At 46.0% G+C, this 57,671-nt stretch carries 47 protein-coding genes and 1 tRNA gene; 26 read left to right on the top strand and 22 right to left on the bottom strand.

The features are described 5' to 3' along the window. Positions 1 to 539: 539 nt before the first annotated feature. Positions 540 to 1,409 (bottom strand): lipid kinase, encoded by an 870-nt coding sequence (locus tag QUB10_RS05915; protein ID WP_333200397.1) that lies wholly within the window; start codon positions 1,407 to 1,409, stop codon positions 540 to 542. A gap of 228 nt (positions 1,410 to 1,637) precedes the next feature. Here QUB10_RS05915 and QUB10_RS05920 point away from each other — a divergent pair, with 228 nt between their 5' ends. After that, the gene (locus QUB10_RS05920; protein WP_333200399.1) at positions 1,638 to 2,954 is read left to right on the top strand and encodes a HEAT repeat domain-containing protein; all 1,317 of its coding nucleotides are present in this window, start codon (positions 1,638 to 1,640) and stop codon (positions 2,952 to 2,954) included. Positions 2,955 to 3,066: 112 nt separating this feature from the next. Here QUB10_RS05920 and QUB10_RS05925 read toward each other — a convergent pair whose 3' ends face one another. Continuing rightward, a complete protein-coding gene (locus QUB10_RS05925) occupies positions 3,067 to 6,489 on the bottom strand; it encodes a PAS domain S-box protein (RefSeq protein ID WP_333200401.1) in 3,423 nt (1,140 codons plus the stop codon). A gap of 591 nt (positions 6,490 to 7,080) precedes the next feature. On the opposite strand from QUB10_RS05925, the gene QUB10_RS05930 reads away from it, so the two are divergent. Beyond that, on the top strand, positions 7,081 to 8,055 hold the full coding sequence (locus tag QUB10_RS05930; protein ID WP_333156120.1) for a LysR family transcriptional regulator: 975 nt from the start codon (positions 7,081 to 7,083) through the stop codon (positions 8,053 to 8,055). A 128-nt stretch (positions 8,056 to 8,183) separates the two neighbouring features. Then, positions 8,184 to 9,248 carry an anthranilate phosphoribosyltransferase family protein gene (locus QUB10_RS05935; protein ID WP_333200403.1) on the top strand — a complete coding sequence of 355 codons (1,065 nt, stop codon included), beginning with the start codon at positions 8,184 to 8,186 and terminating at the stop codon, positions 9,246 to 9,248. A gap of 66 nt (positions 9,249 to 9,314) precedes the next feature. Here the strand turns inward: QUB10_RS05935 and QUB10_RS05940 are convergent. Then, positions 9,315 to 10,390 (bottom strand): ISKra4 family transposase gene (locus QUB10_RS05940; protein ID WP_445300791.1). Its coding sequence is split into 2 segments (ribosomal slippage): positions 9,315 to 10,237 and positions 10,237 to 10,390, totalling 1,077 coding nucleotides; the frame shifts between segments, so codons are not numbered across the junction. Between the two features lie 360 nt (positions 10,391 to 10,750). Here QUB10_RS05940 and QUB10_RS05945 point away from each other — a divergent pair. The 5 genes from QUB10_RS05945 to QUB10_RS05965 all read left to right on the top strand — a co-directional run bounded on the left by QUB10_RS05945 (position 10,751) and on the right by QUB10_RS05965 (position 15,463). Then, positions 10,751 to 11,356: a molybdenum cofactor guanylyltransferase gene (locus QUB10_RS05945; protein ID WP_333157071.1), complete on the top strand. Its 606-nt coding sequence runs from the start codon at positions 10,751 to 10,753 to the stop codon at positions 11,354 to 11,356. Positions 11,357 to 11,468: 112 nt separating this feature from the next. Continuing rightward, positions 11,469 to 12,644, top strand: coding sequence for an aminotransferase class V-fold PLP-dependent enzyme (locus tag QUB10_RS05950; RefSeq protein ID WP_333200407.1), 1,176 nt, complete (start codon positions 11,469 to 11,471; stop codon positions 12,642 to 12,644). A 421-nt stretch (positions 12,645 to 13,065) separates the two neighbouring features. Next, entirely contained in the window at positions 13,066 to 13,413 is a 348-nt protein-coding gene (locus tag QUB10_RS05955; RefSeq protein WP_015175132.1) for a DUF6717 family protein, read from the top strand. A gap of 14 nt (positions 13,414 to 13,427) precedes the next feature. Continuing rightward, complete coding sequence (locus QUB10_RS05960; protein ID WP_333200409.1) at positions 13,428 to 14,777, top strand: LCP family protein; 1,350 nt, start codon at positions 13,428 to 13,430, stop codon at positions 14,775 to 14,777. A gap of 176 nt (positions 14,778 to 14,953) precedes the next feature. Next, on the top strand, positions 14,954 to 15,463 hold the full coding sequence (locus QUB10_RS05965; RefSeq protein ID WP_333200475.1) for a pentapeptide repeat-containing protein: 510 nt from the start codon (positions 14,954 to 14,956) through the stop codon (positions 15,461 to 15,463). Positions 15,464 to 15,589: 126 nt separating this feature from the next. Here the strand turns inward: QUB10_RS05965 and QUB10_RS05970 are convergent, their stop codons facing one another. Then, on the bottom strand, positions 15,590 to 16,843 hold the full coding sequence (locus QUB10_RS05970; RefSeq protein WP_333200411.1) for an S-layer homology domain-containing protein: 1,254 nt from the start codon (positions 16,841 to 16,843) through the stop codon (positions 15,590 to 15,592). Positions 16,844 to 17,227: 384 nt separating this feature from the next. Next, complete coding sequence (locus QUB10_RS05975; RefSeq protein ID WP_333200413.1) at positions 17,228 to 17,920, bottom strand: GDSL-type esterase/lipase family protein; 693 nt, start codon at positions 17,918 to 17,920, stop codon at positions 17,228 to 17,230. An 80-nt stretch (positions 17,921 to 18,000) separates the two neighbouring features. Here QUB10_RS05975 and QUB10_RS05980 point away from each other — a divergent pair, with 80 nt between their 5' ends. The 4 genes from QUB10_RS05980 to QUB10_RS05995 all read left to right on the top strand — a co-directional run bounded on the left by QUB10_RS05980 (position 18,001) and on the right by QUB10_RS05995 (position 19,755). Then, positions 18,001 to 18,234, top strand: a complete 234-nt coding sequence (locus tag QUB10_RS05980) for a DNA-directed RNA polymerase subunit omega (RefSeq protein WP_333164099.1) — start codon at positions 18,001 to 18,003, stop codon at positions 18,232 to 18,234. Between the two features lie 252 nt (positions 18,235 to 18,486). Further along, positions 18,487 to 19,134 carry a hypothetical protein gene (locus QUB10_RS05985; RefSeq protein WP_333200415.1) on the top strand — a complete coding sequence of 216 codons (648 nt, stop codon included), beginning with the start codon at positions 18,487 to 18,489 and terminating at the stop codon, positions 19,132 to 19,134. Positions 19,135 to 19,275: 141 nt separating this feature from the next. Beyond that, positions 19,276 to 19,644 carry a DUF1818 family protein gene (locus QUB10_RS05990; RefSeq protein ID WP_333200416.1) on the top strand — a complete coding sequence of 123 codons (369 nt, stop codon included), beginning with the start codon at positions 19,276 to 19,278 and terminating at the stop codon, positions 19,642 to 19,644. Between the two features lie 37 nt (positions 19,645 to 19,681). Further along, positions 19,682 to 19,755, top strand: a tRNA-Pro gene (locus QUB10_RS05995). Between the two features lie 231 nt (positions 19,756 to 19,986). Here the strand turns inward: QUB10_RS05995 and QUB10_RS06000 are convergent. Together QUB10_RS06000 and QUB10_RS06005 are read right to left on the bottom strand one after the other, a co-directional pair. Then, positions 19,987 to 21,663, bottom strand: coding sequence for a mechanosensitive ion channel (locus QUB10_RS06000; protein WP_333157082.1), 1,677 nt, complete (start codon positions 21,661 to 21,663; stop codon positions 19,987 to 19,989). Positions 21,664 to 21,747: 84 nt separating this feature from the next. Then, positions 21,748 to 22,965 carry a transposase gene (locus QUB10_RS06005; RefSeq protein ID WP_333200418.1) on the bottom strand — a complete coding sequence of 406 codons (1,218 nt, stop codon included), beginning with the start codon at positions 22,963 to 22,965 and terminating at the stop codon, positions 21,748 to 21,750. A 147-nt stretch (positions 22,966 to 23,112) separates the two neighbouring features. Here QUB10_RS06005 and QUB10_RS06010 point away from each other — a divergent pair, with 147 nt between their 5' ends. Then, the gene (locus QUB10_RS06010; RefSeq protein WP_333157084.1) at positions 23,113 to 23,577 is read left to right on the top strand and encodes an SRPBCC family protein; all 465 of its coding nucleotides are present in this window, start codon (positions 23,113 to 23,115) and stop codon (positions 23,575 to 23,577) included. Between the two features lie 137 nt (positions 23,578 to 23,714). Here QUB10_RS06010 and QUB10_RS06015 read toward each other — a convergent pair whose 3' ends face one another. Together QUB10_RS06015 and QUB10_RS06020 are read right to left on the bottom strand one after the other, a co-directional pair. Next, positions 23,715 to 24,401 (bottom strand): alpha/beta hydrolase, encoded by a 687-nt coding sequence (locus tag QUB10_RS06015; protein ID WP_333157085.1) that lies wholly within the window; start codon positions 24,399 to 24,401, stop codon positions 23,715 to 23,717. A gap of 455 nt (positions 24,402 to 24,856) precedes the next feature. Next, positions 24,857 to 25,681 (bottom strand): transglutaminase family protein, encoded by an 825-nt coding sequence (locus tag QUB10_RS06020; RefSeq protein ID WP_333200420.1) that lies wholly within the window; start codon positions 25,679 to 25,681, stop codon positions 24,857 to 24,859. Positions 25,682 to 25,738: 57 nt separating this feature from the next. On the opposite strand from QUB10_RS06020, the gene QUB10_RS06025 reads away from it, so the two are divergent. Next, entirely contained in the window at positions 25,739 to 25,972 is a 234-nt protein-coding gene (locus tag QUB10_RS06025; RefSeq protein ID WP_333200422.1) for a hypothetical protein, read from the top strand. 136 nt (positions 25,973 to 26,108) lie between these two features. Here QUB10_RS06025 and mutL read toward each other — a convergent pair whose 3' ends face one another. The 7 genes from mutL to QUB10_RS06060 all read right to left on the bottom strand — a co-directional run bounded on the left by mutL (position 26,109) and on the right by QUB10_RS06060 (position 33,535). Next, positions 26,109 to 28,007, bottom strand: a complete 1,899-nt coding sequence (mutL, locus tag QUB10_RS06030; RefSeq protein WP_333200424.1) for a DNA mismatch repair endonuclease MutL — start codon at positions 28,005 to 28,007, stop codon at positions 26,109 to 26,111. 66 nt (positions 28,008 to 28,073) lie between these two features. Further along, a complete protein-coding gene (locus tag QUB10_RS06035) occupies positions 28,074 to 28,247 on the bottom strand; it encodes a hypothetical protein (RefSeq protein ID WP_333200426.1) in 174 nt (57 codons plus the stop codon). Positions 28,248 to 28,469: 222 nt separating this feature from the next. Then, the gene (locus QUB10_RS06040) at positions 28,470 to 29,579 is read right to left on the bottom strand and encodes an ATP-binding protein (protein WP_333200427.1); all 1,110 of its coding nucleotides are present in this window, start codon (positions 29,577 to 29,579) and stop codon (positions 28,470 to 28,472) included. Between the two features lie 333 nt (positions 29,580 to 29,912). Next, positions 29,913 to 31,205 carry a beta-ketoacyl synthase N-terminal-like domain-containing protein gene (locus tag QUB10_RS06045; protein ID WP_333200429.1) on the bottom strand — a complete coding sequence of 431 codons (1,293 nt, stop codon included), beginning with the start codon at positions 31,203 to 31,205 and terminating at the stop codon, positions 29,913 to 29,915. A gap of 105 nt (positions 31,206 to 31,310) precedes the next feature. Continuing rightward, positions 31,311 to 32,102, bottom strand: a complete 792-nt coding sequence (locus tag QUB10_RS06050; protein WP_333200431.1) for a peptidylprolyl isomerase — start codon at positions 32,100 to 32,102, stop codon at positions 31,311 to 31,313. 316 nt (positions 32,103 to 32,418) lie between these two features. Further along, positions 32,419 to 32,985 carry a photosystem I assembly protein Ycf4 gene (locus QUB10_RS06055; RefSeq protein ID WP_333057558.1) on the bottom strand — a complete coding sequence of 189 codons (567 nt, stop codon included), beginning with the start codon at positions 32,983 to 32,985 and terminating at the stop codon, positions 32,419 to 32,421. Between the two features lie 118 nt (positions 32,986 to 33,103). Then, a complete protein-coding gene (locus QUB10_RS06060) occupies positions 33,104 to 33,535 on the bottom strand; it encodes a zinc ribbon domain-containing protein (protein WP_333200433.1) in 432 nt (143 codons plus the stop codon). Positions 33,536 to 33,658: 123 nt separating this feature from the next. Here QUB10_RS06060 and psbD point away from each other — a divergent pair, with 123 nt between their 5' ends. The 3 genes from psbD (at position 33,659) to QUB10_RS06075 (ending at position 40,680) form a co-directional block, all read left to right on the top strand. Further along, the gene (gene psbD / locus QUB10_RS06065) at positions 33,659 to 34,717 is read left to right on the top strand and encodes a photosystem II D2 protein (photosystem q(a) protein) (RefSeq protein WP_333055206.1); all 1,059 of its coding nucleotides are present in this window, start codon (positions 33,659 to 33,661) and stop codon (positions 34,715 to 34,717) included. A 156-nt stretch (positions 34,718 to 34,873) separates the two neighbouring features. Beyond that, the gene (gene psbC / locus QUB10_RS06070; protein ID WP_333102538.1) at positions 34,874 to 36,253 is read left to right on the top strand and encodes a photosystem II reaction center protein CP43; all 1,380 of its coding nucleotides are present in this window, start codon (positions 34,874 to 34,876) and stop codon (positions 36,251 to 36,253) included. A 569-nt stretch (positions 36,254 to 36,822) separates the two neighbouring features. Further along, positions 36,823 to 40,680, top strand: coding sequence for a GAF domain-containing protein (locus QUB10_RS06075; RefSeq protein ID WP_333200435.1), 3,858 nt, complete (start codon positions 36,823 to 36,825; stop codon positions 40,678 to 40,680). Positions 40,681 to 41,050: 370 nt separating this feature from the next. Here the strand turns inward: QUB10_RS06075 and QUB10_RS06080 are convergent, their stop codons facing one another. After that, entirely contained in the window at positions 41,051 to 47,068 is a 6,018-nt protein-coding gene (locus QUB10_RS06080; RefSeq protein ID WP_445300798.1) for a response regulator, read from the bottom strand. A 225-nt stretch (positions 47,069 to 47,293) separates the two neighbouring features. After that, positions 47,294 to 48,307, bottom strand: a complete 1,014-nt coding sequence (locus QUB10_RS06085) for a PleD family two-component system response regulator (RefSeq protein WP_333200439.1) — start codon at positions 48,305 to 48,307, stop codon at positions 47,294 to 47,296. Positions 48,308 to 49,144: 837 nt separating this feature from the next. On the opposite strand from QUB10_RS06085, the gene QUB10_RS06095 reads away from it, so the two are divergent. The 5 genes from QUB10_RS06095 to folP all read left to right on the top strand — a co-directional run bounded on the left by QUB10_RS06095 (position 49,145) and on the right by folP (position 52,874). Then, on the top strand, positions 49,145 to 50,098 hold the full coding sequence (locus QUB10_RS06095; protein WP_333157288.1) for a hypothetical protein: 954 nt from the start codon (positions 49,145 to 49,147) through the stop codon (positions 50,096 to 50,098). Between the two features lie 100 nt (positions 50,099 to 50,198). Next, positions 50,199 to 50,384, top strand: coding sequence for a PCP reductase family protein (locus tag QUB10_RS06100; RefSeq protein ID WP_006633749.1), 186 nt, complete (start codon positions 50,199 to 50,201; stop codon positions 50,382 to 50,384). A gap of 75 nt (positions 50,385 to 50,459) precedes the next feature. After that, positions 50,460 to 51,185: a triose-phosphate isomerase gene (gene tpiA, locus QUB10_RS06105; RefSeq protein WP_333200477.1), complete on the top strand. Its 726-nt coding sequence runs from the start codon at positions 50,460 to 50,462 to the stop codon at positions 51,183 to 51,185. 122 nt (positions 51,186 to 51,307) lie between these two features. Beyond that, positions 51,308 to 51,868 carry a Uma2 family endonuclease gene (locus tag QUB10_RS06110; protein ID WP_333200441.1) on the top strand — a complete coding sequence of 187 codons (561 nt, stop codon included), beginning with the start codon at positions 51,308 to 51,310 and terminating at the stop codon, positions 51,866 to 51,868. Between the two features lie 136 nt (positions 51,869 to 52,004). Continuing rightward, complete coding sequence (gene folP, locus QUB10_RS06115; protein ID WP_333200442.1) at positions 52,005 to 52,874, top strand: dihydropteroate synthase; 870 nt, start codon at positions 52,005 to 52,007, stop codon at positions 52,872 to 52,874. On the opposite strand, the gene QUB10_RS06120 is transcribed toward folP, so the two are convergent. Beyond that, a complete protein-coding gene (locus QUB10_RS06120; RefSeq protein ID WP_333139986.1) occupies positions 52,865 to 53,704 on the bottom strand; it encodes a stomatin-like protein in 840 nt (279 codons plus the stop codon). The two genes, folP and QUB10_RS06120, sit on opposite strands and share 10 nt — an antisense overlap. 191 nt (positions 53,705 to 53,895) lie before the next feature. Between QUB10_RS06120 and QUB10_RS06125 the strand changes: the two genes are divergently transcribed. Continuing rightward, complete coding sequence (locus QUB10_RS06125) at positions 53,896 to 54,666, top strand: tetratricopeptide repeat protein (protein ID WP_333200444.1); 771 nt, start codon at positions 53,896 to 53,898, stop codon at positions 54,664 to 54,666. 104 nt (positions 54,667 to 54,770) lie between these two features. Here the strand turns inward: QUB10_RS06125 and aroB are convergent, their stop codons facing one another. Next, complete coding sequence (gene aroB / locus QUB10_RS06130) at positions 54,771 to 55,865, bottom strand: 3-dehydroquinate synthase (RefSeq protein ID WP_333200446.1); 1,095 nt, start codon at positions 55,863 to 55,865, stop codon at positions 54,771 to 54,773. Between the two features lie 77 nt (positions 55,866 to 55,942). Here aroB and petL point away from each other — a divergent pair, with 77 nt between their 5' ends. The 3 genes from petL to QUB10_RS06145 all read left to right on the top strand — a co-directional run bounded on the left by petL (position 55,943) and on the right by QUB10_RS06145 (position 56,868). Beyond that, a complete protein-coding gene (gene petL, locus QUB10_RS06135; protein WP_006633742.1) occupies positions 55,943 to 56,044 on the top strand; it encodes a cytochrome b6-f complex subunit PetL in 102 nt (33 codons plus the stop codon). Positions 56,045 to 56,224: 180 nt separating this feature from the next. Beyond that, positions 56,225 to 56,428 carry a hypothetical protein gene (locus tag QUB10_RS06140; RefSeq protein ID WP_190741596.1) on the top strand — a complete coding sequence of 68 codons (204 nt, stop codon included), beginning with the start codon at positions 56,225 to 56,227 and terminating at the stop codon, positions 56,426 to 56,428. Positions 56,429 to 56,463: 35 nt separating this feature from the next. Next, complete coding sequence (locus QUB10_RS06145; protein WP_333200448.1) at positions 56,464 to 56,868, top strand: hypothetical protein; 405 nt, start codon at positions 56,464 to 56,466, stop codon at positions 56,866 to 56,868. Positions 56,869 to 56,883: 15 nt separating this feature from the next. On the opposite strand, the gene QUB10_RS06150 is transcribed toward QUB10_RS06145, so the two are convergent. Together QUB10_RS06150 and QUB10_RS06155 are read right to left on the bottom strand one after the other, a co-directional pair. Further along, the gene (locus tag QUB10_RS06150) at positions 56,884 to 57,225 is read right to left on the bottom strand and encodes an HNH endonuclease signature motif containing protein (RefSeq protein ID WP_333200450.1); all 342 of its coding nucleotides are present in this window, start codon (positions 57,223 to 57,225) and stop codon (positions 56,884 to 56,886) included. 29 nt (positions 57,226 to 57,254) lie between these two features. Beyond that, positions 57,255 to 57,575: a hypothetical protein gene (locus QUB10_RS06155; protein WP_333200452.1), complete on the bottom strand. Its 321-nt coding sequence runs from the start codon at positions 57,573 to 57,575 to the stop codon at positions 57,255 to 57,257. Positions 57,576 to 57,671 lie beyond the last annotated feature (96 nt).

Below are 57,671 nucleotides of genomic sequence, written 5' to 3' on the forward strand. Positions count from 1 at the left end.
CGGGCATCTTGCCCGTGGCAAATATATGAACAGGCTTTCCGGCCTGTTCCACAACACAATATAATTTATTGATTCATTAATTAATTAATTAATTAATTAATTAATTAATTAATTAATTGTGGCACGGGCATCTTGCCCGTGGCAAATATATGAACAGGCTTTCCGGCCTGTTCCACAACACAATATAATTTATTGATTCATGAATTAATTAATTAATTAATTGTGGCACGGGCATCTTGCCCGTGGCTAATATATGAACAGGCTTTCCGGCCTGTTCCACAACACAATATAATTTATTGATTCATGAATTAATTAATTAATTAATTGTGGCACGGGCATCTTGCCCGTGGCTAATATATGAACAGGCTTTCCGGCCTGTTCCACAACACAATATAATTTATTGATTCATGAATTAATTGTGGCACGGGCATCTTGCCCGTGGCTAATATATGAACAGGCTTTCCGGCCTGTTCCACAACATAATTATATATGAACAGGCTTTCCGGCCTGTTCCACAACATAATTATATTAGTTGTGAGTTATGAAGGAGCTATAACTGCTAAAGCTTGGGGAATCACTCGAAATTTTGCAGGCGTGTAAGTTGTGATTTCACCGTCAGTATTAATGGGACGGCGTTTGCTAGTATTAACCTCAAATTCTTGAGCGTGCAAGGCGCGAACGTTAGGCGAACTGGTATAATTTCCTTGCCTCATAGCCGGCAGCAAACCCAGGATTTCCCACCAGTTTTTTGTTTCCAAACTGTACAAATCCAGTCGCTTGTCGTCGATGGTGGCATCCTCGGCAACTGTCATCCCACCTCCGTAATAGCGGCCGTTGCCAATGGCAATTTGAATAGTTTTAACCTTAAAAGATTGGTTTTTTACCTTAATTTCTGCTCGAAACGGTCGCGCTGACAAAATTGTCTGCAAAGCAGTAAAAGCATAAGCTAAAACTCCCCAGCGCTGCTTGACGTTTTTAGTCAGCCGCTGGGTAATTTGCACGCTTAGTCCCAAACTCGCCACATTAAAAAAATGTTGGCCGTTAACCCAACCCAAGTCTATTAGCCGAACTTTATCGCTGGCAATTACTTGACAAGCTGCTGATAAATCTGTAGGAATTCTCAGAGTACGGGCTAGGTCGTTAGCCGTTCCCATGGGCAAAATACCCAAGGGTAACTTGGTGTCTATCAAACCTTCTATGGCGGCGTTGAGAGTGCCGTCGCCACCGCCAATTATTACTAATTCGACTCGATTTTGGTAGCGGCGAATAGTGTCGGAAAGTTCGTGGGCGTGGTCGGTAGATTCTACCATTAACTCAAAACCCAGTGCTTCTAATTTTACAGTGGCTTGAGATAATAGCTTTTGCCCTTTTCGGGAGTGCTGGTTTACTAAAAGTAGAGCTTTCTTCATTTGTTAATTTTTAATTAGGAATATTGCGTATTTTAAATTACAAAAAGTATAGCTTGATGCCTTAACTGCATGAAATTAATGCTTTACTTCCATTTTACCAGTTATGATGGATTGACAAAAATGTTAAAAAATGGATAAATGTAGCAAAAGATTCCTAAAAAGTAGCTCCCTCCCGCTCTGACCTAGCAGCAAAAAACCTCGCTTCTCGATCGCCACTAAATTAAAATCATGTCTAACTTTTTAGAACAAGCGCAAGTCGCTGCCGATCGCCAAAACTGGCCTGGGTTAGTCGAATGCTTGCAGCAAGTGACAGCCGACGGTAGCAAGCCGCAGGAACAACACATTTTAGAGCAAGCTGTCAGTTTAGCAATAGAAGCCTTAAAATGGGGCGATTTTCAAGACCGCTGGGAAATTGCTAAAGTATTGCCAAATCTGGGAAATGGCGCGATCGCACCTTTAATTGCCGTGCTCGAAGACGAAGACGCAGACACCGAGCCCCGGTGGTTCGCCGCCCGCATCCTCGGAAAGTTCGTGAAGCGAAGCTATCCGGTAGGGAATCGCCCGGAAGTGATTCAAGCTTTAGTAGAATTAGTCAAAAATTCCGACGAAGAATTGAGCCAAATCGCCGCCGAAACCCTAGGGAATTTCGGCCCAACAGCTATAGAATCCCTCGCAACTCTCCTACTCCAAGAAGACTCGCGACAGTTTGCCACAGCAGCACTCGCCCAAATTCGGCGCACCGAAACCATCCCACCGCTGTTGAGCGTAGTCGGAGACTCTCAAGTTGGGGTGCGAGCAGCCGCAATCGAGGCCCTGAGTAGCTTTCACGATTCCCGCATCCCGCCGGTACTGGTAGCAGCACTCAAAGATCCGGCGACAGCAGTCAGAAAAGAAGCCGTGCGAGCTCTCGGCGCGCGCGCCTATTTAGATGCAGAATTAGATTTAGTTAACTTGCTCAAACCTTTGCTTTCCGACATTCGATTAGAAGTTTGTCAGCAAGCGGCGATCGCGATCGGGCGAGTGAAAACCGATGCTGCAGCGGCTGCTTTATTTGAATTGCTGCGATCGCCAATAACTCCGGTTGAATTGCAAATCGAAACTGTGCGCGCCCTAAGCTGGATGGAAACTGCAACGGCTTTAGCATATTTACATCACACATTAATGGCGCAAGTTAATAACATAAATTATACCGTTTGTCAAGAGATAGTCACTGTTTTAGGGCGAGTAGAAAAGCCGGAATTAAAAACTGCTGCTGCTGAAATTCTGATTGATTTGCTGAAAACAAATCATCCGGCCCTGCAGGAGGCCGTCAGCAAAAAATTGTTAGCTTTAGGTTTAGGAAAATTAGGAGATATGAGAGGGCTAGATGCTCTAATTTCAATGTTGGGCGACGAAGACAGCAGCGTCAGGCTGCACTGCATGGCAGCGCTCAAACAGCTAGGTGCTGCCGAGGCTAGGCAGAAATTAGAAAGCTTAGTTAAGCAAGACAATCTCGAACCAAGATTGAAACAAGGAATTGCGAGCGCCCTGCAAGAATGGCAATAAAATCAAGAGCGAGCTGATTTGCGGAGAACATTTAAATATAGGGTGCGCCATCAACACCTTACCTAGAACTTAAATATTGAATTTTGAACTCGATAACTGAAAAATCAAAACTTTAGCTGTGCTCAATTGGCAGCCGCACTCCGAAAGTCGAGCCTAGTCCTTCCCCAGGACTTTCGGCCCAGACACTGCCGCCGTGGAGTTCCACGAGATGGCGGACGATCGCCAATCCCAGTCCCAGCCCGCCGTAATTGCGCGTAGAAGTGCTGTCAGCTTGGCGGAAGCGATCGAACACAAAGGGCAAAAACTCCTTGCTGATGCCAATTCCCGTATCGCTGACAACGATCGAAACAGAGTGAACCGGAGACGGCCCAGACAAGATAGCGCCACCCGCTGCTCCCGGTTCCCCATCCTCCGAAAGCCTTATTTCCACGCGACCCGACGGCGGCGTAAACTTAATAGCATTCGAGAGCAAATTAGACACCACCTGCTGCAAACGAGTAGCATCGCCCCTCACCAAGCTCACCCCTTCGCCACAAAAACTCACCAATTCAATGCCCCTAGCTTCAGCATCAGGGCTCAGCGCCTTCACCGCCGTTTCTACAATCCGCGCCAAATCCACCGGGAACAGCTTCAAACACACTTTGCCACTCACAATCCGGGAAACGTCCAGCAAATCCTCTATCATCTGAGTCTGCAATCGCGCGTTTCGCTCAATAGTCTCCAAACCCACAGCCGTTTTTTCGGCACTCATCTGGCGCTGCCGCAGCATCTGCGCCCAGCCCAAAATGGCGTTCAGAGGCGTCCGCAACTCATGAGAAAGCGTTCCCAAAAACTCGTCTTTAATCCGGTTGGCCTCGGCTGCTTCCCGGTAAAGCCGCGCATTGTCGATCGCCACCGCCGCATCCCGCGCCAAATCCTCCAGCAAAACCAAATCCTCCTGCCCGCAGCGGCGGCCCGACTCTCCGCACAGCAACGAAATCGCTCCCAGCGTCCGCCCGCGAGCGATCAGCGGCACGCAGATTGCCGACAGCACCTGGGATTGGGATCGCAGCACCAACTGCAGTTCCCTGTCCGGCACAACCGCCTCGATCACCCATTCCGGTATTTCTGGGTAGAGCTTCGACTCACCAGTCCGTAGCACCTTTGCTACTCCGTGCCGTCCCTGGGGGTCTAGCGGCATACGCCGATCGATTTGCCACAGCAGAGCGACTTTGCTCGGATCTGAGTGAGCAACTGCTTGCAAGCGGATCGAGCCGTCGGCATCGAGCAAATGCACACAGCACCAATCCCCCAACCCCGGTACTGTTAAATCTGCCAAACCTTGCAGCGCCTTCTCGTAATCCAGGGAAGCCGACGACAGCAAAGCCAAAGCTTGAGCGTTAAAATAGGCTGTTTGGGCCGATCGCTGGCGATCGTCAATATCAGTACAAGTCCCGAACCATTTGAGAATTTTCCCCTCAGCGTCCCGCACGGGCAATGCCCTGCCCAGATGCCAGCGGTAAGCTCCGTCAGATGCCCGTTTAAAGCGGTATTCCACCTCGTAAGTCTTCCCTGTCTCGACCGAGATCTTCCAGCTTTCTACAGCATCTTCCACGTCATCTGGATGCAAAACTGGCTGCCACCCCCAGCCTTGAGTTTCCTCCAGCGTCAAGCCAGTATATTCAAACCAGCGCTGGTTGTAGTAGTCGAGCCAGCCGTCGGGTCTGGCAGTCCAAACTATTTGCGGGATGGCTTCAGCGAGGACGCGGTACAACTGTTCGCTGGCTTCGGCTTGGCGACGAGCGGCCTGTTCCCGCGCCAATGCCCAATTCCGCTGTTCTTCGGCTTCTTTGCGAGCGGTGATGTCGCTAATTACGCCGATCCATTTGCAGGGATTGCCTTGTTTGTCAAGCACTGCTTTGCCCCGATCGATCCAATGGAGCAAGCCACCCCGTTGGCACTGAACGCGGTATTCCTGAAAAAATGGGGCAGCAGAACTGTCTGGCGCACTCAAATACCGATCGACTGCGGCCAAAACTCGATCGCGGTCGATCGGGTGCAAGATACTGTTCCAAGCTGCTCTTGTCCTCGGAAATCCGCCTTTTGCGTACTCCAAATGTTCGTCTACGTGACCGAACCACAGCACGATCCCGGTCTCGATATCCCATTCGTAAATCAAATCACTGGCACTTTCTGCTGCAATCCTAAACCGCTCTTCAGACTGTCGCAGCACTTCCAGAAACTTAAAGCGTTCAGTCACGTCCAAAACCAGAGACAGCACCGATACCAACTGTCCCGAATCGCTGTAAAAAGCCGAATTGTACCACTCGCAGTTTACCAACGAACCCCTCTTATTATAATTGCGGTTGCGAACTACATTGCAGCAATTTTCGGGTTTTTTTAAACTATAAATTGCAGATTCTACCTCTGACAAATCGCCCTTAGAAATAAAGTTCCATTCGCTAAAATGCTTGCCTAAAACTTCTATTTTTTCCCACCCAAAAATCTTCTCGGCCGCCGGCGACCACCCGCTGAGACGAAAATTTTCATCCCACTCAATCACCGCTAGGGGCGTATTTTCAAAATGAGAAGTGAGTTTTTGCAGCGCCTCGCGCAGGGAGGCTTCTACTTGCTTGCGATTAGTAATATCGCCAAAAGAAATAGCAATGCCGTCGCCCAATTTAACAGTCATAATCCGAAACCACCCGACAATGCCTTCGTTGTTGTAATAAATCTCGGTATCAAGGGGAATTCCTGTTTCTACAACTTGGACGTAACGGTCGAACAAACCGCTATCTTTATGGCCTGGCAGCACTTGCAGCAATCGCTTGCCGGTTAATTCTTCAGGAGTACGGTGTTGCATTTTGGCCGCTGCGGGATTGACGTATTCCCATTCAAAATCCACAATTGTGGATTCGTCGCGGATGCTGCGGAATACGTTAAATCCGTCTAGAGATAATTCCTGAAAAACGCGGAAGCGTTCTTCGCTTTCTTGCAGCTTGCCTACAGTGTCAAGCAGGAGATCCTCGACTCGCTCGCGCTGCGTTATTTCTGCAAGCAATTGCTGGTTAATTTGCTGGAGTTCGGTTGTGAGGGAGGGGACGGAATTTTTAATAGCAGAGTCGGCTTGCAGTCGATCGACCTTTTCAGTTTCCAGCGCCGTATTTCCTGGTAAAAAGGCCGCCCCAGCCAAAGCCAACACTTGAGGAACCCAGGGTATCAGGGACGCTACAGCCCACAAAGAGATGATAGCGGTAACGACGGCGATCGAACTTGACAGCCAGTAGCTGGGATGCACCAGCATCCAAACTTGCATCAAGTGAGTTGTCCCGCCGCAGAAAAACCAGGCTCCCAATAGGAGAAACCCCTTGCTCAACGGCACGTCTCGCTGCTTCCGGGCATAGTATGTCAGAAGTGCTGGAATTGAATAATAAGCCAAGGCAATTAACACATCGCTGACCGCGTGCAGTCCCATCAACTGGGGTTGCCACTGGCAACAGCCATCTTGGGGAATAAAATTGTGGTTAAATGACATAATCTTAATAAATGGCAGCATTTCGGCTTTCCTGTGCGATCGATCCTAGTTGCACTTGTGTTGCTGACCCGCTAATTTCTAGTTTATACACAAAAAAACAGAAAACAAGAGTGACTTTAGTTCGGGGATGAAAGTTCACAGCAGGTTTTAACCTGCCTGCAATATTCGTACATTTATTGAGAGGTTTAGGGATACTCAGGTACTATAATCCCCAAGGAGGTAAGAAATTTAAGGCGAGTTTTAAAGTCTAAAGCAGAGGAATAAACCCAGCAATTTAGCACAATAGATGAAGCGATTATGATTGTGCACTTCATTCAAACAGTTTAGCTACAAGCTGGGAAAATTAGATGGATTTATCTTTATTAAATCCATCTTTTGATAATTTGGCAGATTCAGAAATCCCTTCAATATGGGAGAATCGACCTCTATTTGGGCGCTCAGAAATCCTACCCGAGCAAATTGATTCGTAGAGCCAAGCATCCCCGCGTATGGCCCCGGAATCAAAACTAATCTGTACCTGTATCAAAGTCTACTAAATTCTGCTACTAAATCGGTTAATGTCACAGATAATCTTCCAGTAAAATTTCTGAAACCATCTCGAATTAAACATCCATGCGCTTAGAGCAGCTTCAAGCATTTCTTTCAGTTGCTGAAACTGGTAGCTTTCAGCAAGCGGCCCGGAAGTGTGGCGTTACCCAATCGACTATTAGCCGCCAAGTGCAGGGATTAGAAGCGGAAGTGGGTTTGTCGCTGTTTCACCGCACGGCCCACGCGAAACTGACTGTGGGAGGGGAATGCCTGCTACCTCACGCTCGCAAAATCTGTCAGACTTGGCAAAATGCTGCTGAAGAATTGGGAGACTTACGGGCGGGAAAGCAGCCGGAACTCTGCGTGGCTGCGATTCACTCGGTTTGCGCTGCTTATTTGCCACCTGTGCTGCAAAAGTTTTGCCGCGACTATCCAGACGTGCAATTGCGGGTGACTGCCCTCGGTAGCGATCGAGCCCTGAAAGTCCTCAAAGATGGTTTGGTGGACATAGCGGTGGTGATGAACAACCGCTATTTTACTCAAGCCCCGGAAATGTTGGTTGAGGTGCTCTACAATGAGCCGATCGAGGTGTTGATGGCGGCGGGTCATCCCCTGGCCCAGTACGAACGAGTACCTTGGCCGGAATTGATTTGTTACCCGCAAGTGGTGTTTAAGGACGGGTACGGAATGCAGCGGATGGTGCAAGAACAATTTGGACGCATGGGTGCTAAACTTCATGCTGTTTTGGAACTCAACACTCTGGATGCTTTTCGGGGTGTGGTGCGACAGGGAGAGTTGATTGCTTTACTGCCGCATTCAGCTTTGGTGGACGCCAAGGGCGATCGCACTTTAGCAATTCGGTCGATCGCCCAAGAGCGGTCAAATTCCAAGGTTTCGACGATCGGTCAATTGGCCGCAGATCCGACTTGGACTCGCGAAGTGGTGTTGGTGACAACTCACGATCGAATGCAAATTCCGCCGATCGCCCATTTCTGGAATCTGGTACGCGAATTTGTGCCGCCTTTTGATGTAATCAAGCTAGAAAAATCAGGCAGTTAATTCGATAATTTTGAAGTGAATTTTGGGAATCTTAAATTGAAACTGATTCAAATATTACCAATTACTAACTACCAATTACCAATTACTAACTACTAACTACAAACTACCAATTACCAACTTCAAAAGTTATGAGTGACGCATTTAGAGAATTGCTGCGAAAAATTGGCAGCGGAGTACACACAGGAGAAAACTTAACTCGCTCCGAAGCAGCAGCAGCCACGCGGATGATGCTGCTGGGGGAAGCAACACCGGCTCAAATCGGAGCTTTTATGATTTCCCACCGCATTAAACGGCCCACTGGGGAAGAATTAGCCGGCATGCTCGATGCTTATGAAGAATTGGGGCCCCTTCTTGCCCCCCCAAACCGAGAAAAAGGGTTTTCCGTCTCTACCGTCGCCGTGTTTGGCGTTGCTTACGACGGGCGATCGCGCACGGCTCCAATTAGCCCTTTAACCGCCCTAATTTTAGCCGCGTCGGGCGTCCCAACCCTCATGCACGGGGGAGATACCATGCCAACGAAGGAAGGTATTCCCCTGATTGAAATTTGGCGCGGTTTGGGAGTTGACTGGAGAAAACTGAGTTTAGAAAAAGTCCAGCAAGTTTTTGACAATACGGGTTTGGGTTTTGTTTACCTTCCCAAGCATTTTCCTCAAGCCGCCGCTTTAGTTCCCTACCGCCGCGAAATTGGTAAACGGCCACCTTTTTCGACAATGGAGTTGATGTGGTGTCCCTGTGCCGGCGACGTTAACGTCATCTCCGGTTACGTCCACCCCCCGACAGAAGGTATGTTTCAAAAAGCCTTTGAGCTGCGGGGAATCAAAAATTATACCACAGTCAAAGGATTGGAGGGAAGCTGCGATTTGCCGCGCGATCGTACTGCGATTATCGGCATTGCTAAGCCGGAAGCTGAGTTTGAACGAGTGCTTTTAGCTCACGGAGATTACGGTTTTAGCAACACAAATCCTGCCTTTGAATCAGCCCCAGAGTTATTCAAACAAATGCAGGAAGTATTGCTGGGAAAACCATCGGAATTGATGCAGTCCGCTATCTGGAACGGGGGATTTTATCTGTGGCGCTGCGGAGTTTGTTTGGATATAAACTCTGGTTTGATTGAGGCAGAAACTTTATTAAGTCGCGGTCAAGTCGTGCAAAAACTTGAGGAAGTTAGCCAAGCCGTTAGTGTTTTTAGTTGACAGTTGACAGTTGACAGTTGACCGTTAACTACGGGAGTATGTCACTTTTGTAGTGAGTAATTATACTTATGCAGCTTTTCCCTGATTTCCAATTAACCCGTTCAAGTAAGCACAACTCGGAGCTAATACTTGTCCCACATGTTCTGATTTCCAACTAGCTCCTGATATTTTAATTCGTCTGGCTATTTGCTTAATCCCTGATTCTACCGCTCCTGAACCAATTGAACAGATGCCATCCGTTGAGAAAACTTCATAGTTGATAATCCTTTGTTTGTGCTTTTCTAGATATTGGCAAAAATTTACTGCTGATTTTTTCTTGAGCTTTATAAATAGAGCTGCTGCACTCTCTATATTCCCTTTCCATAAATATGTTTCTGCTTGCTTGAGTCGCTTGAGTGAACCACCTACTTTTTGAAGATTTTCATTCAGATGGTACCAATCGAGAATTTCTCTTCTGTTCTGTTCACAACTGATTTCCTTAAATATATTCCACACTCCATCATGTCCATCGCCCAAGCAAGTTATAGGTTTTGCCAGCGGTTGTTTATTTGCCCAATTAATGATGATATCATTTTGATTAAAACTAGCCACCATACCAGCTTCCGACACAATTGCTTTATAGTCTTTCCATTCAGACTTTTCTCCTTGAGGTCTCCTGAGTCGTACTTTTCCACCATCTGCACTTAGCTCCTCAATATCTGCTGTGGCGATGGGCTGGTGGAAGTCTTGATAATGTACTAATCTCTGTTGTGTTTTAGACGGAACAGTCATTCCCGTTAGATACTTAATATCAAGAGCTGCATCCTGATAAGAAACATTGGCACTCAGTCTTAAGCAACAGTTTTCTAAATGTGGACTCAACCGACTACGGCTACCTATGCCTAGTTTATCTGCTTGTTTCTGGGTGATACTTAAATTACCTAAAGTGCTTTTTAATGTCTTGATTTTTCCGGCTTTTGTACCGGTAGTTGAGCAGATAAAAAAAAGCCGATATGTGGTGTCACATGAGTCAGAACTTGGTCTCTAACTGCCAGTTCAATATCTTCTAAGGTCTGCAAGGAATCAGGATTAGAATCATCATAAAGTATGACAGAAATAGCATCTAGATGTGTTTTAATTGCCTGTTGTTGTTCGGGTGTCATGATTATATATCAAGTGGGAAGAGATGATAATTATCGCCTATCATAGCATTTATTGTAAAATGAAGTACACGAGATTCCGTGAATATCAAGGCTTTCAAGCCGGCGTTGCATACCTCATCTATCTGAGAAACGCTATATACTGATCATCAGTAAAAAAGTCAAGCTGGGGTTTACGAGTATTTATACTCATCGCAAAAGTGACACGCTCCCGTTAACTACTGACTACTAGACATCTCCAATAATTATTGTGGAACAGGCATCTTGCCTGTTCAAAACAGGCAATTCTTGCGATAACTAATGACTAATGACTAATGACTACTGACTACTGACTAATGACTACTGACTACTGACTACTGACTAATGACAAATCATAAAATTGCTGTAATTGTGCTTGCAGGCGGTCAAAGTTCGCGGATGGGTAGGGATAAAGCTATGCTGGAAATTGAGGGCAAATCCCTCTTGCAGCGGGCGTTGGAAGTTGCCACAGTTGTAACCCCCGAAGTTTATGTTCTGACTGCTTGGCCCGATCGCTATCGATCAACCTTAACCGAAACATCCCAATTTCTGGTAGACTACAATCCGGGCTCCGGGCCCTTGGTTGCATTGACTCAGGGATTGAAAGAAATAGCCGCCGAGTGGATTTTACTGTTAGCTTGCGATTTACCTTTGTTGGATGCCCAGATTATCCAGAAGTGGGCGAGTCAGTTAACAGAGTTTCCCCCATCTACTTTAGCAGTTGTGCCTTATCAAAATTCGCGCTGGGAGCCTTTGTGCGGCTTCTACCGCCAACAATCTCTGCCCAGCTTGCAAAGTTTTATTGACAAAGGGGGAGGTTCCTTTCAAGTGTGGTTAAATCAAATCCCCGCAATCCCTCTACCTGTAGGGGAACAAGAAGCAGTAATGTTATCCAATTGCAATACATTAGAAGAGTTTGAGCAATTAAAAGGTAAAATGAGTAACGGTTGACTGTTGACGGTTGACTGTTGACTGTTGACGGTTGACTGTTGACTGACTAATGACTAATGACTAATGACTAATGACTGATTACTAATTACTAATTACTAATTACTAATTACTAATGATTAACCAATATTGGCTGCTTGATCGCGATATAACTTTCCTTAATCACGGCTCTTTTGGGGCTTGTCCGATTCCCATACTCGAAGCGCAAACCATTTTTCGGGAACAACTGGAAAGAGAACCCTTGCGCTTTTTACTGCGGGAATTTGAACCATTGTTGGATAATGCAAGAAATCAGTTAGCCACATTTATCGGTGCGAGTGAGGATGACTTGGCTTTTGTGCCGAATGCGACGACGGGAGTAAATGCTGTTTTGCGATCGCTCTGTTTTTCTCCGGGCGACGAATTGCTCACTACAAATCAGGAATACAACGCTTGTCGCAACACACTTAATTTTGTAGCCGAGCGTACAGGCGCTAAAGTAATAGTAGCAGAAGTCCCCTTTCCCATTGAGTCACCAGAACAAATTATTGAAGCAATAATTAAGTGCGTTTCACCGAAAACAAAGTTAGCTTTATTAGACCACGTTGTGAGCCAAACAGGTTTAATCTTTCCCATCAAACAGTTAGTCGGTGAGTTAGCTAACCGTGGCGTGGATGTATTGGTAGACGGAGCTCACGCGCCGGGGATGCTAGCACTCAATTTAGATGAAATTGGCGCGGCTTACTATACGGGAAATTGCCATAAGTGGCTGTGCGCGCCGAAAGGTGCGGGCTTTTTATACGTGCGGCGCGACAAGCAAAATGCCATTCGACCAACTACAATCAGTCACGGTGCTAACTCACCCCGCGCTGATAAATCACGCTTTCAATTAGAATTTGACTGGATGGGAACAGTCGATCCTAGCCCCTATTTATGCGTTCCTGTAGCTATTGATTTTATGGGTTCTTTGTTGAGCGGCGGTTGGCCGGAATTGATGGCAAAGAATCATGCTTTAGCATTGGCGGGTAGAAAAATATTGGCGGAGAAATTAGATTTGCAGCTGCCTTGTCCTGATGAAATGGTGGGTTCGATGGCTGTTGTGCCGCTGGCAGACTCCCACTCTGATGTGGTTGCAAAGGGAGGAATTCCACCTTTGCAAGAGGCGCTGTGGGAGATTTTTAAAATTGAAGTTCCGGTGATTCCTTGGCCGGATGCTAGTAAGCAGTTGGTGAGGATTTCGGCTCAGTTTTACAATACTTTTCCCCAGTATGAATATTTGGCTAAGGCGCTGGTTGAGCTGACGAGAATTTGAGCTGGAGCTTCCCGAAAATAAACATCACACCCAGCTACAAACAGTTATAGGTTTGTAGTTAGGGTGTCGGTTCTCATAGTTTGGGAGAATACAGACTATTTGTCCTTACTATAAACGTAGTAATGGTTATACAAATATGCACCCTAAGAGTAAAAATCCTGCAATGAATCACCTTTATTACTCTTGAATAGTGATAATTTTTACATAAAAAAAAGCTAAAAAAATAGATATAAAGCCCCATAGCCCTAAACTTCGCCAATCCGCCCAAACCGAATAAAATTTGTAAATAACCCGTGAAAAATCCTAAGTTAAAACAGGGTTGTCAAACCGGATAGTGCACAAGTTCCGCGCCACAGAATATAATGTATCAAGACTTGCATTTTTGCTGACAAAATAAACGAAATAAAAAGAGGAAAATACCATGTCCAATGCCATGATGGTAATTTACCCCTATCGCGAACAGTACACCTGGGTTTTTGACGACGAGCGAGTCGGACTTGTCCGAGAACCATTTGTTCAGGGCGTCCCCGAAATGATTAACGCGCTTGTCGCAGACATTCCCAATGCCGCTCAAGGTTTCCGACTTTTATTTTCAGCCAATCCATTTCCCGGATATCAAGCAGAAATGCTGTGGTTGAAAGCAGAATACGGCGGTAACTGGTATCGGTGGGAATCGAAAAATCTCGAAGGCTGGCTGTGTCCGGCTATGTTCAAATACTTTCCAGAAGCACCGCCCAAGTTTTACTGCAAAGCTGAAAAACTGCAATAACCAACAGCAAGTCAATGAAAAACTTGTCAATTTTTAAAAGAGACTTTGTTACACCAGTCGATCAAATCTCTCGAAAAAAACCTAAATTCTTCCTGTATATAGTGGGGCTATTTTTCCTAGTTTTCACAGCGGCAATTTCCGCCACTCTGGGGGCAATTACCGCTCTGTTAGCTCCCGTGGAACCGCCAATTATTAATAGAGTATTAGAAGCTACTGGCTTTGACTATCTATCCTCCAACCGCTCTGGATACCGCCTGTCGCGGCCAGTTAATATCTTGATATTGGGAATTGACCGCGTGCCGGAAGCAGCAGCCAATGGCCCTAAGATGTTTAACGGTCGTAGCGATACAATACTGTTATTTCACCTCGATCCTAGAGATAAATCTATTAGTTTGCTTTCAGTCCCGCGAGATACTAAAGTCGAAGTTCCCGGAATTCCCTTCAGCAAAATTAGCGAAGCCAATGCTAGAGGAGGAGCCGCTTTGGCGACGCGATTGGTTAGCAGTATGCTGAACAATACGAAAATTGAACGATACGTGCGAGTCAGCAGCAGTGCGTTTCAGGAATTAGTCGATTTGTTGGGCGGAATTGAGGTATTTGTACCTCGCCCAATGTCCTATACAGATAGCGCCCAAAAGTTAAAAATAAACTTAGCCAAGGGATGGCAAACTCTCAACGGAGAACAAGCAGAACAATTTGCTCGATTTCGCAACGACGGTTTAGGAGATATTGGTCGCATTCAGCGGCAGCAATCTTTAATTCAAGCTATTCGGAACCGCCTCACAAGTCCATCAGTATTGGTGCGCTTGCCCCAAATTGTTCGATTGATGCAAAAATATGTAGATACAAACCTAAATTATGAGGAAATATTGACGCTGGCAAATTTTGGTTTGCAATTGGAGCGAGAGAATTTTAAAATGGTAATGTTGCCTGGAAGTTCGAGTTCAGAACAAGCCGATTTGAGGAGTTATTGGATTGTAGATTCGATCGGGCGCGATCGCATTATGACACAATATTTAAACCCGGGCGTGCCGGATTTTGCCCAAGGACGATTTCGCAACCCAACCGAGTCGGTTTTGCCCAGGAACCTCAAAATCGCTGTCCAAAACGCTTCTAGCAAACCGACAACCGCAAAAAACGTTGGTGAGTTTCTCACAAAAAAGGGCTTTTTTAATGTATCTGTAGTGCAGGATTCGCCCCAGAAGGAGCGTCACAGTCAAATTATTGTTCAGCAAGGCGATTTAGAGGCAGCGAATCTACTGCAAAAAGAGTTAGGCGGCGGTAAAATTGAAGCATCTTCTACCGGTGAAATCAATTCTGACTTGACGCTTCGCGTTGGCGAAGATTGGGTAAAGCGATTTTAATTAGTCATTAGTCATTAGTCATGAGTCATTAGTCAACAGTCATGAGTCATTAGTCATTAGTCATTAGTCCACAGTCAACAGTCAACAGTTAACAGTTAACAGTCAACAGTCAACAGTTAACAGTCAACAGTCAACAGTCAACAGTCAACTATGCCCAATTCCCCATTCCCATCATGATGAAAAGAGTCTTCCGAATTTTCCTGAGCCTGGTTTTAAGTTTAGTGTTGGCTTTTGGGTGGGTGCTGCTGAGTGCTACTCCGGCATTTGCCCTACCGAAAACAAGTATTAATTACACAAATATTAATTTATCCGATCGCGATTTTTCCAACTCGGATTTAGCGGGGGGAACATTTGTCGCTGCTGAAATGCGGGGAACAAATTTTCAAGGTGCTGATTTAACTAATGCGATTTTGACTAAGGGAGTTTTGCTGAATGCCAACTTGTCAGGTGCCAACCTCTCCGGTGCTTTGGCAGATAGAGTTACATTCGACGGCGCTAATTTAATGAATGCTAATTTTACCGAGGCAATTATGACTCGAACTCGGTTTTTTGATGCTGCAATTTCCGGCGCTGATTTTAGTGACGCGATTATCGACGCTTATCAAGTAAGTATCCTGTGCGAGAAAGCAGATGGTGTCAATCCCGTGACGGGAGTTTCTACCCGCGAAAGTTTGGGATGTCCGTAGAAATTTACAAGTTAAAAAATTCCTGAGTAATTGTTTGATTAGATGCACCTGTAGCGAGGTAAAATACACACATAAAGCCCCTCTCCGGCAAGGCGAGGGGTTTGAGGAAATTTCTAAGTATCGGCTTTATCGAGCGCTACAAATGCCTGTGCTGGCAGTACCAACTACCAAATCGGAATTCAACAGCAAATCTAAATCGGTGTCGGGATTAACAGCATACAAATCGACTTTATCTCGACCCAAAAATACTCCGATCAAAGTCCCGATTCCCGCACCGCCGAGCACCTCTTCAGTCGCGATCGCCCGATCGCCCGTAACACCTGCGATCGCCGCCGCTGCTGCTGCACCCAACGCCGTATTCTTAACCAGATTACCAACATTAACGCCCTTGGTAACAGTTTCTTTCCTAGTAATCACTTGCGAAGTGGCATTGAGAGGCACTCTGCTGCCGTTGATGATACTTAATTCTTGAGCCACAAACTGAACGCCCGAAGCAGTCGATCGCAATTCGCCACTAATTTTCGAGCCTTCCGGTATCACCACTTGGCTATTATTACCCGTGATATCCGCAGCTACAGTCAGCGTAATCGGAGATTTGTCATTGGGGGCGAGCAAAATCTTGCCTTTTGCATACTCAATTGGGATAGTCACCCCCCTGGGAATTTGCACAGCAACAGACTCGCTAACATCAATCTTAGCAATGTAAGGAGAATTAATTGCTCTTGCTTGATTGGTACTCACTAATGTTTGATAGATAAAAGCAGCTACTTCAGCTCGCGTTGCTGCCTTGTTCGGTTTGAGAGATTTAGGATTAGGATAGCTGACAACTAACTGTTTTTCAGTAGCAGCAGCAACGCTTTTGACAGCATAACTTTGAATCTCACCCGCATCGCTATAGTAACTGAGAACATCTTGAAAATCGCACTTAGGCTCATAGCCCATGCCGTTATTTAAAGCGACTACAACTTGAACGCGAGGAATCTGCTGTGTCGGCCTGAAAACATTGCCGGGATAGCCAGACATCCATCCCATTTCGTAAGCTTCTGCGATCGCCCCGCTTGCCCAAAAATTAGACGGAACATCAGCAAACCTCACAGCAGCGCGGGTTTTTGCCTTTTTCACAGAACGGATCATTGCCGCGAATTCAGCCCGCGTTACCAGTGCATCCGGGCGGAAACTGCCATCGGGAAATCCTTTGATAATTCCTCTTTCTGACAAATCTTGAATAAAGTCTTTTGCCCAGTAGTTATTATTAACATCCGAAAAAGCTGTCTGAGCAAAAGCAGGCGCGGCAGTTAGCATCGGCGCTGCGGTTCCGGCAACTGTTCCCAGTGTTAATAAAACAGATGTACCAGATTTAATGCGATGTAATACAGACATTTTTGATTCTCCAATTTACACATTTTTTTTATTGAGTAGAACTAAGCTTTTGATAGGCTGATTGATTCTGCCCAACTTGCTTTTTCCCTCAGTTATGTAATCATTATTGAAGAATTTTACTTCGTGTGCGGGGAAGATACGGTCTTTTAAAATAAATATTTTTATGGTGATTGGGTAATTTTAAAATGCTTAAATTCCTTAAAATCCTTATGTTGCTTATCTTCCTTATCTACCTTGAACTTATAGAGTTCTAGATGCAGAACCTTTATATATGTAGGGGCGGTGCCAAGAGTGTCCGCCCTCGATCGAGTGGAGTAATAACTAATGACTAATGACTAATGACTAATGACTAATGACTAATGACTAATGACTAATGACTAATGACTAATGACTAATAGCGGCGATCGGTTCCCAACTTGTCACATCTTCAAATAAAGATTGATACCCACCTGCATTGGGATGCAGCCCATCTGCAATCAAGCGCGATCGCCACCAATCACTGCCCCGATTTATCCATTTATCAAAAATATCTAAATAGGGAATTCCCCGCAACTCACAAGCTAATTTTGTTGCTTCTTTATACTGATATTGGTCAGCATGACTGTAATACAAACAATCTTGAAAAGGCATTTTACTTTCATCCACCGGCACCATCCCGACAAATATCACCGGACAAAGTTGTTGGGATAGGTTTAACAAATGATCCAAAACAGTTTTAAAATGTTCAAACTCAGTGTAGCTGCGCCCGGTAGGCGACTGCACTCTCGCCGAATCGTTGAGGCCTACCGAAAGAATAATCGCATCCGGGAAACGGTTTCTGAGTTCGCCACGGTGGCGAAACTCGTTTTCGAGTCGCTGGGAGACTTGATAAGCCCGATCGCCCCGAACGCCCAAATTGTATAAAACGTGTCCTGCACTCTCCGGTAACATCCACTGGCGCCGCAATCTTTCCACCCAACCCCCGCCTACACCGTCGCCGAAACCGTAGATTAAGCTGTCACCGAAAGCAACCAATTTGAGGGGATGAGAATTTCCCCGATGCAAGTGACCAAAGGAATAGGCTGTTGCTACCTGCATAAGCAATAATACTCAGTTAGTAATTTATGAATCTTGACATACTAGACTAGAATGTAACATTACATAATGTAGGTAGTCTCATGGCTAATAAGCGTCCACCCTTCGATTCTACTCAGCTAACCCGTCGCGCGGAAGAGTTGATCAGTGCTGCATCCAACCGCTATCGGATTACGGTGCAGGTGGCGAACCGCGCAAAACGCCGTCGCTATGAAGATTTTGACAATATGGACGACCATCAAATGAAACCTGTAATGCGGGCGATATTTGAGATGTCGGATGAACTGACTCAGCCGGAAATTATCGGAGACATCTAGACTTTGGGAGTTTTGGGTTTTGAGTGGTGAATTGCGAGCAATTTTTGTCAACTCAAAACTCACAACTTTTTTAAACAAGACTTGGGCGGGCGGGACGAGAAACCCGGTTTATTCCTAGTTACCTTGTTAAGAAACCTCTGATTTTTCTAAAAAACCGGGTTGATGAGCGTAAATCCTAAAATTAGAAACTAGGACATCTGCTTGGGGGTAAGTTTATGAAATTATTCTATTTTTGAAATTATTGTCAAAACCGTGAATAGATTAAAGCAGGGCTTAAGTTTTCTCTTGGTTACTTTGAGTGTAGCGATTTTCACGCTTTTGAGTTGGGTATTGGAATCCGGGGAACTGAGTATGTCGGCTTTGGAACCTTCGCTGCTGCGGAGTTCTGAGTCTGCCTCAGTGCAGCGGATCGCTCAACAATCTGCGCCGCCACAAGTGAGGGTGCAAGATGCGTGGAAATTGGTGTACGAAAAATTGCCGGATTTCCCGATCGAAAATAACTACATTTCTAAGGAAACCGGAAAAGTCGATCCTACCAATACTTTAGTCGGGCGGTTGATTCGATATCACGTATTTGTCAAAGGAAGGCCGCCCAATTACCGCTTTGATTGGAAGTTGAGTTTAGCTGACTATCTGGGGGCGACTCCAGATTATTTGGTGGAAAGCGTGTATCCGGGAAAGGACGTTTTGCGCTCAAATCCAATGGAACAGGATCGTGCTGCTATTCAAAAGTTAAATAGAGCACAGCGGGATGCTTTGGTTCAAGCTTTGGTTGATGTTTTTACGGAGAATTCCGGGCGTGGGCGCACACCGACGGCGGGGGAAAAACCACAAGGGCGATCGAATTCGCCGGAGATACCGCAGCCCCAGCCGGGAGATGCGAAGTTGCTGGCACCGTAATACTCAGGAATGCAGAAACCGGGTTTTTTACGGAAATATTGCTGTTGAGCCTTTAACACAGGTAAAAAACCCGTTTTCTTTCGTATTTATGGGTAAGTCCTACTAATCTAAAATCCAAAATCTAAAATCTAAAATCCCTCAATGGTGGAACGTGTAATTAAAACGGGTGTTGGGTGGCGTTTGGGATGGAACCCGGAGGCCCAGGAGTTTAAGGGTTTGGTGGCTGGCGACGGTTGGGCTCACGAACTCACAGAGGCTGAGTTAAACGATTTTTGCCGATTGTTGGGGCAATTAGCAGGCACAATGAGTCAAATGGCCTCTGAGTTAATGGACGAGGAAAAAATCGCCATTGAAGCCGAAAGCGACTTGCTGTGGGTGCAGGTGGAAGGCTATCCCGAAGCTTACAGCGTGCAGTTGATCTTGAATGCTGGCAGGAGGTGCGAGGGTTTTTGGCCGGCGGCTGCGGTTCCGACTTTGGTGCAGGCTGCAAAAGTTTTAAAAGTTTTTTGACTTTTTCGGGAATTCTATGCTAAGCTATTAAAGCTGTCGGGGCGTAGCGCAGCTTGGTAGCGCACTACTTTGGGGTAGTAGGGGTCGTGGGTTCAAATCCCGCCGCTCCGATTGTGATAAAACCTTCTCATAGAGAAGGTTTTGTTGTTTTAGGGCCGGCGATGCAGCTCTTACCATTCTCAATTAGGGGCATCGGCCCAGAAACAAGAATCAATCTCTGCTTCCGAACAGTCTATAGCTGTATCCTCAAATTCAAAGGCTTTGCGATTGCTTCGCGACCCTAACAATGAAATTAATCATAAAAAAATGGCGTTTGTACTTGACAAACGCCATTTTATAGAATTACAAACGTGGCGTCTTATCTTGTTTAAACGACGCTAACAATTCGCGAATTTGGTCGGCCGCAATCTCGCGCCCGCCCAAACCAAAAGCTAGAGCAATGCCAACTGCGATCGCCCCAAGCAGCAGCCCGAAAGCCAAATTCACAATATCGCTGCCAATGCCCATCTGTTGCAGCGCCAAGGCCGAAACAAAGGCAATAATCGCAACCCGAGCCGCTTGGCCCAAAAGCCGCGCTTGGCGAGTTCCAGAACTGGCAATCAAACTAAACGCCAGATTCGCCAAATACAAGCCGATCGCAAATACCACCAAACCGGCCAGCACCCGACCTGCAACTAGGACAATACCGCTAACAATCGCCGTCAGCGCTGGAATTTGCAGCACGTCGGTAGCCGCCACCACTGCAAACAGCAGGATGCCCACCTGCACCACAATGCCGACAAACTCAGAAGGCGTGCGGGCTGGAAGTTCCGGTTCCTGAAGAATCGTTGCGTCGGGATCGATCGAACTTGGCGGTAGCCTCAGCGACTGTTTCGGTGCCTGCACTCCCAACCAAGAAAAGACATTGTTAAAGCCAATTCCGGTCAGGATATTAGTAACCAAATCGCCTACCCAGCGGCCCAAAATGTAAGCAAGCGCCAGAATCAGCGCCGCCGTGAATATTTTGGGAACCGCGCCCAAAATGTCGTTGAGCATCGCGACAGCAGGCTGCGAAATCGCTTGAATGTCCAAAGCGTTCAGAGCTGCGATCGCGGTTGGAATCAAAATCAAAACATAGACGATCGTACCGACAATCCACGACAGCGATTGTCCGCCCGAAGTCCGCGAAATTCCAAACCGAGCGCCCAAAGCGTCCGCCCCAGCAGCCGCCAATAGATTTGTGACAATCCGCCGCACTACCATAGCCAGCAGCCAGCCCACAAACCCAATCAGCACAGCTTCCAGAATTTTCGGAATTGCCGCGAGAATTTGGTTGAGTAAATTATTAACCGGTAGCAGAGCCTGCTGCATTTCCAGTGAGTCGAGAATCAGCGGCAAAAACAGCAGAAAGATGAACCAGTACAGTGCATTCGCCACAGTATCGCTCAGCAGCAAAGGGCGCTCAGTGGGCGCTGCACCCACTTCCTGATTCAAGCGCTCGTCCACGCTAAAAGCCCGCATCGCCCGCGATACGGCCATTTTGGCGACAGTTGCCAACACCCAAGCAATCCCCAACCAAATTAGCGCGCCGGCTAACTTCGGCAAGAAACCGGTAATTTGATTGAGAAAAGTATTGAGGGGTTGCGAGACAGCCGTTAGATTCAGCCGGTTGAAAAAGGCAATTAGGAAAAAGACAAAAATGATCCAGAACACCGCTGCGGAAATCCATTTTTCCACTTGCGGAGCTCCAGCTCCTTCCGGTCGGCCGGTAATCCAAGCAGCCAGCCGATTGTCGATCGTAGTCTTCTTTAGCAATCCCCCGACGACAGAAGACACGAGGGCTGATACTATCAAGCCAATGAGCAGGATACCGACGGCCCAGATGAGATTTTCAATGTTTGAGCCCTGAATGAAATTGTTAATTCCGCGTTCTGCATCTGTCAGGGCATTCCCGGGCTGGGCCTGTGCCAAAACGCGATCGGACAAAGCCGCTATGGGGCCCGATATCGGTTGAGTTATTTCTTGCCAAGTTTCATTCATTTTTTTCTCAGGTTAACGTCAGATTTGACAAGGAGAAGACGAAACTTTAATAATAGTTCCAAAAAATCTAGACATCGCCTAAATTTAATGTTTGTACACTTTTAATCGTACTGGGTTAACTACAAAACCCTCTCTCGAATTTGGGATACACCCATCTCCGACTGCTTTTGGGCCAATATTCAAACAACCGTTTACATGGGCATTTAGGAAGCGTCCTGTTTTGGTTCTGAACAATCCTCTTTTTACCCTACTGCCAATGTAGTCGGAATGTTGTTGAATTGGTTCCAAATCCAAAGCTGAACATTTGGAGGTGTAACTCTCCTCAACTAACACAACTTGAATTCCCGCACGTTGTCCTTTGTACTGCAACATTTGCACGAACCGGCAATGGGGAATACAGGCAAAATTTTGATTATTAACCTTACCGGTATTAATCCCATCTTTAAAATCATGGTTCCAGCCGATCGCTAGCAAGCCCATGTGATGATTAACGAGTTCTTTAATAATTGCGGAACACCTCGTGTGGAGGTAGTAATCCACTTTACAGTTACGCTTGTGACACAATCGGGCGAGTTTTTTACTGGTTTTTTGCGCTAGGGGGAGCCATGATTTCAATGCCGATGAAACTTGATTGCAGTATTGGTTTCTTGACTTAACACCCCGTCCCTCGTAGATTGTCGGTACTAACCCAGGAACATTGTAGGTTAATATTGCCAGATTGTTTAATCCTAAATCTATGGCAGCTACTCTCTGATTAACTTGTAAAGGCTGTTCTAACTTTTCATCGAGTACCTCGACAACATAACAACCTACTTTGGGAACAATCCGGATTTCCAGAATCGAGGTGACTTTTGACAGCCACCAAATATTAGTCCCAGAGGGACGAGCATATCCTTTTTTTAAGGCTTTTTTGTTGACTGCTTGACTATTAAATACAACTACATAGCGCCCGTCCTCTCTTTTTCGATCTCTTGAGCCTTTATCATGAGGAAGTTGCGGTGCGGTTTTAAATTTTGTGCTGTCTTCTTGATAGTTTCGCACCGCCAGATAGTAGCTAGTCCATGCTTTGAGGACTAAGCCGATCGTGCTTTGTGCTACCTTTGCGGGCAGTGCTTTGTAATCAGGACTTGTTTTGAGGGCGTGATAAACAGCCAGAGTGTTTGTTTGTTGGCTAGCGAAAAAGTTTTGAGGGTAGATGTAGTTAGCGCTATTGTAAAGATTTTTGTACAGCCAAGACAGTCGATCGGCTTCTCGATAAAACCTATGATTGGGTTTAATGATGTGCCTTTCGACTAACTCCATAATCGGTATATATACTTTATTTCAAGATGATACACTGTATTTATGAGTGTGTCAATCTTTTAATTTCTGGAAAAATTGACGTTACAAGTAAATAAAGGACTATAAACTAAGCAAAGTTTTGTAATACCCTCCTTGTTGCAGGTTCTCATGTCAATTCGTCAAGTTTTCGAGCAATCCATTGAAATTCACGCTGCTGCTACTCTGGTGGAGCGCTGTATAGTCGATCGCACTTTAATGCACAAGTGGCTCAATCCCTTGCTACGCTGCGATCCCCAGGGCGAATGGGATACTGCCGTAGGAAGTCGCAGCTTATTTATCATAAAAATTCCAGTTTTGCAACCCTCTTTAGAGAGTGTTGTGTTGGAGCGACAACCAGGTTTAATTGTTTGGGGGTTTGACGGATTTTTCAAAGGATGCGATCGTTGGGAATGCCAGCCGCAAATCCAAGGAACTCTCTTGATTAACCGCTTTGAATTTCAAATTCCCAATCGTTTAATTAGATTTGGTTTCAATCGCTTGGCAGCCCCTTGGACGGAAAAAGATATGAAAGACCAACTCCGCCGACTCAAGCGGGTAGCCGAGCAACTATCTCAAAGAATGGGTAAGGTATAATTGGTAATTGGGCATCGGGCATCGGGCATCGGGAATGGGTCATTGGTAATAGATGAAAATTAAGAGCTAATAGGGAAAGAAAGCACCAGTTCCCAATTCCCAATTCCCAATTCCCAATTCCCTGGAATTTCAGTTATTTATTTCGCACTTCCTGATGGACTGGGCTGACAAATCATTTGTCTAGCAGAATTCACCGCTTGGCCGGCGGTATTTTGCAAAGCCGGGGAATTCTGATACAAAGCTTGCAAATCTTGCACATCTTTAATCACTCGCTCGTAGATAACCATCGCTTGATTGCCGTCAACTTCTAAGGCCGCAGGGCTGTAATTTTGCATCACTTCAATCAGCGATATTTTGCCATCTTTGGAAGCTGCGACTAAAGCATCGCGCAGTGCGGGCACGCTTTGAAGCCTCGCAGTCGGCGCATAAGCAACCTCGCCTAATTCTTTGAAAACAATTTCCCCAAAATAAGTGCTTGCTAGCCGCGCTACTAATTGGGAATCTAAAGGCACTTCTCGCGTTAATATTTCGCGCACCGACTCGGGAGTTTGTTTCGCAAGACTCAGAACGCTTTGCAGTTGAGATGATGCTTGGCCGGTTTGTGCAAAGCTTTGTAAGTCGCTCATCGGTAATGTTACGTCAACAGCACCGTATTTTACGGTAACATTATCTAATGCAAAGGCTTTGTCGCTGCTTAGGAATACTGCACTTGTTCCCAGCAAAAGCGCCAAACCCAATGATAAAGACTTTGACATTCTTTTGGTTAAATGGGCTGACAGCGGTTGCATTCCGGTGAGATAACCTTGTTGAAACTGAAAGTTCATGAGTTTGTGCCTCTTTACGTCAAAATACTTTTTAGATGGCTCGTCTGTGGGGGTATCAGTGGGGGTATCTGTGCGGGTATCAGTGGGGGTATCAGTGGGGGTATCAGTGGGGGTATCAGTCTGGAAAGTTGACTCGGAAGTTCGGTAAATGACCTATGATTTTACAGTCATGTCAAGCAAATTTAACCTATCAAAAGATAGGTATTAATTGACAATTTATATGTTACACTTAGCTATTTGACAATTTTAGATAGCTTTGCAAAAATTATAAAAGCGAAATTGGGCCGTCGGGCAGCAGTTTATGGAGTGTCGCTTTCACCTCTTATATTGCAATCCTTGCAGGAGTCGTAAATTTTTGACCCCACCCCAACCCTTCCCTTATCAAGGGGAGGGAGTAAGAAATTTACAAATGATGCGAGGATGGCTATAGTGTGCGATCGATACCAAATTTAAGTTCACATATCCCGATCGAGCCGATCGACCAATTGGCGAATTCTAGCAGCATCAGGAGCATTCGGAGCATTTCTCAGGTATAGTTCCAAATCGTGGCGCGCTTCTACCAAGCGTCCCAGTTGATAATAGAGAATTCCGCGATCGCGCCGTTCCCCCAGCGCATCGGGAAACAGCAGCAAAATCCGTTCAATCGCCCAGAGTACCCTCACAGCATCTCCCTGTTGCAAGTAAATCGCCTTCAGATTTCCCAGCATTCGCCCCAACAAATGTCGGCGACTTACCGGGGCGAGAAAAGCCGGCTGCAACTCCATAGGTTGACCATAAATTTGAGAAAGTCTGGCTTGACAATCTTCAGGAAACAAGATTTCGCCGCCGTTAAACGCATCAACAAAAATGCCAGCATCTTCAAAATCCGGTCTAATTAAAAAATGTCCCGGCATCCCAATTCCCACCATCGGAAAATCAATGCGCTTAGCAACCTCCAAATAAACCAAAGATAAAGAGATTGGAATGCCAGTACGCCGATCGATCACTTCATTCAAAAAGCTATTGCGGGGGTCGTAATAATCAACATCATTGCCCGCAAACTGCAACTCCCCGTATAAATAGGCGTTAATAGTTTGAATAATCCGCAGCGGATAATTCTGTGCCGGCAGACGATCGCGCACTTCATCTGCGATCGTGTCGAGAGCATTTAGATACTCCTCTGGCTCTAAATTTGGGTATTCTTCCAAAGCCATATATAGGGCAGCTTTCGCCAGGTCTATCGAGCCATCTGGCTGATTTATTTCTCGATAAAATAGTTGTCGGGCGATCGGAAAATCCATATTTATTATTGATTTATTTTGAATTTACATTCTGTACCCAGATCAGGAACAGGCAAGATGCCTGTTCCACAACGAACAGGCAAGATGCCTGTTCCACAACAAAAATTATTCGGGTCAATCGGCATTTTTTGTAGTATAATTAACCTTTCTTATGGTAAAACAGGTACTTTTTCTTGTGGAACAGGCATCTTGCCTGTTGCTGCTTTTTGTAGTATAATTAAATTTTTTCGGGTAAGATCGGCATTTTTTCTTGTGGAACAGTCATCTTGCCTGTTGCCCAAAAGATATTAAAAACAGTGCCTTATTTAAATTTTAATATATTATAAGTTTTTTACTCTAAATCAGCTCCTATTTTTAATAAAGCTTCACGATATTTTTTTCGAGCGAGCCAGACTGAGGTGAACGCCCTCGGATATCAAATCAACTTTCAAATCCCGTGACTTTTACCAATCACCCAACTGCGGCGAAAAATCCGAGCGAGAGTCGATTCTTCCAAAGCAAAATAGATAGGGCGGCCGTGAGGACAAGTGCGCGGATTACGAGTTTGCTGCCATTCATCCAACAAATTTTGCATTTGGGAAAGACTCAAAGGAGTACCGTTTCGCATAGCACTACGGCAAGCAGTCGCAACTTGAGCCGCTTGTAAATCTGCGACTTTACTGAGTTCAAAAAGCGCATCCGCACAGTCATCTCGATCGGCTAACAATTCAGGAACTTCGCGGGCAGCCCATAGCTGTTCGCCAAAACTTTCTACTTCCAAACCCAAGCGGGATAAATTCTCAATTTGCAGTGCAGATAATTGACTGAGAATTACTGGTTTTTCTAGACATTTTAGCTGCCAAGCCGCGCACAATTGCTCGTACAAAACGCGCTCGTGAGCGATGTGTTGTTCCACCAACCACATGCCGCTGGAATGTTCTGCAACAATGTAAGTATTGTGAACTTGAGCGATCGCCCTCAATTCCATCAATCCTATTTTATGAGCTTTTTCCTGTTCGCCGCCGTCATCATTCTCCCTAGCCGAAATCCCGACACTGTAAGCACTTTTTTGTTCCGACGCCTTCAGCAATTGTCCCACTCGATCGGGAATAGGGACAGGCGGCAAAACATCATCATTCAGGTGCAAGGCACGAGTAATTGCCGCGCTAACTTGCGCTTGCCAAAAACTCGGATCGTGCAGATAAATTTCAACCTTAGCCGGGTGGCGGTTCCAGTCGATTTCCGAAGGGGAGATTTGCAGGTGGACAAAACACACGGGATAGCGATCGCGCGGACAAGTGCGCGCAAAGGCGCTGAGAATAGTTTGCTCTAATTCGGGCGATCGCACAACTCGCCGATTTACCCCAACTTTCACCCAATCCGGCCGCCTGCGGTGACAGCGATCTGGCAAACCAATTACTAATTCTAAAAACTGGGAATTGGGAAGTGGGCATGGGGCATTGGGCATTGGGAATTGGGCATCGGGAATTGGGCATTGGTAACTCGGCTGTGTTTTTGACAAAAACAATTGCGTGTGTGCGAAATAATCTGGCGATTTATTCCTTTCAGGAACTGAAGGCAAATTTACTTTTAAATACTGCAAATCGCTCGATCGCACACCGCGCACAAATTGAGGTAAAAGTTGTTCCGCTGTGCTACCAGGAGTTACGTGCAAACAAGGCGTATTTCCTTGACGCAACTGCCAATTAACGTGCGGGTGACAAATAGCAATTTGCTGAAGGGTTAATTGGATCGATCGCATTTGCTGTGCGGGCGACAAAAAACTGCGGCGCACAGGCCAATTGCCAAACAAATTATCAACAGTCACCACCGTACCCGGAGCGATCGCCGCTGTTTCCACCTCCACAGCAACGCCCGCGTTATTGTAAACCACCCGCCAGCCCGATCGAGCATTTTCAATTGCCCCCTTGTTAAAGGAAGATTTGGCGGGGGTTTGCGCCGATTCTCGATTTTCCGAAAAATCCCCCAATCCCAAATCATTCGATCGGCTCAAAACCTCCAAACAGCCCAACTGAGCTAAACTGTGCAAAGCTTCCCCACGAAATCCCAAAGTATCAATTTTGTAAAGGTCAGCTTCCGTGGTAATTTTGCTCGTACTGTGAGGCGAAGCCGCCTGCCGCAAATTTTCCAGATCCATTCCTGTACCATTATCTGCAACTTGCACCCGCCACTGTTCGGGCCAGACAGAAACAACGATGCGAGTTGCGCCAGCATCCAGAGAATTTTCAACTAATTCTCGTACCGCGGAGGCGATCGAGTCAATCACTTCGCCGGCGGCAATTAAGTTGATAACTTCTGTGGGTAAGGTTTGAATATTAACTGGCATCAGATTTTTAGCATTTCGTTAATTCAATTCTACTTGATTCGGCAAGTCGCTACACAGTATTAGGACTTACGCTCTTAAACCCGGTTTATTAGAAAAATATTGTTTGATAACAAGATATCTACTCATCAACCCAGTCTCTGATATCAATTCCGGCTGCGCCGGAATGATATAAAATCCGCGCTTCATCGTCGGGAGTAAAGTCGAATCAATCTGCCAACCAATAATTCGCGCAATTTTCATTTTTTTGACACCTCCTTCTACAGTCAACAGTCAACAGTCAACAATTATTCCGGTGCAAGCGGAATCGATATGAGGCTTAGTGAGAAAGTCCTCAGTATAGCGGTTTTCAAAAAAGTGAGGTATGCCCACGGAGGCCTATGCCCTATGCCCACGGAGGCCTATGCCCTATGCCGGGTAGTACCTCATCTTTCTGAGAAAGGCTATATATATCTTCCTACCTACTTAAATTTGATCTGCTAAAGCCCGGGTTTTCGGCAAGCGGATGTAAAAAGTTGTGCCTTTTCCGTCCTCCGACTCATAAGTAATTTGCCCTTTGTGAGCCTCAACCATCGACTTAACAATTGCTGTTCCCAACCCAGTACCAGTCCGTTTACCATAGGTCACAAACGGTTCAAATAACTTTTCCTTAATTGCCTGCGGAATGCCCGGGCCGTTATCGTAAATGCTAATTTCTGCCCACTCCTCACTTTGCCACGCAGCAATCTCCACCCGCCCCCCTCGTCCGCCAAAAGCCTCAACCGCATTCCCAACTAAATTTTGTAAAACGCGCAAAATCTTATTTTCGTCCGCTTCCACTATCACTTCTGCCACCCGTACTACCAAATCTACTTTTGCTGCTTCAAAATAAACTCGGTTCAACTTTTGAAACTGCTGCAACGTCTGAATTAGATTAACTGGTTTTTTATTTAATACAGAATTACCCCGCGAAAATTCTAACACTTCTTCAGCCATCCCCAACATTCGCTGAACCTGCAATTGAATAAGTTCGCACCACTCCTGAGTTTCCTCATCCGGGTGCATTTCTTTGATCACTTCACTGGAGAGTTTAATTCCGGTAAAAGGGCTTTTGAAATCGTGAATAATTGTACTCACCATTTCTCCTACCAATACCATTTTTTGTTTGTGTACCAACTGGCTAACATATTGATCCGTGGTATCCCGTAAATTTTTAGTAATGAAACTAAACATTTGCAGTACCGAACTGCCTTTAGCAAACTGGAGATTTTTTATTAGTTCTTCACGGTCTATTTTGGCCAAAGTCGAGCCTGCAACTGCCACAGCTCTAGCACTGCGAGGCTCTCCGTCTAAAACTCCGAGTTCGCCAAAATAATCGTCTGGGTTAGCGACAGCAACAGTTTGATATTTATGATTTTCGATACGCTTGCTAAACTCGACTTTCCCTTCTAAAACTAGATATAAAAAATCCGCTGTTTCTCCTTCTTCAAAAACCAGCGTTTCCTCAGCAAAACTCTCCAAAACAGCTATTTGGCAAAGGTGAGCAGCTTGCTCTGGTTCAAAATAAGACATAAATCGATGAGAGGCCAGATCCATGTGAAAATACCTGAGACTTAATTTAAACAGTTTCTTTCTTCTATTTTCGCTGATCACCATCGGTGCGTTAATAAAATACAATACTGCTTTAATCTGGCTCTCTTTTCTAGCCTCCGAGGCTTTGACGCAAGGATTAGCGTCGGGATGCAGAGCCAGACTAGCATAGCAGCACCAGCAAGCTCACCAAAATTCTCAGTTAATTGACTAAAATACATAAATATTGTACTATTTTTGAGATTTAAATTAGATGTGGGGGGACTCCGGCCACCTCAGAAGATTTTAACTGTAGAGAGATCGTGTAATTTAAATGCCGATCAACCGAGTTTACAAAAATTAACGATCGCCAGATAAAACGATCGCAGCATTCTGCCCGCCAAAGCCAAAACTTAAACAAACCGCATTTCTGACAATAGCCGATCGCGCAGAGCGAACAAAATCTAATTCAAACCCCGGTTTTTTCATTCCAACACAAGGCGGCAACATCTGATATTTAATACTCATCAAACAAAAAGCCGCGCCCAAAGCTCCCGAAGCTCCCAAAGTATGACCCGTAGCCCCCTTCGTCGAACTAACAGCAACTCCTCGGTGAAATAACTTCTCAATTAACAGTGCTTCGTGTCGGTCATTTAACTCAGTTGCAGTACCGTGAGCGTGAATAAAATCTATATCAATCGCCGCCAAATTGCTGCGTTTCAAACATTGATTTACCGCCGCGATCGCACTTTCCCCCCCCAGATCCGGCGCGTTAGCATGACAAGCATCATTTGTCAAGCCAAAACCAGAAACTCGACCGTAAATTTTAGCACCACGACGCCTTGCCAACTCGGCCGATTCTAATACAAATAAAGCCCCGCCTTCACCGAGTACAAAGCCTTCCCGATTTTCATCAAAGGGATAGCACCCATTGTTTGCCAAAGCACCCATCCGGCTAAATCCAGCCAGAGTCAGCGGTGTGATAGGCGCTTCCACAGCACCTGCGATCGCCCGCTGACACTCACCCGTGCGGATTAAATCAACAGCACGGGCGATCGACTGTAGGCCCGTCGCACAAGCAGCCATCGGTGCCAATACCGGCCCCGTCGAACCAATTGCCCTCGCCGCTGCGATCGCCCCCATGTGAGGCAAAAAATTCACAAATTGAGAATTGGGAATTGGGCATTGGGCATTGGGCATTGGGCATGGGGCATTGGGCATTGGGCATTGCGAATCGGTAATTGAGAATTCTCTTTCCTCTTGCGACTTCCATCTGACTTCTTCCCTCTTCCGACTTCCATCGGACTTCTTCCTGACATCCGTTACATCCGTTACAGAATCCGTTGCCGAACTTCCTTCCCTCGCCAACTGTTCCAAATTTGCCTGGAAGCCACGGCTAGAACCGATCGCAATCCCGCAATCAGGCAAAGGCAAAGTCAAATTAGCATCTTGCAAAGCATCTGCTAAAACCTGCCGAATTAAAGTTATTAAATCAGCAGGTTTTGTGCCAACCAAAGCCAAAGGTAGCGGTTCTATTTCTAAAAAAGGTTGATGTTGTCGAATTCCCGACTTCCCGGACAACAATCTTTTCCAGCCATCATCCAGAGTACCTAAAGCCGAAACAAGACCAATTCCGGTAACAACAACATCCATAAGTAAAAGGCTTGCTTTTGGCAAAAAGTAGAAAGTAGAAGGCAGTTGTTTCTCAAATGACTACTGCCAACTGCCAACTGCCAACTGCCAACTGCCAACTGACTACTAATTAACAGCCTTAAAATTTTCCAAACCCTGAGTAACGGTAGCTTTCTCAATGCGATCGCCCGCTTCAATCTTATCAACAACATCCATGCCTTGCTTGACGTACCCAAAAACCGCATAGCTACCGTCCAAAAACGGCACATCGGTCAAAGTAAAGTAAAACTGAGAAGAAGCCGAATCAGGACTCTGCGATCGAGCCATAGCCACAGCCCCGCGACTGTGCATCAACACGGGTTTCTCCTTAACCCCAGCTTCTTCTAGCGTCGCACTGTAAGTCGGATTTGCAGCACCTTTAGCTTTAATTTCCAGAGGAATCCTGCGTTCTACAGTAGTTTTCGGGTCAATAAAACCACCAGTTCCCAGCCGCGCCGTAGGGAATTTAGGGTCTTTACCCTGGGGATCGCCACCCTGAACTACAAAAGGCTGAGGTTCCCGCACGACTCGGTGAAATACCAGCCCGTCGTAGACACCTTTCTGAACCAAATCGACAAAATTGCCCGCCGTAATTGGCGCATTTGTGCCGTCGAGTTCGATCGTAATTGGAGCCCCTTTAACAGTCATCACCACCGTTGCTTTTCCTTCCAATCGTGGCAAATTGCTAAATTGCGAACTCGCCGCTACAGATGCAGGAGAAGGAGACGGAGACGGAGACAAAGAAATACTTTCACCTGACGCCGGATTCGATGTCGGAGTCGAGTTAGCCACAGGAGAACTACCACATCCTCCGACAAACAACGCGCCAATTATTAAAAGTGAGAACAACCACCGCTGAATTTTGATTTGCATTTGCATTTGTATTTTCACTTTGAGTCAATTACGGACTTGGCAACTAAAGATTTTAATTCAATAGTCTGAACTGTTTGTAGTTCGTAGTCTGAAAACCGCGATTTTGCTTTGATAGCGAACTTGCCGCCGATCCTTGCAACCCTTATTCTACGGTTGGCCATCAAAAACTGTCGGAAGTATGGTTAATTGATAGATTCAAAAATTGGTAACGGGCTTACTCGCCGATCGATCTTTTTCACTTACCAGGTAGGTAAGGTGCGCGGCCCGGCGCACCCTACGAGACATTACCAATCTAAAATCTCAAATCGCCAATCGAAAATCCCTAAAGTCCTTCGAGGGGAACTTGCAAAAATCGAGCCAATTCGGCCGCTTGATTTTCCACTTCAGACAAAGCAATCGGCTGTCCGACTCTAGTCAAGGGAAACTGACGGCGGTCTTTGAGCTTAAGATAAATACTGCGGCGGGGATTGAGACCTTCTTTAATGTCTACCCGCACAGATTGCACCTCCGATGTCTTGCAATTAAAATCAACTTTGCGGTTTTTGCCGGGAAAACCCCAGCGAAAGATCCGAATGTTACCAGTTTGTCGATCGAACTCGTTGTAACCGCCACCGACATCCCAGAGAATAGTCAGCCACAAGTAGAGCGCCAAAAGCACGCCACAGACACCGTAGAAACCCATCGCAATGCCTTGGGGGATGAAAATGAGCTGAGTCGGGTCAGCAAAAGGCAGCAGGTTAACGTGCAAGTAGCTGGAAATGCCCGACAGCAGGAAACCAGTCCCTCCAATGCTGACCACCGTCGCCCACCAGTAATTGCTGAAGCGGCGGGAGCCCAAAACCGGGTAGCGCAGGACAGGATCGATCGAGGTCATTGTTTTTGCAGTCATAAAATTAAACAGCCTTAAAGCCAAATCTTAATTCAATTAGTCCACCGAGCGTGACGCTTCGCTGAGGCGATCGCGATCGGGCGGGTGGGGATTGTGTATCAACTCCTGCTAATTATGGTCAACTACCGCCATCAAGCGGAGTACCGCTATGATGGGGGCTTGTATCTGAACTCCACCTCAATTCCGAAAACCTCGAAAGGATTTCAGCTTTGGCTTCACCGCTCGATACATGAGGGAGTGCTGACAAGACCCCGGTACTCATCCAGGCTTGCCGGACGAGCAACGTTCTAAGTGCGATATTTCGCGCCCCAACCAGATCTGCATGAAGTTGATGCCCACAGCATTCACAGCGGAAAATCAGCCCCTTGTTCGGTCGATTAGCCTTTGAGGTATGCCCACATTTAGGGCAACTTTGCGAGGTGTAATGTGCTGGAACTTTAGTAGCTAACGAGCCAACCACCGCCACCTCGCCGCTTGGCGACGAAGGGTCAGTTGGATTGTTGCTGAGCATCGTCAACCAAGATGGCCTTCCTCTCAACCACGCTTTCATCGAGTACGCCTCTAGTGGGGGAACCCTGCTGTTCTAGTTGAAATTTATGAACTTCTAATATATAGTTATGTTAACTTTAATTAGAAACCTTGGTCTTTTAACAAGCAAAAGGATTTTACCGCAATGACAATCGCAGTCGGACGCGCCCAGACCGAAAGAGGCATCTTTGATGTCCTCGACGACTGGCTCAAACGCGATCGCTTCGTCTTCGTAGGCTGGTCTGGCATCCTGCTATTCCCCTGCGCCTACCTAGCCATCGGTGGCTGGTTAACAGGCACCACCTTCGTCACATCCTGGTACACCCACGGTTTGGCAAGCTCCTACCTCGAAGGAGCCAACTTCCTCACCGTAGCAGTCTCCACCCCAGCCAACAGCCTCGGACACTCCCTGCTGTTCCTGTGGGGCCCCGAAGCACAGTGGGACTTCACCCGCTGGTTCCAACTCGGTGGGCTGTGGACATTTGTCGCCCTCCACGGCGCCTTCGCACTGATCGGCTTTTGCCTGCGTCAGATTGAAATCGCCCGTTTAGTCGGCATCCGTCCCTACAACGCCCTAGCATTCACCGGCCCCATCGCCGTGTTTGTTTCGGTGTTCCTGCTTTACCCCTTGGGTCAATCAGGCTGGTTCTTCGCCCCCAGTTTCGGCGTCGCAGCAATTTTCCGCTTTTTGCTATTCCTGCAAGGCTTCCACAACTGGACGCTCAACCCCTTCCACATGATGGGCGTTGCAGGCATCTTGGGCGGTGCGCTGTTGTGCGCCATCCACGGTGCAACCGTAGAAAACACCTTGTTTGAAGACGGCGAAGGCTCAAACACCTTCCGCGCCTTCAACCCAACTCAGTCAGAAGAAACCTACTCGATGGTTACAGCTAACCGCTTTTGGTCGCAAATCTTCGGAATTGCCTTCTCCAACAAGCGCTGGTTGCACTTCTTCATGCTGTTCGTACCTGTCACAGGCTTGTGGATGAGCTCCATTGGCATCGTCGGTTTAGCATTAAACCTGCGCGCCTATGACTTCGTATCACAAGAATTACGCGCTGCTGAAGATCCTGAGTTTGAAACGTTCTACACTAAGAACATTCTGCTTAACGAAGGCATTCGTGCTTGGATGGCTCCGACAGACCAACCTCACGAAAACTTCATCTTCCCTGAAGAAGTTCTGCCTCGCGGTAACGCACTTTAAAAAAATCAGGATTTGGATTTCAGATTAATTTACTTTTTTTAAATTAATCTGAAATCCAAATCCCAATTCCCCGGCGCAGGCGCGGTACTCCCGTGCCCTACTAGGGAACAAAAAAACCCAAAATCCAAAATCTAAAATCGTTGGAGGTTCTACCGGGTGGTAACGCTCTCTAATTCCTACGCAAGCGGTCGCGACCAAGAATCCTCCGGGTTCGCTTGGTGGTCTGGCAACGCTCGTTTAATCAATCTCTCCGGCAAACTGCTGGGCGCCCACGTCGCTCACGCTGGCTTGATCGTGTTCTGGGCCGGTGCAATGACTTTGTTTGAAGTCGCTCACTTTATCCCAGAAAAGCCCATGTACGAACAGGGCTTAATTTTGATGCCCCACGTCGCTACTTTGGGTTGGGGTGTAGGCCCTGGCGGTGAAGTCACTGATATCTTCCCGTTCTTCGTAGTCGGCGTTCTTCACTTGATTTCATCTGCTGTTCTCGGTTTGGGCGGCATTTATCACGCCGTTCGCGGCCCGGAAGTTCTCGAAGAATACTCTTCTTTCTTCGGGTACGACTGGAAAGATAAGAACCAGATGACCAACATCATCGGCTATCACCTAATTTTGTTGGGTGGCGGTTGCTTGCTGTTGGTAGCTAAGGCCATGTTCTTCGGCGGTGTCTATGACACTTGGGCTCCGGGCGGCGGCGACGTGCGTATTATCACGAACCCCACTCTGAATCCGGCTGTGATTTTTGGCTACTTGGTGCGCTCTCCTTTTGGTGGCGAAGGCTGGATTGTCAGCGTCAACAACATGGAAGACATCATCGGCGGTCACATCTGGCTGGGCCTGATTTGTATCGCTGGCGGTGTTTGGCACATTTTGACCAAGCCTTTCGGCTGGGCTCGCCGCGCCTTAATCTGGTCTGGCGAAGCTTACCTGTCTTACAGCTTGGGCGCTTTGTCCCTGATGGGCTTCATCGCTTGCTGCTTTGTCTGGTTCAACAACACTGCTTACCCCAGCGAATTCTACGGCCCGACGGGCCCGGAAGCTTCTCAAGCGCAAGCTTTGACCTTCCTGATCCGCGACCAACGCTTGGGTGCTAACGTCGGTTCTGCACAAGGCCCCACCGGTCTGGGTAAATACCTGATGCGCTCTCCTACTGGCGAAATCATTTTCGGCGGTGAAACGATGCGTTTCTGGGATTTCCAAGGCCCTTGGTTGGAACCCTTGCGCGGTACTAACGGTTTGGACTTGAACAAAATCAAGAATGACATTCAGCCTTGGCAAGCTCGCCGCGCGGCTGAGTACATGACTCACGCTCCTTTGGGTTCTTTGAACTCTGTGGGCGGTGTGGCGACTGAAGTTAACTCGTTTAACTTCACTTCTCCTCGTTCTTGGCTGTCCTGTTTCCACTTTGTGATGGGTTTCTTCTTCTTGGTCGGCCACTTGTGGCACGCTGGTCGCGCTCGCGCGGCTGTCGCTGGCTTTGAGAAGGGTATCGATCGCGAAAATGAACCAGTGCTGGCTATGCCAGACTTAGACTAATCGATCGAATTTATTTCTGATTTGATTGTCTAGTTGAAAAAGGCTCCTGCTTAACTGCAGGAGCTTTTTTTTGACCTAATAATATCTGAAAAAGCTACGGATTGTCGATCGACCATTCTCGGAGCCCACTAGCAGCAGATACAATCGTAGAGGTAGAAACCCGATTTCTGAGTTAACCTTTTGAATTCCATGCTGTTTCTTTCTGTAAGCTCGTTCCTCCGCCAGCTTTTGCATCCAGGACTGAGATATTTCGGTGCCACCTTCATCGCTGGCGGTGAATGACTCTACAAGTCTTGAAACTTGACAATTTTAATCCGTTGGGGTATTGAGCTTGCAATGCCGGCTCTACAAAGTTTATATTTAAAGTACAAAAGTTTTAATTCCACAGAATGGAAAGTTGCACTGAAAAGTTGCAATTTTAAGGCCGATCGCTACAGGTGCAAAACTAATCGACGATCGGGCATCAGGATATTTATATTTTATTAAATGGCTGTGCTTGCCGAATTTTTTAACAGGCACAAAACTTTTGGGCCGCTTACTGTTATTGCTAGGAAAGCAAAAAATTAATAATGGACTCATTAAAGATCGAAAATGTCAAGGTGAGGTTCGATCGAGCAAATTTGCTCGAACGCATCGCCAACCGCATTCGCCACTCTCTAGAACTACCCGAAATTCTGAGCGCAACAGCAGCGGAAGTTCAATCCTTCTTGGGAACAGACAGAGTAAAAATCTACAAATTTCATAGCGACGGTAGCGGTGAAGTGATTGCCGAATCAATTAACGGCAACCGCTTGCCCTCCCTATTGGGTTTGCATTTTCCAGCAGACGATATTCCCCCTCACGCCCGCGAACTGTTCGCGCAACTACAGGTGCGATCAATCGTCGATATAGATTCCGGTCAGCTAGGCCAAAGTCCGCGTCGCGAGTCGCTTTCCGGCCAACTGCTGCCCGACGAAATACGCTTTCGTGCGGTTGACCCCTGCCACGCTGAATACTTGACTGCACTGGGCGTCAAGGCTTGCTTGGTAGTACCAATTTTTCACGGCGAAGAATTCTGGGGGTTGTTGGTATCTCACCACTCCGAGTCCCGGAGTGTGACAGAAAACGAACTCCAAGGCGTTCAGATGGTGGCAGATCAGCTCGGCGTCGCCATAGCCCAATCAACCCTCCTCGCCCAAGCGAGGGCGAAAGCTCAACGGGAAGCTGCCGTCAACCGCGTCGCCGCAGCCCTTAACTCCCCGCCGGCGATTGAACTCCAAACAGCTTTGGCAGAATCGGTAGCAGCACTAGATGCAGCCGGCGGCAGGCTGTGCATTTTCGCCACACCATTCGTTTCCGACAGCAGCAAGGTTACGAATCTAGTTCCCTATTCGGATAACTCCACTGGCGAACTGACAGTCTACACTTGCGGCTCTGGGCCGAAGATGCAAATTTCGGCAAAATACCCGCAGGTTGAGCAATACAGCGTTTGGCACGAATATTTTAAATCCGGCGAGCAACAGGTTTGGGCAATTCCCGACTTGTACCAAATTAGCAGTTTGAGAAGCCTGCAACCTGCATTTCGATCGACCAAAATTCGCAGCATTTTAATCGTACCGCTCAGAACCCGCCAGCAAATATTCGGTTACTTGACCATTTTTCGAGAAGAATTTGACACCGAAACTCTCTGGGCTAGACAGTTTGATAGCGACGCGCGGCTCGCCCAATCTCGGATATCTTTTGAAGCGTGGAAAGAGTCAAAAACTGCCCAAATTCGCGAATGGAATGCTGAAGAAATTGAATTGCTCCACATTTTTGGCACGCACTTTTCTAATGCTATTAACCACTACCAACTCGATCGACAAATAGAGGAACTTAACACCAATTTAGAAAATCAAGTTCAAAAGCGCACTGCTCAACTACAGCAGTTGACCCAACAGCAGCGAGTGCTGTTTGAAGTGGTGGCAAAAATGCGGCAATCCCTCGACTTAAACAAGATTTTTAGCACGATGTCCCAGGAAGTGCGGCGGGCTTTAAATGCCGATAGAGTGGCGGTTTACCGCTTTGATTCCGCATCAGAATTTAACGACGGCGAATTCGTTGCCGAAGATGTTTTGCCAGATTTTCGGTCAGCAATGGCAGTCAAAGTACACGATCGCTGCTTTGGAGAAAACTACGCCAATCTTTACTCTCAGGGGCGAGTTCACGCCATGTCTGACATCAGACAAGCCGGACTGCAAGATTGCTTTCAGAAAGTCTTGGAGCAATTTCAGGTCAAAGCTACTTTAGTTGCACCGATTATGAAAGGCAACGACCTTTGGGGGTTGCTTTGCGTACACCAATGTTCGGCTCCCCGCAACTGGGAATCTTCCGAAATTAAGTTTGCTACCCAAATTTCCGCTCAGCTAAGCATCGCTTTAGAACAAGCAGATTTGCTCGCTCAAACTCAGCAGCAAGCAGTTGAGTTGCAGCGGGTAGCAGAGCAGGAGCGAATACTGTTTGAGGTAGTTGCTAAGATTCGACAATCTCTCGATTTAGATACAATTTTTCGTACTACAACTACAGAAGTGCGGCGGACATTAAAGGCCGATAGAGTTGGCATTTATCGCTTTGATCCTAGTTTAAACTTTAATGAAGGCGAATTTATTACCGAAGATGTTTTACCTGGTTTTTCTTCGGCAATGGATGTAAAAGTTCGCGATCATTTCTTTAGCGAAAAGTATGCCAAAAAATATAGTCAGGGACAGATTCAAGTGCTACAAGATGTCGAAAATGCAGGACTTTCAGACTGCCATGTTGCTCTTTTAGCTCAATTTCAAATTAGAGCTCAGGTGATTATGCCGCTGATGAATGGCAGTGAACTTTGGGGTTTGCTGTGCGTGCACCAGTGCAGCGGTTCGCGCCATTGGAACACTTCGGAAATTCAGTTTGCTACGCAAGTGGGAATTCAGTTGAGTGTAGGATTAGAACAAGCAGATTTGTTGGCTAAAACGCGGCAGCAATCAGTTGATTTGCAGTGGGCAGCAGAGCAACAGCGGATACTGTTTGAAGTGGTGGCTAAGATTCGAGAATCTCTCGATATCGACGCAATTTTTAAGACGGCTACTCAAGAAGTTTGTCAGTTTATGCAAGTCGATAGAATAGCCGTTTATCGCTTCAATCCTGATTTGAGCGGTCAATATATTGCCGAATTTGTAAAAAATGGCTGGAGGAAATTGGTAGGGGAAGGTATCAATACGGCTTGGCAAGATACTTATTTGCAGTCAAACCAAGGCGGCAAGTATCTGAATAATGAAACTATAGCCGTTGACGATATCTATCAAGCTTGTCACTCCGAGTGTCACGTCGGTATTTTAGAGCAATTTCAGGTGAAGGCTTATGCGATCGCGCCGATTTTTGTAGGACAAGAACTTTGGGGTTTATTGACAGCATATCAACATTCTGGGCCCCGCTGTTGGGAAAGTTCAGAAGTTAACTTTTTAGCTCAGATTGCCAATCAGTTAGGCGTAGCTATCCAACAAGCCGATTTGCTGGCTCAAACCAGACGCCAAGCAGAACAAATCGCTCAAAGTTTAAAGGATTTGCAGCACACTCAAGCTCAATTGATTCAAACTGAAAAAATGTCGGGTTTGGGGCAACTGGTAGCCGGGATTGCTCACGAAATTAACAATCCGGTTAATTTTATTTACGGCAATCTCAATCACGCTAGTGAATATACTGCTAGCTTACTGAGTTTGCTAGAACTTTACCAGCAGCAATATCCCGCTTATAGTCCTGAAATAGACAAATTGAGTGAAGATATTGACTTGGAATTTCTGCTAGAAGATTTGCCAAAATTGCTATCCTCAATGAAGGTAGGAGCCGATCGCATCCGTCAAATAGTTCTGTCTTTAAGGAATTTCTCTCGTCTTGACGAAAGTCAAATGAAGGCGGTTGATATTCACGAGGGCATTGACAGCACGCTGTTAATTTTACAGCACAGGCTGAAATCTAATGCGGACGGTGCAAACATTGTGCTAGTGAAAGAATACGGCATTTTGCCTCGAGTTGAGTGTTATGCTGGACAGTTGAATCAGGTGTTTATGAATGTAATCGGGAATGCGATCGATGCTTTGGAATCGCACAAGTTGCTCGCTGGTCAATCTGTAGCTCCTCAAATTAAAATCTCTACTGCTGTCGGTCAACTTAATGGTACTATTCCTAGCGCGCTGATTCGGATTTCTGATAACGGTACGGGAATTTCGGAATCTATGAGACAACGCATATTTGACCCTTTTTTCACGACTAAGGCAGTGGGAAAAGGTACTGGATTAGGACTGTCAATTAGTTACCAAATTGTGGTAGAGAAACACGGCGGTGTTTTACAATGCAATTCGGAATTGGGGAAAGGTACTGAGTTTGCGATCGAGATTCCGCTTCGACAGCAGTCATTAGTCATTAGTCATTAGGATCGCGAATTAAATAACTTACAATTTTAATTGTTATTGTGGGATGGGCGTCCCGCCCGTCCAAAAAGGACGGGCGGGACGCCCATCCCACTTTCAAGAGTGGAAGTTATTTAATTCTCATTCCTTATACCAATTTCATAAAGTAGCGCTAGATATTACCCCCCCAACCCCCCCTTATTAAGGGGGGGCTAAGACTTCATCCATAGCACATCTTTAGAAAAATGGTATTAGTAATTATTTTAATTGACTTTCATAGATTATACCAATTTCATAAAGTAGCGCTAGATATTACCCCCCCCAACCCCCCCTTATTAAGGGGGGGCTAAGACTTCATCCATAGCACATCTTTAGAAAAATGGTATTAGTTTCGCTATGCTTGTAGTTCTTGTTGGAGAGTATTCTTGACACGATCGTACTCAACCTCGATTTGAGCAAATAGGGATGAGGCTCGATCGAGTTCACCAGAGGTACTCATAACTTCTAGCGTGGCACAAAGCTGGGCCAGAGGAGCCGCGCTTAGGTTCGCACTACTGCCTTTGAGGGTATGGGCCGCTCGGTTTAGGGTTTCAGTATCCGCTTGGACGATCGCTAATTTCATAGCTTCTAGCAACTTTACGCCTTCCTCCAAGTAGCAGTTCGCCAGCAAGCTCAAAATCTGGGTTGAATCTTCATCGATGCTGCTACAGAAGGCTTGCAGTTCTGTGAGGTTAACCGCTGGTACATCAATTTCTGGCTTCTTGCTATCTGATTCCTCCTTTTGGGCCTGCTGCGGTTCGGGGTTGGGTGGACACTGACTCAGCGCTTGGATGAGAGCATCTAGTCGAATTGGTTTACTGATATAGTCATTCATGCCAGCATCAAGACAAACCTGTCGATCGCCCTGCATGGCATTCGCCGTCATTGCAATAATTCGGGGACGAGCATCAGCCGGCCACTCCTCACAAATACGACGGCTGGCTTCTAGCCCATCCATCTCTGGCATTTGTACATCCATCAGCACTACATCATAAGGCTGGCGATTCAGGGCTTCCAAAACTTCTAATCCATTGGCAGCAATATCCGCCCGGTATCCCAAACGCTCTAACAGCAGCAGTGCCACCTTCTGATTCACCAGATGATCCTCTGCTAACAGAATTCGCAGTGGGAGTCTCTCGGCCAGTTTCATATCATCCTGAACAGATATAGGGAGCTGTGGTTGAACTTTTTTCGGTTGAGCTTGTAGCACATGGATCAGTATTTGATAGAGCTGGGATTGTTTGATGGGTTTGCTTAAAAAAGCCGCAAAGTGGGTGGAGAGCGCTGAAGAACTGGCTTCTGGGTAGCCCATTGAAGTCAGCAACACTAGGGGTAAACGGTGGCACTTAGGAAGCTGATGGATTTCTGAGGCGAGTGTCAGGCCGTCCATTTGTGGCATTTGCATATCTAAAATAGCGACATCAAACGTTTCTCCTGTCTCAAGCCAGTTGAGCGCTTCCACAGCCGATTGGGCAGCGCGAATTTGCATCCCCCAAGTCTCGGCTTGCAAAGTCAGAATTTGTCGGTTAATGGGCAGGTCATCGACGATTAATAAACGCTTGCCAGATAGTTCAGGTAGCATTTCACTCGGTTCCGCTAACTCAGTAGCCACAGAGGAAGCCACAATCGTGAAGTAGAAGGTAGAACCCATTGTGACTCGATGAGAATTAGTGGCTAGCCATTTGGGTGAAGGGGTTCCTCCGACGTGACCTCTGGTCTCAACCCACATCATGCCGTTCATCATTTCACTAAGTCGCTTACTAATCGCCAGACCTAAACCTGTCCCTCCATACTGCCGAGTCGTCGAAGCATCTACTTGACTAAAAGACTTAAACAGTCGATCGAGCCGGTTGGCTGGAATACCAATGCCTGTGTCTTGAATGGCAAACTGGATTTCATACAAGCTTTCTGACAAGTTCCCTGGCTCAGAAATTGTTTTGTCAGAATCAACTAGAGAGGCTTCCACGGAAATGGTAACTTCCCCAGTTTCAGTAAACTTAATCGCATTGTTGAGCAAGTTAACTAGAATCTGACGGAGACGGGTGACATCACCCAAAATGAAATTAGGAGTCTTAGGGTGGATCAGGTAGCCCAACTCAATATCCTTCTCATCTGCTTTAACTGCAAGTTGGTCGATCGCACCTTCTATGCAATCTCTCAAGCTCAAGGGATGCTTTTCTAACTCCAGCTTGCCCGACTCAATTTTGGAGAAGTCAAGGATGTCGTTGATGATACTCAGGAGGGTATCCCCACTATTGCGAATCGTCTCGATAAAGTCTCGCTGTTGAGCCTTGAGTTCTGTATCTAGGAGTAGTCCCGTCATGCCAATAACCGCATTCATGGGAGTGCGAATTTCATGGCTCATCATCGCCAGAAATTCACTTTTGGCTCGGTTCGCAGCTTCTGCTTCTCGTCTAGTTTGCTCCAGGGCAAAGTTTTTCAGAGTTAATTCTTCTCGTTGTCGAGTTTCTTGCTCTAGTAATTTGGCTTGAGCCAGAGCAATTCCTACTTGAGTCGCGACGGATTCTAGCAACTCCACTTGATCGGGACTCCAACTACGGTAGCGATCGCACTGGTGCAAACAAATGGCACCATTCGGTTCTCCTTGGTAAGAGGTTCGCACTGCTAATATCGATCTTAATTTGAGACTGGTACAAATTGAATGATCACAGGTGAGCAATGAATCGCAATAGACATCTCGGGAGGCGATCGCTTCATCTTGAGCCATCAACTGTTTTGTATAAGCAGGACTCGCGGCCAGAATGTCATGCTTCCCGCTGGGGGCAGATCCGGGTGCTAGATACTCTGCAACGACAGGAAACTGAGGCTGTGGAGTGTCCTGGTATGTGCGAATTAAGCAGCGACTGACCCCAAAAGTTTGCCCAATCTCAATAGCAGCCGTTTCAAATATCTGCTGAGCATTGAGGCTTTGCCGAATTTCTTGGGTAATTTGCTTCAGCAGTAGGGCTTTTTGCAACTGTCGCTGTAGTGCTTCTTCTGCCTGCTTGCGATCGGTAATATCCTTCATAAAGCAGTGATGCCCCACAAAGACATTTTGCTCGTCATAAGCAGAAACCATCACCAATTGTTTATAGAAGCTGGAGCCATCTTTTCGCATCCCCCTAGCCTCAACCTCAACTCTGCCCTCTCTCAACATCTGTTGATAAGCAGCTACCATTCTCTCAACATCTTCAGGATCAACGGTTCTTGGCCAGTCCATCCCTAGCATTTCCTCCGGCTGATATCCCGTGATGGCGGCATAAGTTCCGTTAACAAACAGATAGCGTCCTTGAGTATCGAGTCGAGAGATGCCTGCTACGGCATTTTCTAGCGCGGCACTCATTTGTTGCAGTTCTGCTTCGGCGCGTTTGCGATCGCTAATTTCAATTAGAATGCAACCCACTGCTACAGGCTGCTCTGCATCCTTGAAAATGGGAAAGTGAGAAACGAGCCAGTGGCGCTTGACACCCGTTTGACTGGATAGTGCTGTGCTAATTTCCAAGTTGATCGAAGGTTTTCCAGTTGCTAAAACCTTTTGTAATAGTTGATTTACACCAGCAGCAAATTCTCCCAAAATATCATCGGTTATCTTACCTAAGTGAGCCTCCACAGAGTGGCCATTAAATTCAGCTAGTGCCTCATTGATTTGTAAAAATCTCAACTGCCGATCGTGGATACACAGCCCCACCCCTGCTAGGGAAGCTCCTTTAAAGAAAGCATTCAATAATTGCTCTCTGGCTTGAATTTCCTGCTCTAAGTTTTTGCGATCGGTAATATCGCTCTGAGAACCAGTCATACGGACAACTTTGCCCGCTTCATCCGAAAGCGCCTGCCCTCGAGCCAGAATCCACTTGTAGCTCCCATCCTTACAAAGAACTCGATGTTCTGTAATATAAAAAGAAGTTTTGCCCTCAAAGTGATCTTGAATTATTTGCAAGACGCAACCGAGATCATCGGGATGCACCCGCTTGCTCCATTCGTCCAGGTGATGGGAAATTTCATGGTCTTCGTAGCCCAACATTTCTTTCCAGCGAGCCGAGAAGAATACTTCATTAGTGTTGACGTTCCAATCCCATACCCCTTCATTACTACCACGTAGGGCGAGTTCCCACCGCTCTTCACTCGCTTGCAGAGCGACTTCTGCCTGATGCCGTTCGATTTCACTACCAATCCACTGAGCCATCAGCTTCAGTAATTCCACATGGGCAGATTTAAAGCTGTCTGCACGGGGAGATTTACTAGAAAAGCTGAGGGTACTGTAGACTTTGCCTGCAACTAAAACTCGTGTTCCAATATAAGCTTCCATGCCAAAGGCAAGATAGGCAGGATGGTGACGCCATTTTGAGGTGCCTGTATGTTGGATGGTTAGGGGTTCATTTGTGTCTAAAGCTTCACAGCACAAAGTTTGCTTAATATCAAAGACATCACCTGGTTTCAGGACTTCATCGGGCTCGCGCGCAACCATCACCTCATAACGGTTATCTTGCACGCGAGCCAAGATGCCACTTTCAAGCCCAAAATTCTGACATCCCATGTCAATCAACGCTTGGATGCGCTGCTCAAAATTGAGACTTTGGGTAGCAGTGACTTCATATAAAGATCGTATGGCCGCTTCTCTTGTTGTTAGTTCAGCTTCGGCTTGTTTACGTCTCTTAATTTCACCTTTGAGAGATCGATTGATTCTGGATAATTTTTGCGTTCGTTCTTGAACTCGGTGTTCTAATGTGGCGTTGACCTGTTTAATCTCCCTAAACTTTTGATTGAGTGCGATCGCCATCAATTGAAAATTGCGAGCAAGCTCATTGATTTCAGTAACAGAGCTATGTTTCCATTCAAATGTTTCTTCTGAAAGCTTGTTGGGTAAGTCAGCAGTCGCACCAGCTAAATAGGATAATGGCTTGACCAGTCGTTCGCTAACCAGCGTTGCAAACAAAAATGCCAACATGGTGATGACGAGTAGAATAATCAAGTCAGCCTTGTAGCGATTTTGTAAATTTTCTACATAGGGAGAGGCTGGAATTTCTAAGCGTAATCTCCAGTCCAGATCGGAGCTAATTGTAAATTCCTGTATATACAGAGAGTTTTTCCAACGGATCATCGGATTTTTGCCATTGCTAGGAATCCACTGCTGCAAGGTTCCCTCTAAGGTGCGAGTGCTGCCGTTTTTTGACTCCTGAATACTGGTCAAAAGCTTTTGGTCGGATTGATTACTAGCAATGACTCGGTTGTTTTCATCGAGCAGTGTAATCCGTAGTTGCTGATTGTTTCTCTGGAAAATGTAGAGAGCTTTGATATGCCTTAATGCTAATGAACCGTGGATCAGCCCAAGAAAATTCCCTTGAAGTTGCAGGGGTACATTCAATCCTACATGAGGTTCGTCCACTAATATATCTTTGTGGATAGGAGTCATCCAAGGTCTCAACCGCTCTTGAGCCAGGGGAATTAGAGATTGATGTTCCGTGCTTTGTTCCATCAACCGCCGACGGGTTTGATCTAAAGGAGAAGAAGTAGCTAAAATTGTTCCCGATGAATCGGCAACATAAATTTTGTCGAAATCTGGCAACATCTGCTCGATCATGCTAATGTTTTGTTGTAGCTGCTCGGCTGATTTAATCGCTGTATTAGCAGCAGTGGCGGCTTCAGGTATGAGCGATTTTTCAGCTAATGTATTCAAAGCTAAGAGATGTCGCTGATGCCATCTAGATATGGCGCTAGTGAGACTTTTTGCGTTTGTTTGTAACTCCGTTTGCACCGTCGTTTGGATTTGACCAAGAAAGTATCTACCATCAAAAACTAATAGGAGCAGTCCTGGAATAAAGACAAAAGCAACCAACAGATGAAAAATAGTTTGTTGTAAAGAGAGAGCGAGATTTTTTGAATGAGTAACCCACCGATAAATCGGCGCATACGAAATGATTAAGCTGGCAACTAAGGCATTAAAAATGCCGTTGGCTGCTTGTTTGCACATAACGAGTATGGCCTGATTCACGTCCATGTGCATCATTTGAGCGTAGAAAACCCAAACGAGGGGCATTCCAATTAAGAACCAGTAAATCCCATCGAATAAAAGGAGGTTCGGATGTTTGCACTTCTTGCAAAGAAACCCTACAAACAGAGCCTCAATTACCAAAATAATCGTGGCGTATGGATGATGCCAAAGGATATAAGTATAGCTGCCTGCTATTATACCAGCCAAGCCTCCCCAGCCCCAGCCGAAATAGTAAGTAATAATTAGTATGGGAATACTGCCAAAGAGGAAATCAACCCCAAATAAAAGAGACACACTGAAATAGTTGCCCAGAACACCCGCACCAGTGAGAAGGGCGATCGCACCTAACCATCTTTTATTACGCATTGAGCTAGCCCCTCGCATAAACTTTTATAATCGCTAGTTGCTGAATATGACCTGATTCCGATAAAAAAAACGCCATAGAGCCGATCTGTTATTTACCTGAAAATTTCCCTGAAGATCGCACCACCGATTATTTAAGCTTTAATACTACAACCAATGCTTACTCATGCAGGACTTGATATTTCGCTCAACTTTTAAGAAAAAATTATTCCAAATTACGAGAGGTATAGTTTTTGATCTTATGATTTAATGAGTGAACTCCTTAACTGTATGAGTCTTGGTACAAAAAGTATTACGACCTTGGTCTTTGGCTTGATAAAGTGCTGCATCGGCAGCAGTAATTAAAGTTTCTGGCAGGCACTCTTGGGTGGGAATCACAGTGGTAATACCGAAGCTGAGCGTAATGCAATGATTCGGAGAACTCTTATGGACTATTGCTAAAGCTTGGACGCAAGCCTGAATTTTTTTAACGATTTGGACGGCTCCCTCAAGCTCTGTTTCGGGCAAAATCACTACAAATTCTTCACCTCCATAACGTGCGACTAAATCTCCAGCTCGATTAATACTGCGATTGAGAGCTGCGGCCACTTGCTGTAAACATACATCCCCTGCTTGGTGTCCATAAGTATCGTTGTAAGGCTTGAAGAAATCGATATCACACAAAATTAGTGACAAAGGAGTTTGCTGCCTCGTCATGCGTCGCCACTCCTGCTCTAGCTGTTCGTCAAATTGACGGCGATTGGCAATCTGAGTCAAACCATCCATTGACGCTAGGTATTTTAATTGTCGATTGGCGGCCTCTAGCTGCTTGTAAAGTAGAGTTTGTTGCTGTTGCAAGTGGAATTGCTGAATCAACCGCCGCACTCTCTGTCGCAGAACAGCCCAGTGAATTGGTTTGGTTATATAGTCAGCCGCTCCTGCTGCAAACGCTCGATCGACAGATTCTTTATCTTCTAAGCTAGTAATCATCAAAATAGGTGGGCGATCGCTCTGAGGCACTTCAGATAATTTTTGACAACAAGCAAAACCATCCATAGTAGGCATCACTGCATCTAGCAGTATCAGGTCTGGATGTACTTCCTCATAAGCTGCTAGCCCTGTCAACCCATCACTAGCTTCGGCCACGCGGTATTTTTCCTTCTGTAAATACAGTCGAAGTTGCAAACGAATCAAGGCATCGTCATCGACGATAAGAATTAGAGAGGACGGTTCCGTAGATGGATTAGTCGAAATGGCTGAGTCTTCTAATGATTGATACATACGTCAGGGTGTATCTTAAACTTTGGAAACATTCTAGCCTAGCATATTTTGACCGTGGGATGGAAAGTGAAAACTTGGCAAATATGTCATAAATTATACACCAGATAAGCTGCCGCAACAACATCCTAGGCAGCGTCCGGTTTGTTAAACCAACAGCCACAGTCAACTTAAAATTTATCGCTTTTTTTCGGAGATATAAAGTCTGGTCACTTGCGCTAATTTTTGTAAATATGTAATTATTTTGGGGGCATTAAACAGTTTTTACAACGTCGAGGGATCTTTGACGAACGATCGCCTGTTATCTGGCGATCGCTCGTGGGACAATATGCTATATTTCTCAACTTAATTCAGCCTTTTTCGGGTGCATCAAATTCCTGCCTCATTTTTAAGCGATCGTCCGATCTATTTTTGGGGAATACATCTGATGGTCACACTATCACGTATAGCTTCGCCCTTGGTTGAGCGTTGGTTCGCACCAGGAAGCACAGAGTGCAAAAAGGCGTAAGCTTTGTTAACAAACATTTACAGCGTTCTGCGCGATCTGGGATAGGTGTTTTCTCTCCTTTCTCCCAATAATCCCCCCAGATATTGTCTAAACTCCTGTCTTTGGGTTTGAGTCGGGAACACATCGTCAAAGCGTTGGAATCATCTTTCAAAGCATGGGCGGATGGAAGCTATACTATAGGAATTCTCGCATCATTTGTGAATTTCTTACGGACTCCCCGCGAGTTCGGGGAGGGTTGGGGTGGGGTAAAAAATTTATGACTCCTGCAAGCATTGCTATATATACTATAATCACTGGGAAACAGTAAATTAACTTGATGGATCTCACTTACTATGGAAGTAGCACTGCCTGATTTTTCTCAAAGCTTTCAAAAAACGAAAGAAGTTTGGACAGAACAAGTCGGAAAAGCAATGAATTCTGTTTCCGAAGCAACAGCCGAAGCTAAATCTTCTCTCTCTGAAACTGCGTATCAGGCAAAAGAAGCTCTGACTCAAACTACGAATTCTGCCGTTAATACTGTTAATCAAACTACGAAGAATGCTTTAGGTACTGTAGCGGAGAAAACCGAAAAAGCGAGGATTTCTATATCTGAAGTCACGAATCAAGCCGTTAGTGCAGTCAGTGAAAGTACCAACAAAGCTGTTGATGCTGTTTCTCACTCTGCGGCAACGGCCAAAGAAACTATTAATCAAACTACTAACTCTGCGGTTAATACTCTGAATCAAAGCACTAGCCAAGCTGTAGAGAGTGTAAATATAGCTACAGAAAAGGCTAAGGCTTCATTAGAAGATAGCATTAACAAGGCGGCAAATATGAGCGGTGCCGCTTCAGATGCCATTCAAAACGCTATCAATGGTACTGTCAAAGATTGGATTGATTCTCACCCTGTAGTCTTCTGGTTGGTGAGTCATCCGCTGATATCTTTAGCAATGTTGCTACTATTTATATTCATGATCTTGGGTTTATTGCAGGCTTTAGGTAGCTTTTTTGCAGAAGGATGGTTATTTATTCTGCAAAGCCCTGGAAAAATTATGCAAGGGGTTTGGAGTGTCGGCTCTAAATCTGTAAGTAATTTTGGTGGAGTGGCCGTAAACTCATTGGTTTCAAAGAATCCCGAAGATAAAAATAATTCAGCTTTACAATTGAGGGGAGTTGAATCAAACAGTTTGGAGTCTCAGGAACGACTTGCTAATATTTTGACAAGGTTGGAGGCAATTCGAGAAGAGCAGAATCAGCTTTTACAAGAAGCGTCGGCTATTTTAGGCAACAAATTTAAGGCAGAGTGAGAAGGTGTGGGGCGATCGCAACTCGTGGTAAATTTAATACATCCAGGCTTTCCATCAAAGCCAGATCCATGAAGGCTTGTAGTCGATCGCTCAAAACGCCATGCCCGATTCCGAATTTTCCGATGATTTAAAATGGACGCCAGAAGCCAAGGCGAAGCTGAAAAATATTCCCTACTTTGTCCGGGGACAAGCTCGCGTCCGCATCGAGCAGTTGGCCCGCGAAGCCGAAACCGAAGTCGTCACCGTTGACTTAGTTGAGCAAGCTCGCATCGAGTTTGGGCAATAAGGGCTCGAAATGTACCCTAAAGCTTTAAACTATAAGTTGCCTGATTTTGATGTTCACAGAGCTACTGAGTCACCCGTGCGGAAAATAGTTATTGCTGGCAACTGGAAAATGTACAAAACTAGGACTGAATCCCTAGAGTTTCTTCAAGGATTCATGTCCTGCCTGACGGAAACCCCAGAGGAACGGGAAGTCGTGCTTTGCGTTCCCTTCACTTCCTTGGCTGTCCTGTCGAAAAATTTGCACGGCAGCCGGATCAGACTCGGTGCTCAGAACGTCCACTGGCAAGAGTCTGGAGCTTTTACTGGGGAAATTTCCGGGCCAATGCTGAGTGAACTTGGTGTCCGTTATGTCATCATCGGCCACAGCGAGCGACGCCAATATTTTGGGGAAACTGACGAAACGGTCAATTTGCGGCTAAAAGCGGCTCAGAAATACGATTTAATTCCGATTCTGTGCGTTGGGGAAACCAAGCAGCAGCGAGATGCAGGGGAAACTGAATCTCACATTTTTTCTCAATTGGAAAAAGATTTGGTTGATGTTGACCAAAATAAGTTGGTAATTGCTTACGAGCCGATTTGGGCGATTGGCACTGGCGATACTTGCGAAGCTAAGGAAGCTAACCGAGTTATTGGTTTGATTCGCAGTAAATTGACTAATCCTGGCGTGCCAATTCAGTACGGCGGCTCCGTCAAACCGGAGAATATTGATGAAGTTATGGCGATGCCTGAGATTGACGGGGTTTTGGTTGGTGGTGCTAGTTTGGAAGCTGCGAGTTTTGCTCGAATTGTCAATTATCAGTAATAGGTAATTGCTAATAGGTAATTGCTAAGTGGTAAGTGGGACCAGGGCAGCGGGAATTAAACAGCGATCGCCTACAATTGTGATGTGCCGTTCAGTGTTTCTCGGATCGGGAGAATTAACCTATGACTGCGATCGTTAAACCCAAACCCGCCTTAGATGAGTTCCTCAAACTTCCTGAAACTGAACCGGCCTCAGAATTTCTTGAGGGACAAATCATTCAGAAGCCCATGCCTCAAGGTGAACACAGCGTACTTCAAGGTGAACTCTGCAAGACTATCAATCAAGTAGCGAAAACTCGGAAAATTGCCAATGCTTTTCCCGAGTTGCGCTGCACTTTTGGCGGGGCATCAATCGTGCCAGATGTAGCAGTATTCCGATGGGAAAGAATTCCTTTTTTGCCATCTGGTAGAATTGTTAACCGCTTTGACATTAATCCCGACTGGTCGATAGAAATTCTATCTCCCAACCAAAGCCAAACAAAAGTGCTGAGTAACTTGCTCCACTGTTCGCGAAACGGCACTGAGTTGGGGTGGTTACTAGACCCAGAAGAAGAGAGTATTTTGGCAGTATTTCCCGGACAAAAAGTAGAACTGTATAAAGGTGCAGCTCTGTTGCCAATAATTGATAAAATTGAATTAGAATTGACAGTTGATACTGTTTTTAGCTGGTTAAGTTTTGGTTGAACAGTGTTGGACGCATTAAGACTCAAAGAAACCGGGTTTTTTACAGAATCTGTGGGTTGCAACCAAATATTGTCGTGAAAAAACCCGGTTTCTGGCTACCCGTGCGTCCAGTCCGATATCAAATCCCACGATCGCCATGACAAATAACCCAGAAAAAATTACAATTAGAAATAAAGCTTTCGAGTGGGGAAAACGCACTTATCTAATGGGCGTTTTGAATGTTACCCCTGATAGTTTTAGTGACGGGGGAGATTTCTCTACCATAGAATCTGCTTTAGCGCAAGCGGAAAACATGGTAAAGTCGGGGGTAGATATTATTGATATTGGCGGTCAATCTACTCGGCCCGGTGCAGCGGAAATATCATTAGGAGAGGAGATCGATCGCGTTATACCTGTAGTACAAATACTGCGACAAAAAGCAGATATTTTTGGCTCAGTTCCTATTTCGGTAGATACTACCAGAGCGCAGGTTGCGAAAGCTGCGGTAGAGGCGGGAGCTGATATAATTAACGATATTTCGGGAGCAACTTTTGACTCGGAAATGCTGTCAACGGTTGCTCAGTTAAAAGTGCCAATAATTTTGATGCACATTCGGGGAACTCCCCAGACGATGCAACAACTCACAGATTATCGCGATTTAATGGGGGAAATTGGGGAATTTTTCGAGAGTCGAATTGCGGCAGCAGTTGCGGCGGGGATTGACAAATCTCAAATAATTCTCGACCCTGGTATTGGCTTTGCCAAGACTTACAGTCAAAACTTAGAAATTCTGCGAGAGTTGCGAAAATTCCGTGTTTTAAACTGTCCGATTTTAGTCGGAGTATCGCGAAAAAGCTTCATCGGTCACATTTTGAATCAGCCAGAAGCGAAACAAAGAGTTTGGGGGACAGCGGCGGCTTGTACAGGTGCGATCGCAAATTTGGCAGATATCTTGCGAGTACACGATGTCAGAGAAATGCACGATGTTTGTCTGGTTGCCGACGCTATCTTCAGGAATCAGTCTTGAGAAGTGTTAGTCTCGATAACTGTTATTTGGCTGCCCTCAGAAGGAGGCGTCACATCGGGCATAGAACCCATCAGTTCGCCCAGAGCTTCGCTCATGCTTCTGGGGTCCATAAACAGAATTTTGGCATTGTCGCTTTCGCCCAATTTTTGTTGAGCGTCTAAGTATTTTTCCGTTACTAAGTAATTCAAAACTTGCTTGCTATTGGGATGGGAGTCTAAAGCTTCAACTAAGAGCCTCATATACTCCTTAGTACCGATCGCCTTATTGACCATTGCTTGCCACTCGCTCTTGGTAGCGCGCTCCAATTCCATAGCTTCTTGCACCCTTTTCGGAGGTGTAATGCTTTGAATTTCCACCCGAATTACTTTGACACCCCAAGTTTCGGTAGCTTCGTCCAACTTTTTGAGTAACTTTTTATTCATGTCATCTCGGGAACCCAAGATGTCTTGCATGGGCAATCGACCAATTTCAGCGCGAAACGTCGTTAAAACTAAGTTGGCGATCGCATTTTCAATTTGATCGATTCCATAATAAGCTTTCTGTAAATTCACAACCCGCCAATACACAACGGCATCGACTTCGAGAGCCACATTATCTCCCGTGATTGCTGATTGAGGTTTAATGTCTAAAACTCTTTCACGGCTTGTGTCCACGCAGACGACTTTTTCGACCAGGGGACTGATAAAGTGGAATCCTGGCTTGAGGGTGCGCTTGTATTGACCCAAACGTTCCACTAAAGCTTCGTCGCCACCGCTGACTATTTTGACGCTTGAGTTAACAGCGTAGCCGAGGATGAGCGCAAAGAGCATGGTAAGAATAGACTGCCCCATTTCTATTTTCCTGCTAAGGTTGACTGAGAATCGATCGGAATTCTACTCTAATTTAACTCAAACTCGGCCCCGCAGTGCTAAAATATCTCGACTGTTAATAACTAACTATTTCATCGGGTGGGCCCCATCGGCTCCGACTCTTACGGCCCTAGTGAAACCCAGGATATCAACAACACGTTTCCACAAAAGACATGAAAAACGATCGAGAGTTTCCCTGGTTCAAACCTTTGAGGTGGATTGCCCCAAGCATTTTGGTGGGTGCAGGAATCTGCAGTGTCGCAGTGGCCCAACCGGCCGGGGCTGAGACAATCGCCCTGCAACTCTCGCAAAACTTGCAATCGCAGAACTTGCAGCCATCGCGCCGAGGCCCTGCTGTTCGGGAAGTTCTGTCCTACGAGATGAAGGGAGACGAACTCAGGATTTGCAAGCAGGAAGGCAACTCCGAGAAAAAGTGCCAAGTTGTAGGTAAAGGCTACACGATGGGTTTGAGAACGGCCAACGACCTTTACGGTCAAGGAAATGCTGTCAATGCCGAAGCTTTGTACCGGCAACTAATCGCTCGCTATCCCAAAGAAGCGGATGCTTATTACAAGTTGGGAACTATGCTGTCGGGACAAGGTAAAATGAGCGATGCGATCGCTCTATTCCAAAAAGCAATTGAAGTCAACCCGCAGCACGCCAAAGCTCACAACGATTTAGGCGTGGCGATGGCAAGTCAGGGGCAGTTGCCCGAGGCAATTGTTCAGTGGAGACAAGCCGTTAAAATTAACGATCGATATCCCGATGCTTTAAACAATTTAGGAGTTGGTTTGTACCAACAAGGAGACAAGGAAAACCAAGCGGAGGCAGTAGCCAGCCTAAAAAAAGCTAAGGAGTTATTTATCAAGCAAGGCAGAACTCAAGCCGCTAATAGAGTCGATAAAATCTTGGAGGAAATTAATTCGCGGTCGAGCGGCTCTTAAGCTGCATTGGTTATTGGTTATTAGTTATTGGTTATTAGAACAAACAAATAACTACTAACTACTGACTACTGACTACTGACTACTGACTACTGACTACTGACTTCCTAAAGCATTTCCTTCAAAACTTGTATAATCAAATCCCCATCCACCCGATCGCTCACAGCAGCCTCACCAAAGCGCACCGGCAGCACAAACCGCACCTTGCCATCCTGCACCTTTTTATCCAGTTGCAAAGTATGCAAAATTTCCTCAACATCCACACCAGCCGGCAATTTTGCAGGTAAACCCGCTTTTTCAAGCAAAGCAGACTGACGGCGATCGCACTCAGCATCCCACATTCCCAACTCCACAGCCAATCGGCTTGACGCAGCCATGCCGATTGCCACTCCTTCCCCGTGATTGATCACCTTGTAATTTGTCAAACTTTCCACAGCATGACCGATGGTGTGCCCGTAATTCAAAATCGCCCGTAAACCCGATTCCTTCTCGTCTTTGCTGACCACCTCAGCCTTAGCTTGGCAAGACCTACTCAAAATTTCCGCCAACAAATCCGCCTTCACATAGCGCATTTGATCCAAACGCTTGCAATTCTCCAACTTCCCAAAAAGTTCAGCATCCCAAATCACCCCGTACTTGATAACTTCCGCCATCGCCGAACGAAACTCCCTCGCCGGCAGAGTTTTGAGTACATCCGGGTCAATCAAAACCAAGCGTGGCTGGTGAAAAGCCCCGATTAAATTCTTCCCTAAAGGATGATTTACCCCCGTTTTGCCGCCAATAGAAGCATCAACCATCGCCAGCAGCGAAGTCGGAACCTGTACAACATTAATTCCCCGCAGCCAAGTCGCGGCCGCAAAACCCGTCATATCGCCAACCACCCCGCCACCCAAAGCCACCATTGTCGAGGAACGTTCTAAGCGGTTTTCCAAAGCCGCACCGTAAATTTTCTGTACCGAATTTAAAGTTTTGTACTGCTCTCCCGGTGGTAAAATGCAGCTACTGACTTCCAAACCGGCTGATTCGAGGGCTGCTGTTGCTCTTTCGCCGTACTGCCGAAAAATCGACTGATTCGACACCAGCAGCACTTTTTTGCCCAAACTTAGATCGCCCATCAGACTGCCGAGTTCGTCTAAGCCGCCCGATCGCACGCAAACATTGTAAGATTGTGGCCCCAAGTCAACTTTAATTATGGATTGCATATTTATCTAATTTAGATATTAGATTTTAGATTATAGTTCTTATAGGTCTTTTTATTGATTTTTTTGGAGAAATTGCCATGACTCTTAGCGGAGCAATAACTTATTTTGGGATTTTTGGCGGCATGATCGGCTTGGCGACAGTGCTGATGTTTGGTCTGCGGGCTGTCAAACTCATCTAATTTGCTAATTTAGATGTCTCAACCAGAGGATTTAATCTCTGGCAAAAGTATCAGTTCGACAAGGTATTTGCGCCACAAATCTCTAGGTTTATCTGTAGATTGACGGCGCAAATGCTTCGACGACTAATATAACTTTAGGCTAGAATTGATTAATTTGATATTTGACTTATTGACAATTGCATGACCAATACTAATGAATCCAACCCAGAAGATACCTCTTGGCACGCAGCAACAGATCCAGAAAAGTGTTTGGAAATGGAACGAAAGTATGGATGGAAGTTGCTGCGAATTAAGAGAGTCGGAGGAGATATTTTAAAAGTCAATTGTATCTTTAAAGGACAAACTCGCTTTCCTAACTATCTAGAAAATGAGGATGAAGATTAATTATGCGGAAATATATCATTTTTAAGGCTCAATCGATGTCAGCAGAAGGCTGGGAAAATAGAATGTTGGCTCACACTGGGGCAACAACTGATATTCTCTGCGAGTATTATGATTCCTCTGACGAACCCCTACCTCAACCGGGGAATCGTCCCTACGAGTTTTACCGGATTGAAGAGTTCGACGATCCGCAATTCCCCGATAGCGATACTCACTATCGAGTCGGAGATTGGGAAGTTGTCAGGGTTGAACAATACCCCACTGAGGCACCAGGAAGCAACTACGATTTGATTGCTGTATGTTATTGTCAGTACGCACCTAAACCTAGTCCGCTGATGCCAGTCCCAAGTGCTGGTATTTCGATCGACTCGTTTGGAGGAGATGAGGCAGCTTATCAGCAATATCTTGAGAGTAATGCTAAATCTGAGGTTTATTCACCTTGAGGATGAGAAGATGACTTATTCTAATTGACGAGCATCTTCAGCAGGTGGATGCCAACCACCTTCTACCCAAAACCTGCGCGATCGCCGAATCGAATCCTTTTCATCATAACGTTCATCATTAAGGTCAAGCCGATTGCAAGTTGCTCGACCTATGGGAGTTTTAGGGACAATATTTAGACCATCTGCTGTCCCGATAAAATGTTCTGACCACTGCTGCTGACGAGGATTAAATAATAAACATTCTTGCGGAGTTTCCTGGTCAATTCCGTTGGTAAAATTGTAGTGGCGTTCGTTGCAGCGACGGCAAGCTAATGCTAAATTTTCACTGTCATCAGATCCGCCGAGACATTTGGGCATGAGATGATCTATGGTAAAGCGATCTGGGCTTAGATATTCTGGAGAGTGGCAGTATTCGCAGAGATATTTAGCTCGTTGTCGCATAAATTGTCGAGTGCGATCGCACACCATTTAGCTTGGGTGGAAAGTTGGGCGTTAATCAAGGTAAAAATTCGGGATAGTTCGATGATGCCAGCTAATTCGGGAAGTTCATCGACAGTTAACAAATCTAGTCTTTTTCTCTCTAGCAGTTCTTCCATGCGAGATTGGAGATCGTCGGTAAATCTGAATAAGTAAATATTCCCAAATTCTACCATTTTGATGCCTTGGGGCATCAAAGAAGAAGGTTTTACCATTAATTGAGTATTCATAGGGATCGAAGCTCTCAGATACTCTTGAAATATTGTAGCTTATCAGTTGTCAAGTGGATTTAAGGAAAGAGCGATCGCACTTGCTATAAAACACGA

The organism is Microcoleus sp. B5-D4 (genome assembly GCF_036705145.1).
GTDB lineage: Bacteria > Cyanobacteriota > Cyanobacteriia > Cyanobacteriales > Microcoleaceae > Microcoleus.

Bases quoted from the DNA above. Each gene is read 5' to 3' on its own strand.
- QUB10_RS05915 (WP_333200397.1), bottom strand. From the start codon at position 1,409: ATGAAGAAAGCTCTACTTTTAGTAAACCAGCACTCCCGAAAAGGGCAA.
- QUB10_RS05920 (WP_333200399.1), top strand. From the start codon at position 1,638: ATGTCTAACTTTTTAGAACAAGCGCAAGTCGCTGCCGATCGCCAAAAC.
- QUB10_RS05925 (WP_333200401.1), bottom strand. From the start codon at position 6,489: ATGCTGCCATTTATTAAGATTATGTCATTTAACCACAATTTTATTCCC.
- QUB10_RS05930 (WP_333156120.1), top strand. From the start codon at position 7,081: ATGCGCTTAGAGCAGCTTCAAGCATTTCTTTCAGTTGCTGAAACTGGT.
- QUB10_RS05935 (WP_333200403.1), top strand. From the start codon at position 8,184: ATGAGTGACGCATTTAGAGAATTGCTGCGAAAAATTGGCAGCGGAGTA.
- QUB10_RS05945 (WP_333157071.1), top strand. From the start codon at position 10,751: ATGACAAATCATAAAATTGCTGTAATTGTGCTTGCAGGCGGTCAAAGT.
- QUB10_RS05950 (WP_333200407.1), top strand. From the start codon at position 11,469: ATGATTAACCAATATTGGCTGCTTGATCGCGATATAACTTTCCTTAAT.
- QUB10_RS05955 (WP_015175132.1), top strand. From the start codon at position 13,066: ATGTCCAATGCCATGATGGTAATTTACCCCTATCGCGAACAGTACACC.
- QUB10_RS05960 (WP_333200409.1), top strand. From the start codon at position 13,428: ATGAAAAACTTGTCAATTTTTAAAAGAGACTTTGTTACACCAGTCGAT.
- QUB10_RS05965 (WP_333200475.1), top strand. From the start codon at position 14,954: ATGAAAAGAGTCTTCCGAATTTTCCTGAGCCTGGTTTTAAGTTTAGTG.
- QUB10_RS05970 (WP_333200411.1), bottom strand. From the start codon at position 16,843: ATGTCTGTATTACATCGCATTAAATCTGGTACATCTGTTTTATTAACA.
- QUB10_RS05975 (WP_333200413.1), bottom strand. From the start codon at position 17,920: ATGCAGGTAGCAACAGCCTATTCCTTTGGTCACTTGCATCGGGGAAAT.
- QUB10_RS05980 (WP_333164099.1), top strand. From the start codon at position 18,001: ATGGCTAATAAGCGTCCACCCTTCGATTCTACTCAGCTAACCCGTCGC.
- QUB10_RS05990 (WP_333200416.1), top strand. From the start codon at position 19,276: ATGGTGGAACGTGTAATTAAAACGGGTGTTGGGTGGCGTTTGGGATGG.
- QUB10_RS06000 (WP_333157082.1), bottom strand. From the start codon at position 21,663: ATGAATGAAACTTGGCAAGAAATAACTCAACCGATATCGGGCCCCATA.
- QUB10_RS06005 (WP_333200418.1), bottom strand. From the start codon at position 22,965: ATGGAGTTAGTCGAAAGGCACATCATTAAACCCAATCATAGGTTTTAT.
- QUB10_RS06010 (WP_333157084.1), top strand. From the start codon at position 23,113: ATGTCAATTCGTCAAGTTTTCGAGCAATCCATTGAAATTCACGCTGCT.
- QUB10_RS06015 (WP_333157085.1), bottom strand. From the start codon at position 24,401: ATGAACTTTCAGTTTCAACAAGGTTATCTCACCGGAATGCAACCGCTG.
- QUB10_RS06020 (WP_333200420.1), bottom strand. From the start codon at position 25,681: ATGGATTTTCCGATCGCCCGACAACTATTTTATCGAGAAATAAATCAG.
- QUB10_RS06025 (WP_333200422.1), top strand. From the start codon at position 25,739: ATGCCTGTTCCACAACGAACAGGCAAGATGCCTGTTCCACAACAAAAA.
- mutL (WP_333200424.1), bottom strand. From the start codon at position 28,007: ATGCCAGTTAATATTCAAACCTTACCCACAGAAGTTATCAACTTAATT.
- QUB10_RS06035 (WP_333200426.1), bottom strand. From the start codon at position 28,247: ATGAAAATTGCGCGAATTATTGGTTGGCAGATTGATTCGACTTTACTC.
- QUB10_RS06040 (WP_333200427.1), bottom strand. From the start codon at position 29,579: ATGGATCTGGCCTCTCATCGATTTATGTCTTATTTTGAACCAGAGCAA.
- QUB10_RS06045 (WP_333200429.1), bottom strand. From the start codon at position 31,205: ATGGATGTTGTTGTTACCGGAATTGGTCTTGTTTCGGCTTTAGGTACT.
- QUB10_RS06050 (WP_333200431.1), bottom strand. From the start codon at position 32,102: ATGCAAATGCAAATCAAAATTCAGCGGTGGTTGTTCTCACTTTTAATA.
- QUB10_RS06055 (WP_333057558.1), bottom strand. From the start codon at position 32,985: ATGACTGCAAAAACAATGACCTCGATCGATCCTGTCCTGCGCTACCCG.
- QUB10_RS06060 (WP_333200433.1), bottom strand. From the start codon at position 33,535: ATGAAAGCGTGGTTGAGAGGAAGGCCATCTTGGTTGACGATGCTCAGC.
- psbD (WP_333055206.1), top strand. From the start codon at position 33,659: ATGACAATCGCAGTCGGACGCGCCCAGACCGAAAGAGGCATCTTTGAT.
- QUB10_RS06075 (WP_333200435.1), top strand. From the start codon at position 36,823: ATGGACTCATTAAAGATCGAAAATGTCAAGGTGAGGTTCGATCGAGCA.
- QUB10_RS06080 (WP_445300798.1), bottom strand. From the start codon at position 47,068: ATGCGAGGGGCTAGCTCAATGCGTAATAAAAGATGGTTAGGTGCGATC.
- QUB10_RS06085 (WP_333200439.1), bottom strand. From the start codon at position 48,307: ATGTATCAATCATTAGAAGACTCAGCCATTTCGACTAATCCATCTACG.
- QUB10_RS06095 (WP_333157288.1), top strand. From the start codon at position 49,145: ATGGAAGTAGCACTGCCTGATTTTTCTCAAAGCTTTCAAAAAACGAAA.
- QUB10_RS06100 (WP_006633749.1), top strand. From the start codon at position 50,199: ATGCCCGATTCCGAATTTTCCGATGATTTAAAATGGACGCCAGAAGCC.
- QUB10_RS06110 (WP_333200441.1), top strand. From the start codon at position 51,308: ATGACTGCGATCGTTAAACCCAAACCCGCCTTAGATGAGTTCCTCAAA.
- folP (WP_333200442.1), top strand. From the start codon at position 52,005: ATGACAAATAACCCAGAAAAAATTACAATTAGAAATAAAGCTTTCGAG.
- QUB10_RS06120 (WP_333139986.1), bottom strand. From the start codon at position 53,704: ATGGGGCAGTCTATTCTTACCATGCTCTTTGCGCTCATCCTCGGCTAC.
- QUB10_RS06125 (WP_333200444.1), top strand. From the start codon at position 53,896: ATGAAAAACGATCGAGAGTTTCCCTGGTTCAAACCTTTGAGGTGGATT.
- aroB (WP_333200446.1), bottom strand. From the start codon at position 55,865: ATGCAATCCATAATTAAAGTTGACTTGGGGCCACAATCTTACAATGTT.
- petL (WP_006633742.1), top strand. From the start codon at position 55,943: ATGACTCTTAGCGGAGCAATAACTTATTTTGGGATTTTTGGCGGCATG.
- QUB10_RS06140 (WP_190741596.1), top strand. From the start codon at position 56,225: ATGACCAATACTAATGAATCCAACCCAGAAGATACCTCTTGGCACGCA.
- QUB10_RS06145 (WP_333200448.1), top strand. From the start codon at position 56,464: ATGTCAGCAGAAGGCTGGGAAAATAGAATGTTGGCTCACACTGGGGCA.
- QUB10_RS06150 (WP_333200450.1), bottom strand. From the start codon at position 57,225: ATGCCCAAATGTCTCGGCGGATCTGATGACAGTGAAAATTTAGCATTA.
- QUB10_RS06155 (WP_333200452.1), bottom strand. From the start codon at position 57,575: ATGAATACTCAATTAATGGTAAAACCTTCTTCTTTGATGCCCCAAGGC.